Source organism: Haloarcula amylovorans, from assembly GCF_004681185.1.
Classification (GTDB): domain Archaea; phylum Halobacteriota; class Halobacteria; order Halobacteriales; family Haloarculaceae; genus Haloarcula; species Haloarcula amylovorans.
Genome location: NZ_SRIF01000001.1, coordinates 1,387,391 through 1,439,853 on the forward strand (window position 1 = coordinate 1,387,391; position 52,463 = coordinate 1,439,853).

A 52,463-nucleotide genomic window follows, 5' to 3' on the forward strand; every position below is an offset into this window, starting at 1 on the left:
ACCGAGCTTTCGACGGCCGTCTCGACTTTCATCGACGGGCGCGTGACGCGCTGGCCGTCGAGTTCGATGTGGCCGTGGACGATGAACTGTCGCGCTTGCTCGGGCGTGTTCGCGTAGCCCTTGCGGTAGACGACGGTCTGGAGTCGGCGTTCGAGGACGTCGGTGACGTCGAGCGACAGGACGTCGTCGAGGGAGTCCTGGTCGCCGAGAATGCCGTAGCGCTGCAGGCGGGCGAGGAACTCCCCGGCCTCGCGGTCGGTGTCCTCGCTCGCGCTGCCGAGCAGTTTCCGGGCCTCGCGGCGGTAGTCACGAAGTTCGGACTGGCCGCGCCAGAGCTCCTCTTTGTTCTTCAGGCCGTAGCGGCCGAGGAGGTTGCTCTCGTCGGCGATTCGCTCGCCCTGGTAGGGATGATTCGGCGTCTCGTAGAACTTGGTGTTCGAGCCGAGCGCCATTATTCGTCATCCTCCGCGGCGGCTTCCTCAGCCTGCTCTTCCTTGATGGCCTCGACGTTGACGCCGATGGTCCCCTCGGTACGGCCGGTAGACTTCGTTCGCTGGCCGCGGACCTTCCGGCCGCGTTTGTGTCGGGTGCCACGGTAGGAGTCGATCATCTTCATGCGATTGATGTCCTGCCGCTGGGTGAGCTGGAGGTCGTTCCCGGTCTCGTGGGTGGTCTCACCGGAGAAGTAGTCCTTCTGGTGGTTGGTCATCCACTCGGGGACCTCGTCAGCGTAGTTCTCGACGTGCTCGACGACGGTGTCTATGACGTCGTCGTCGAGCTTGCCGAAGACCGCGCGGCGGTCCACATCAGCCTTCTGGGCGATGATGCGGGCGGCGCGGTGACCGATGCCGTTCAGTTCTGTCAGCGCTCGCTCGACGGATTTGGTCCCGTCGAGGTCGGTCTGTCCGATACGGACGAAATAGCGGATGTCCTCCTCCTCTTCAGCATCCGCGTCCTCGCCCGCGTTGGGGTCTTCTGCACTCATATGTGGGTAATTGGTCTGATGAGCGTCGTGGCGGGGATTCGAACCCCGGAGGCTGTACGCCACAGAGTTAGCAACCCTGCGCCTTGGGCCAGGCTTGGCTACCACGACACGCCTGCATTGATACTCGCGCCCGCAGCACGCGGACTCGGGGGCCGGTCCCCCTACACGAGTCTGTCCGTGACTATTCCGGGGTTGTATTTAAACGCAACGGAAGGGCTCGGCCGCGTGAATGTCCGGCATACGGAAGCTCCAACGCCAGTCGAACCGACGACACAACCCATTAGCGCCTGCGGCCTCGGACACGAATATGGACATCACACCTGTGGCTGACGGGGGGACGGCAATCGACCCGAGCGACCGCGAAACTCTGCGGCGGCACCTCGAACGCTTTGCAGGTACAGAGAAGGTGACGGAAGCCGACGACGGCACCTTGTCTGCTGAGTTCAGTCAGTTGACGTACGTCACCGTCGGCCCGGACGGCCGCATCGGCTCGGGAATGCCGCTTCACGCGTTCGACGCGCCTGCCGACACACTCCGATTCGACCACGATGCCGGCGAGTTGCACGTCGAGTTCGGCGACGGCGAAGCGACGGTTTCCTATACCTTTCGCCGACCCTAACCGCGTGCAGACGAGTCCACGAGCAAAGGACGCCCGCTGGGCCGCTCGCCCTCCATCGGAGAACACCTTGGTTCAACGACCTGTTTTTTATTCTCTGACGGCGTACCCTTGTTAGTCATGGTGTCACTCGACGAAGTGTTCGATCTGCTCAGCGAGAAACGTCGGCGCTACGCGCTCTACTACCTTCGGACGCAGGAATCCCCGATAAGCGTGCGTGAGTTGGCCGAGGCGGTGGCCGAGATGGAGTCCGATGCCGACTCCCCGGCCGTCTCGGAAACAGAACTCGGACGATACGAAATTAAACTTCACCACACGGATCTCCCGAAGGCAGACACGGCGGAGTTCATCGAGTACGACGCCGACGCTGGCGTCGTCAGGCTCACCGGCGAACCGCCCGAGTTCGACGTAGTTCTGACTGTGGCCGAAGTGATCGAACGCTCGTCGTGAGATATTCTGCCGCCGCCGATAGCCGTCTTCCGGCTACGGGTTCTGTCACAATCCTTATCGCACCTCCAGGGCCTACTCCCGTGATATGAACGAAGAGGACGTTCGCGAGCGACTCCGGGCCGTCCAGGACCCGGATTTAGCGGAGGACATCGTGTCGCTGGGATTGGTCAACAGTATCGAGGTCACCGACGGTGAGATACGCATCGACCTCGCTCTCGGCGCGCCGTACTCGCCGACGGAGACAGCCATAGCCAACGAAGTCCGCGAAGCGCTTTCTGACGCCGACCGTGAGATATCGCTCTCGGCGAGCGTCGACCGGGGCGTCTCCGAGGAGGAGGACCCGCTCCCGAACGTCAAGAACGTCATCGCCGTCGCCTCCGGGAAGGGCGGCGTCGGCAAGTCGACCATCGCGGTCAACCTCGCCGCCGGACTTGCACAACTCGGCGCTCGCGTCGGTCTGTTCGACGCCGACGTCTACGGCCCGAACGTCCCGCGGATGTTAGACGCCGACGAATCACCCCGCGCCACGGAGGACGAGCAGATACTCCCCGTCGAGAAGTACGGGATGAAGCTCATGAGCATGGACTTCCTCGTCGGCAAGGACGACCCCGTCATCTTCCGCGGCCCGATGGTGGACAACGTGCTCACCCAACTGTGGAACGACGTGGTCTGGGGCAGCCTCGATTACATGGTCGTCGACCTGCCGCCGGGCACCGGCGACACGCAACTGACGATGCTCCAGCGCGTCCCCGTCTCCGGTGCCGTCATCGTCACGACGCCACAGGAGGTCGCTCTCGACGACGCCCGCAAGGGCATGCGGATGTTCGGCCGCCACGAGACCCCAGTCCTGGGTATCGTCGAGAATATGTCGACGTTCGTCTGTCCCGACTGCGGCGGCGACCACGACATCTTCGGGAGCGGCGGCGGCCGCGAGTTCGCCGACGAGACAGATATGCCGTTCCTCGGCGAAGTCCCGCTCGACCCCGGCGTCCGCGAGGGCGGCGACGAGGGCCAACCGCTCGTCTTGGACGAGAATAGCGAGACAGGTGAGGCCTTCCGCGACATCGCCGCTCGGACGGCGAACATGCAGGGCATCATCCACCGAAAACGGCAGTCGGACGCCCGAACTACCGACACTGGCCCCGACGAGACCGAACCGACCGGTCCCGGCCCTGCCGACGCCGGTCCCGAGCAGTAACACTGGCGACGCTGTCGCTACGCAAAATAGAGAGCAGAGAGAAATTCCGGATTACGCTTCGACGGGATTGTTGTACTTGCGCGTGACGTAGCCGGCGATGCGGTTGCGGACGCCCTTGGACTCGATGTCGGTGACTTCGTCGACGACGTCCTTGTTGTGCTCGAAGTCGGCACCGAAGGCCTTGGGGTATCGCTCCATCAGTAGTGTCCCGGTCTTCTTGACGTAGGCGGGTTTGATTGCCATGTGGGTTTCTTGCTATGTCGCGTTGAAAAAGGGTTCGACTTCCGGGTCCGGCCGCGAAGGGTTATCACCCTTAGCGAGACCAGCGCCAGTCATGCACTGAGAGCGACGACGGCGTGGAACGCGCTCGCGTGGCACAGCACGTCGTCCCGCAGTTACGGACCTATCTCCGGTGCCACCTGTTCGCTACCACTCGGTCTCTGTGAGTTCGCGGACCCGCCGGAACGCCTCGCGCTCTCGCTCGCTGCCGGCCGTCTCGACGACGGACTCGAAGTATCGCAGGCGGTCGAGCAACGTCTCGCAGTCGTAGGCCGGAACGTCCAGCCGCGAGGCCGCGACCGTCGCCTCGACCACCGCTGCGTGTCCGCGGTCCGTCGTCGGCACGACACGGCGTTCGATCCCCGATTCCTGCGGAATCAGCGCCCACTCGACCCACTGGGTCCCGTCGTCCTCACCCTCGGTCACTTGTTCGACGTCGCAGCGCACCCACGCGTCCGCGCTATCCAGTATCGGTTCGTCTTCCTCGCGGACGGACAGCGCTGCCTCCGCGAAGTCGACCGGGTCGCGCGTGAACTGGACGTAGCCCTCGCCGCGCTCTCGGAAGTTCCGCCACGTCCGGGTTCGGCCCCACGTCGTCGCCGTCGCCGGCCCGCCGTCTTCGGGTGCCTGTACGCCGAGCGCCGCCACGTTCCAGCACCCGTTTGGGCCGAGCGTCGTCACGATGGTCTCCGTGACACCGGCGAGGTCGACCGGCCACTTCCGCTCACTCGCCTCCACCGACTCCTCGTCCACCCGATCGTCTGTCACACGACCAACCCCCGCTCCAGCGCGACGAACAGCGCACCCGCCACGAGGTCTGCCGTCGTCCCGGGGTTGACATCCCGAGAAACCAGTTCGTCGGCCAGTTCCGTGGCGTCTTCCTCGCCGTCCAAAACTGCCTGCGCCCGTCGCCGAACCTCTTCGGCGGTCTCGCGGTCGTTGCGTGTCACGACGAACGTATCGACTTCTTCGGCGAGCAGTTCGATAAAGACGCGCGAGGCGCGGTCGGGGACCGGCCCGTCGTCGTTCAGTATCCGCTCTCCGGCGTCGAACACCCGGTCGAACTCACCGACCCACTCCGCGGCGAGACCGTCCACGTCGGCGCTCTGTGCCATCACGTCGAACAGCGTCAATTCCTGTTCTTCGAGCGCAGGAATCGCGTCGCTGCCGCGGCGCACGTCCAGCGGTTCCAACCCCTCGGGCGGGTCCTCGACGGCCACGTCGACGTGTTCGAACGCCCGATAGAAGTCCGCGGCGTCGGCGACGGTCGTCGCCCTGACGACATCGTCGGCTCTCTGCGGGGAGAGGTCGCCCTCGCTCGCGGCCGCGACCAGCGGTGAGAGCACCAGCAACGCGCCGAACTGCGTGTTCCCCGCCGACTGCTCGGCCATCCCGGCGACGGCGCGTTCGAAGGCGTGGCCGACCCGCTCACCTTCGGCGGCGAGTTCGAAGCCCGGCCGCGCGCCGACGGCCCCGGCCAAGAAGTGCTCGAACCGAAGGTCCTCGAAGTCACGTTCGCGGTCGACGTTCCCGGGTTTTGGCGTCCCAGCCACCTCCAACAACAGCGCCAGTTCGGCGTTCTGTGTGGTCGAGCGAGGCGTCATCGGATCGCCTCCCGCGCAAACCAGTCGTCCGCGGTCTCCCGGACCGCTCGCAGGACCGCGGGGTCGTCGCTCGCTCGCCCGACGCTGACGGCGTCGGCCCCGTACTCGAAGTACTCGGTGGCCGTCGCCCTGTCGCGGACGCCGTTGTTGGCGATTACGAACAGGTCCGCCGCGTCGGCGATGTCGGCGACCACTACCTCCGAGTCCATCGCGTCGACGTGAATCGCGTCGCCGCCTGCAGTTTCGACCGTCCGGGCGATTGCTGTGAGGTCGACGGCGTCGACCTCAGTCCGGACCTTCACGGAGACGGTCGCGCCCTCGTCCGCCGCGGTTTTGACCTGTTCGGCCAGTCGTTCGGGGTCTCGAAGGAGGGACTGGCCGGCACCGGTGGCACACATCTCCGTCTGTCGACAGTGCGCGTTGAGTTCGAGAAGCGCATCGTGTCGGGAGCAGACACGAGCGGCGCGTTCGATTGGAGCAAGCGAGACGCTCCGGACGTTGAAGGCCGGTCGAAGCGGGGCGTCGGCGAGCGCCGCGAGTTGCTCGTCGACGAACGCTACGGGGTCGTCGGGCAGGAACTCCTCCCGGTCCCGGTCGACCATTCGACGTGCGGCCTCGCGCGTGGGTCCGTCGAGTGCAACGCCACCGAGAAAGGCACAGCCGACGTGTTTTTCGACCGAGCGCGCCCACGCGGCGTCGGACTGGCCGCTGAGACTCGCCAACGCGACTCTTGGCCGAAACATCAGGCCACCTCCGCGAGAGCGTTGGCGACGGCGCGGGCGACTCGCGCCGAGTCGGCCCCATCGGATAGCGTCGTGTCCGTGCGGACGACCGGGCGGGAGAGCGGCGTCTCGTCGTCGTCGTCGAGGACGAACGCGTCCGCGAACGGGTAGCTCTCGGCGACACCAGCGGTACTCGGGTCGCGACCCACACCGGCCATGAGGTCGGCGGCGGGGCCGGAGAACACCTCGTCTTCGACGAACGGCGAGACGGCGACGACAGGAATTTCGTCGAGCGCGTTTCGAACGCCGTCGAGGGCGAGCATCGGCCCGAGCGACGTAATCGGGTTCGAGGGGCCGATAACGACCGGGTCAGAGAGCGCCGACCGAACTTCGTCGGTGGCCGTCGCCGTCTCGCCGCCTCGGAATTCCACGTCTTCGACGGGCGGGTCGCCGTTCCGACCGACCCACCACTCCTGGAAGTGCATCGGGCCGTTCGGGGTGTGGACGACGGTCGCGACCGGATCGTCGCTCATCGGCAAGAGCGTCCGGTCTAACCCGAACGCGTCGGCGAGGGTGCGCGTCACCTCGGTTAGCGAGCGCCCCTCGTCCAGTAGCGAGGTGCGCGTGAGGTGGACCGCGCGGTCCCGGTCGCCGATGTGCATGAACTCGGCGACGCCGGAGAACCGCCGCCAGCGAGCGATATCGCGGCCGGCGGTCTGGCGGTCCTCGGCGAGATAGCGCAGCCCGGTGTCGAGGTCCGCGGCGTCGGCGAGCCGGTGGAGTTCGTCGTGTGTTTCTGCGGTGTCGTCGGCAAGACCCCACCACGTCTCCCGATCCAGTTCACCGCCGTCGAGAAAGAGCATCGTATCGAGGTCCGGACAGACGAGGTGGCCGGCGAGTTCGACGTCGTCACCGGTGTTGGCGACGGCTGTCGAGTCCTCGGGAGCGAACACGTCGTCGGCACCGGCGAGCAGTTTCGGCGTTCCGGTGCCACCGGCGAGGAACGTCACCATACGCCGACGTAGGGGGGACGGGCGGTAAAAGGGTGGCCCATGTCGGCCAGCATGGATTCCGTGCGTCAGCCGCGGCTTCCGCCCGTCTCGGTGGTCTGAGAATCAGTGCTGAAAACTGCGCGGATACACTCAAGGTAGTCGGCGGTAAGCGGACACGTACTGAGAGTTATGCGTCCCGTGAACGCACATCGATTCGCCCCCGCCGCCCCCGACGAGGAGTACGTCTTCGGTTCCTGTACGCCGGGGTGGCACAGCGCTGCGAGCCACAGCGCCGCCCTCGCCGACTGGATCTCGACGATGCGCGAGAACGACGTCGAGCGCGTCTGCTGTCTCCTCCCCGGCAGGCAACTCGACGAGAGCGGTGCGAACCTCGACCGCTACGGTGCGGCCTTCGGCGAGTCGAACGTCCTCCACGCCCCGGTCCCCGACCACCGACTCGTTCCCGAGTCGGTTCTCCACGGGGAGATACTGCCGTTTCTCGCCGCGGCGCGCAACGACGAGGCCCGCGTCGTCGTCCACTGTCTCGCCGGTATCGGCCGCACCGGGCAGGTACTGGCCGCGTGGCTGGTGTACAACCGAGATTACGGGCCAGACAGGGCTATCGAGACGGTCGAAGATATGGGGCGGGACGCCCGGGACGCCGTCGTAACCGGCAACGCCACGGAGGCGGAACTGTTCGACTTGCTCAGTTCCGTTGCACGTCGCTGACGCGGCAAACACTCGGCGCTGACTCGGCGAGCGCCTGTTCTCGCGTGCAGTACCGTTTTGCCGGAGGCCGGCTTATACGGCTGCAATGACCACCATCAAGGACAGCGTCCACGACCATATCGCGGTCGAGGGCGTCGCCGAGGCGCTGCTGGAGACGCCGCCGGTCCAGCGACTCCGCCACGTCAAGCAACTCGGCACGGTGACGCTGGTCTACCCCTCTGCCAACCACACCCGTTTCGAACACTCCCTCGGCGTCTACTATCTGGCCGACCGGGCGCTCTCGCATCTCGGTATCGAGGGCCAGCAAGCCGAACGCGTCCGCGCCGCCACGCTCCTTCACGACGTCGGTCACTGTCCGTACAGTCACAACGTCGAGGAACTCGTCTACCGGAAGACCGGAAAGTACCACGACGACGTCCACGAGCTTCTCGACACCGGCGACGTGGCTCGCGTCCTCACCGAGCACGGCCTGAACCCCGACCGCGTCGCCGACCTCGTCGCTGGCGACGGGGAGCTCGGACAGTTGGTCTCCGGCGAACTCGACGTCGACCGGATGGACTACCTCGTCCGGGACGCCCACCACACCGGGGTTCCATACGGCACCATCGACCACGAGCGGCTGGTCCGCGAGCTGAGCTTCGTCGACGGCGAACTCGTCTTAGACGAGGGGAACGTCCAGACGGCCGAATCGCTCCTGCTCGCCCGGGCGCTGATGAACCCCACCGTCTATCAGCACCACGTCGCTCGCATCGCCAAGTCGATGCTCCGACGCGGGACCGAGCAGTTGCTGACCGCGACGAACGCGACGGCGTCTGACCTGCGCCGGTGGGACGACGCCGACCTGCTCGTTCGCCTCCGTCGCTGTGACGAGACGACCGAGTACGCCCGCCGCCTGAGCGAGCGAGACCTCTACAAGCGAGCGGTCTGGACCGAACGAACCGCCGTCCCCGACGAGTTGCTCGACGCTGACCACCGAGACGTGCGGGCGATGGAACACGCGATCGCGGACGAGGCCAACGTCGCCCACGATTCGGTCGTCCTCGACGTGCCGGCCGAACCGTCGATGACCGAATCCAGCAGTCGTGTCCTCGTCAACGGCGATATACGACGATTGAGCGACCAATCCACGCTCGTCAACGCCATCCGGGCCGCCCAGCACGACCAGTGGCGGCTGGGAGTCTACGCGCCCGAGGCCGACAGCGAACGCGTCGGCGACGTGGCGATTCGCGAGCTCGGACTGGACCTCGACGGGGCGCGTGTCCGCGACGTCCGTCCAGGCATTCACGCGACCCTCGATGAGTTTAACTGACCGTCGCGTCGAGATTCGACCATGATTATCGAGGGGACCATCGTCAGGGGGCGAGAGTTCGACCCCGTCGAGGGACGGGTCGTCGTCGAGAACGGCGAGATCGCCACCGTCGAAGAAGCGAGTGTCGAGAGCGACGACATCGTCTGCCCGGCGTTCGTCAATGCCCACACCCACATCGGCGATTCGATCGCCAAAGAGGCCGGAGAGGGGCTCTCGCTCGAAGAACTGGTCGCGCCGCCGGACGGTCTGAAACACCGTCTCCTCCGCGAGGCCGACCAGTCGGACCTCGTCGAGGCGATGGCGCACTCGCTCTCGTACATGGAGCAGTCGGGGACCGGGGCGTTTGTCGAGTTCCGCGAGGGCGGCGTCGACGGCATCCGCGCCGTCCGAGCCGCCCTCGCTGACTCGGACCTCGAAAGCGTGATCCTCGGCCGCGAGACGGTCGACGCGATGGAGATCGCCGACGGGTTCGGCGCGAGCGGTGCCAACGACGGCGAGTTCGGAAGCGAGCGCCGGGCAACTCGCAAGGCAGGCAAACTATTCGGCATCCACGCCGGCGAGGTCGATAGCTCCGACATCAACGCGGCGCTGGATCTGGACCCGGACTTTCTTGTCCACATGGTCCACGCCGAGGACCTCCACATGGAACGGGTCGCCGACAGCGAGATACCCGTCGCCGTCTGTCCGCGGTCGAATCTCGTCACCGACGTCGGCCTGCCGCCCGTCGAGGAACTGTCGAAGCGAACCACCGTCGCGCTGGGGACTGACAACGTCTTCCTCAACAGTCCCTCGATGTTCCGGGAGATGGCGTTCACCGCGAAGTTGTTCGACGTCTCGGCGCGGGACGCCCTCCGGATGGCGACGGTCAACGGAGCCGAACTCGCCGGACTCGACTGTGGACTCATCGAGGAAGGACGGCCCGCCCGCTTGCTGGTCCTCGACGGCGGCTCCGACAACCTCGCCGGCGCGCAGAACGCGATTCGAGCGATCGTCCGTCGGGCGGGCACGTCAGACGTAAAGCGGGTCGTCTCGCCGGACCAAGACGACCCACGGCGGTAGTCGGCTCGCTCCCGAGTTCGGAGAATATTTCAAACAGGCAATGAGAAGAGGAACAGTAGTATGCCCTGGATACAGTTCTGGTTCGCTGCGGGTTGCATCGCTGCTCTCCACGACCTACTCAGATATGCCGTCGAAAACGATACTGCGTAGTTCACCGACAGAAATGGACCCCCGGACGAGAGAACGGTCGAATCTCACGGTCCCGTATACGCAGTACGCTTTTACTCTCCACTGTGCAACGTTCGAGTGATGTCCTCCACTGACCGCGCACTCGGCACGCTAGGTCGCTTGCTGCTCGGCGGCGTCGCCCTCTTCGTCGGTCTCACTGTCGCCACTGTCCTGTTGGCCGTGTTGCAGAACCTCATTGCGGCGCTTCTGGGCTTGCTCGTCACCGGTCTGCTCGTCGCTGGCGTCGGCTACGCGCTGTACTGGGCTGCTTCAGCGGTCCTCGGTAGTGACGGGGATGAGAACGAGGCTGCCGAGTTCTCGACGGCGACTTCTGCCGGAACCTCACAGGACGAGGTCGACCACGCCGCAGAGCGGTACACGAACGGCGAACTCACGGAAGCGGAGTTCGAGCGTGAACTTGAGGATGTGATGGCCGACGACAGCGACGACCTAGAGTCGGAACTGAACTGACAGATACTGCCGCATGTTATCACGCACCAAATAACTAAGCCCGTCGCCCACCAACTACCGGCATGTACGACCGGATTCTAGTCCCGACAGACGGGTCGGCGGGAATGAGCGGTGTCGTGCGCCACGCCGTCGAACTGGCGGCGTTCCACGACGCCGAGATTCACGGTCTCTACGTCGTCGAGACCGGCCGATACAGCACGCTCCCGGTGAAGACGGGCTGGGAGAACGTCACCGAGATGCTGCGTGAGGAGGGAGAGACGGCCCTCGACGACCTCAGGGAGATGGCTGACGATGTGGTCGTCGAGACAGTCACGAAAGACGGCGTCCCGAGTACCGCGATCGTCGAGTACGCTCTCGACGCCGACTGCGACGCCATCGTGATGGGGACCCACGGCCGCGGCGGCATCGACCGACTCTTGCTCGGGAGCGTCGCCGAGCGGGTCGTCCGCGCGTCGCCGGTCCCGGTGACGACGGTTCCGGTGAGCGACCACGAGATGACGGTCCCGACAGACGAGACACAGGCCCGAGCGCCGAAGTAAGTTCGACGGCACCACCGCCGCTCACAGCGGTCGCAGGTGGTCGCAGTCCCCCGCCGAGACTGTCACACGTTCGTCGCCGGTATCGACGACGAGCCCCCCCGGGAACTCGATGTCGACGGCTTCGCCCTCCACGGTACCGCTGGGCGTCTCGACCCGGACTCGCTTACCGAGCGTCGTCGCGTACTCTCGCCACTCGGCTACGGCCGTTTCCGGGTCCTGTCGTAACTCCTCGAACAGTTCGAGCAGACGCTGCGTGAACACACGCCTGTCTACGGGTTCGCCGAGTTCCGCCGAGAGACTCGTCGGGTTCGCTCCCGCCGGAAGGTCATCGGAATCGACGTTCGCATTGATGCCGATCCCGACGATTATCCACGAAGTGCGGTCGGCTTCTCCCTCCATCTCGGTGAGGATACCGACGAGTTTCCGTTCGGTTCCGTCGCTCTCGACGAGGACGTCGTTGGGCCACTTGATGCCCGCGTCGACGCCCATCTCGCGGGCCGCCCGCGTCGCGGCGACGGCGGCCGCGAGCGTGAACGCCGGGGCCTGTGCCATCGGTACGTCCGGTCGAAAGAGGAGAGAGAGCCAGACGCCGCCGCTCGGCGAGGACCACTCCCGGTCGAGTCGCCCTCGGCCGCCGGTCTGTTCGTCGGCGAGGACGACCACGTTCTCGGCCCCCGATGCCGCGAGGTCGCGCGCCCGTGCGTTCGTACTCGGAATGCTGTCGTGATACTCCACCTCGAAGGGCGCGTCGAGTTCGTACTCGACGGCCTCGCCACCGAACTCCGGCACCGCGGCCAACGAGTAGCCCACGTCGTCGCTCTCGATGTCGAATCCCGCCTCGCGGAGCGCCTCGACGTGTTTCCAGACGGCCGACCGGGAGATGTCGAGTTCCTCGGCGAGTTCCGGTCCCGAAACCGGCCCGTCCGAGAGCGCGTCGAGCACTTGGTGTCGCGTTTCGTTCATACCCGGCGTAGCACGGCGAGGATACAAAGCAGTTGGCAGCGCGCGGCGGAGCAAAACGATGCAGTGCAAAGTGGAGCGGTGCAGCGAGCAGGAGCATACCGCGAGCACCGATGGCGCTCGGAGCAGTTTTTATACTAAATTTTTGCAAGCCGAGCGGGACCGAAGGTCCCGCTGGCCGTGCGAACGGGCGTTGCGCGGCGCTACGCGCCGCGAAGCCGAGGCGGTGAAACCGCCTCGCAGTGCCCGTGAGCAGGCGGGGGTGCCCGCAGGCCGCTTCGCGGCCGAGGACACCCCCCGCAGTAAAAATTTAGTCGATGACGAACAGCAGGTCGCCCATGTCGACGGAATCGCCCTCACCGATGGCGATTTCGTTGATAGTGCCGCCGCGTTCGGCGACGATGTCGTTCTCCATCTTCATCGCCTCCAGCACGCAGAGTACGTCCCCGGATTCGACCTCGTCGCCCTCGTCGACGTTCACTTCGAGGATCGTCCCTTGCATCTCGGCGGTGAGTTCCTGCCCTTCGGCGCTGGACCCGCCGCCGTCGCTGCTGCCGGACCCGCTGGCCTGCGGCCGCTGCGGACCGTCATCACCGGCTGCGTCCACGTCGCCGACGTTGATGGGCGGTGCGCCGCGTTCCTCTAAGTCCACGTCGAAGCGCTTGCCGTTGACCTCGACGGTGAACTCGCGTTCGACGAGTTCCTCCTCGTCCTCGTCGTCGGAATCGGTCTCTGTGCCCCACTTTTCCTGGGCCTCCTCGATGCGTTCCTTATCGAGCGTCTCGTCGAGGTATTTCGTCGTGTGCGTCGAGGCGACGAACTCCTCGTCGGTGAGCATCAGGCGGTGGAAGGGGATGACTGTGGGGAACCCCTCGACGTCGAACTCCGCGAGAGCGCGCTTCCCGCGGGCGATGACCTCCTCGCGGTCGGAGCCGTGGACGATGAGCTTCGCGATCATCGAGTCGTAGTCGGTGACGAGGTCGTCGCCCTGTCTGAGCGCGTCGTCCATCCGCACGCCGATGCCGCCCGGTGGGTCGTAGGTCTCCAGCGACCCGCTGTTGGCCGGCGCGAAGTCCTTTGCGGCGTTCTCGGCGTTGATGCGGAACTCCATCGCGTGGCCGTCGATCTCGACGTCGTCCTGTTCGAACGAGAGGGTCTCGTCCTGTGCGACTCGAATCTGCCACTTCACGATGTCGATGCCCGTGATCTCCTCGGTGACGCAGTGCTCGACCTGAATCCGCGTGTTCACTTCGAGGAAGTAGAAGTTGGCGTCAGGGCCGAGGACCTCGTCGGCCTCGCGGTCGGGGTCCTCCTCGACGAGGAACTCGACGGTGCCAGCGTTGTAGTAGTCGGCCTCGCGCACACCGCGGCGGGCGGACTCGCCGATCTCTTCACGGAGCTCGTCGGAGAGCGCCGCGGAGGGACCCTCCTCGATGACCTTCTGGTGCCGTCGCTGGAGCGAGCAGTCACGCTCACCGAGGTGTTGGACGTTACCGTCGTGGTCGGCGATGATCTGAATCTCGATGTGGCGGGGGTTCTCCAGATACCGTTCGAGGTAGACGGAGTCGTTCGAGAAGTACGCCTCTCCCTCGCGTTTTGCCGATTCGAGCTGCTCTTCGGCCTCGTCGGGGTCGTGGACGATCTTCATCCCGCGGCCGCCGCCGCCACCCTCGGCCTTGATGGCCACCGGGAAGCCGTGTTCCTCCCCGAACTCGACGACTTCTTCGGGGTCGTCGACCGGGTCGGTCGTCCCGGGAACGATGGGCACGTCAGCCGACTGCATGATCCGGCGGGCTTTCGTCTTCTCGCCCAGTTTCTCCATCGCGTCGCCGGCCGGACCGATCCACTTCACGCCCTCGGCATCTTCGACCTTGCGGGCGAAGTCGGCGTTCTCCGCGAGGAAGCCGTATCCGGGGTGGATTGCGTCGGCATCCGCCTGTTGAGCGGCATCGACGATGGCGTCCTGATCGAGGTAGGAATCGGCCGCGCGGGCTGGCCCGACGTTGTACGCCTCGTCGGCGTAGCGAACGTGGCCGGAGTGTTTGTCGGCCTCGGAGTAGACCGCCACGGTCCCGATGCCCAGTTCTTCACACGCGCGCATGACGCGCACCGCGATCTCACCGCGGTTGGCGACGAGCACCTTGTCGAACATATCGCTCATTACCCGTAGTCACCCCATAAAACCACCCGGAGATTAGAGGCGAAGGTAGCGGTCAGCATCGCGCTCGTGGGAAACTGCGGACGAGCGTCGTAACTGGAGGTGCTGCTCGAATAAACGACCCGTCGGCCGCCGTTCGAGTGCGGCTGTTACATCCGCTCGGTACGCCCCGCCGCGCTCCATGGGTCCGTCGGGCTCTCCTTTCGCACGCGGAGGTGACGCTTCTGTGTTGCGTCGATACGCTCCGAGAACGACCACTCCTTGCCGTCCCACGTTTCTCCCGACTCGGCGGCCGCAGCCGCTGCCGCGGCAGCGGCCCGCTGTCGGTCGGTGAGGTGCGCGCCGATGGCGACAGCGATGGCTGCCGCCTCGTCGGCCGACGCGTCGGGAACCTGCGTTGCGATCTCGGCGACCAGTTCGGCGTCCGTCGTCTCGTCGGTGTCTGCGGCCATGTTACAGTGGGATGTTACCGTGTTTGCGGTCGGGTTGGTCTTTGCGCTTGCCCCGGAGCAGATCGAGGTCTTCGACGAGTCGGGACCGGGTGTCCTTCGGTTCGATGACGTCGTCGACGAACCCGCGTTCGGCGGCTGTGTAGGGGTTTGCGAAGGCGTCGCGGTACTCGTCGATGAGCTGCTGACGGCGGGCCTCCACGTCGTCTGCGTCTTCGAGTTCGTCGTCGTAGAGGACGTTCACCGCGCCCTGTGGTCCCATCACCGCGATCTCGGCGGTCGGCCACGCGTAGTTCACGTCCGCGCCGATGTGTTTCGAGGCCATCACGTCGTACGCGCCGCCGTAGGCCTTCCGCGTGATGACGGTCAGCAGCGGCACCGTCGCCTCGCTGTAGGCGTACAGCAGTTTCGCGCCGTGGTTGATGATAGCGTTTCGCTCCTGGTCCTTCCCGGGCATGAAGCCGGGCACGTCGACGAACGTGACGATGGGGATGTTGAACGCGTCACAGAAGCGGACGAAGCGGGCCGCCTTCCGCGAGGCGTCGATGTCGAGCGTCCCGGCGTTGACCCGGGGCTGGTTGCCGACGACGCCGACCGAGTGGCCGTCGAGTCGGGCGAACCCGGTGACGATATTGCGGGCGAACGCCTCGGCGACCTCGAAGAAGGAATCCTCGTCGAGGACGCCGTTGATGACCGAAACCATATCGTATGGTTTCTGTGGCTGGTCGGGCACCGTTTCGACGAGTGACTCATCACGGCGTTCCGGGTCGTCCCAGGACTCGACGCTCGGCGGGTCCGCGACGTTGTTTTGCGGGAGGAACGAGAGGAGATACCGGATATCGTCCATCGCGGCCTTCTCGTCGGCGGCGGTGAAGTGAGCGACACCGGACTCGCTGGCGTGGGTCCCCGCCCCGCCTAACTCGTCGAAGCCGACCTCCTCACCGGTGACCGTCTCGATGACGTCCGGTCCCGTGATGAACATGTGGCTCGTCTCCTCGACCATGTAGACGAAGTCCGTAATCGCGGGGGAGTACACCGCGCCACCGGCACACGGTCCCATGATGGCCGAAATCTGCGGGACGACGCCGCTGGCTTGCTGGTTGCGGTGGAAGATGTCGGCGTAGCCGGCCAGTGAGTCGATACCCTCTTGGATGCGCGCGCCGGCCGAGTCGTTCAATCCGATGATGGGTGCGCCGTTCTCGATGGCTTTGTCCATCACCTTACACACCTTCTGGGCGAATGCCTCGCCGAGCGACCCGCCGAAGACGGTGAAGTCGTGGGCGAAGACGTACACACGTTCGCCGTTGACCTTGCCGTAGCCGACGACGACACCGTCGCCAGGGGCACGCTTCTCGTCCATGTCGAAGTTCGTCGAGCGGTGCTCTCGTAACGCGTCGATTTCGACGAACGTGTCGTCGTCGAGGAAGTAGTCGATTCGCTCGCGGGCAGTGAGTTTCCCCTTCTCGTGTTGGGCCTCGATGCGTTCTTCACCACCGCCCCGTTCGGCCTCCGCTTTCCGCTCGCGGAGGTCCTCGACACGGTCATCGTGACTCACGCGACACCACGGCTCCCGGACCTGAGCATACCCGTTCCGTAGAGTGCATCCGAGAAAAACATTGCCCGACGGTCGTTCGAAATACGGCCGAAATCGTCGGAGTTTTGCCACACTGCCGCGTCAGACCGCCCGTGAAGAACATCACGGCTACGCAGCACAATCCCTTCGGCTTCGACCCGCCGTGTGAGCCATTCGTCCCGGGATACGGCGATGCGAACGCCGATTTCCACGTCATCGGCGACCATCCCGGCGTTCACGGCGGCAGCGAGACGGGCATCCCCTTCACCGGCACACCGGCTGCAGACACTCTCCAGCGAGCGCTGGTCGAGGCGGGCCTCTTGCGAGAGGCCGGAACGCCGCCCGTGGTCGAGAAGACCTACCTCTCGTACATGTACATGTGCGGTGACCGGGAGCCGACGGAGCGAGACTACGACGACCACGAACCGATGTTCGACACCGAGGTCAGGGCAATCACCTCCCACGTCCTGTTGCCGGTCGGCGAGCGCGCGACGAAACACGTCTTCGCCAACATGACCCCCCGACGGGCTGACGAGGTGGAGATGGACGAACTGCACGGTACGGAAGTCAGAGGTAGCGGCTGGCTCGTCTATCCAATCAAGGACCCCGCCGAATGGGTCGACACCGACGAGGAGCGACTGGTCGCGGCGCTGAAAGCCCTCTTACAGACGGACTATCGACAGGAAGCCGAACTCGGCCGGTTCCTCCCGGGCGACGAAGTCTGGCGCGTCCGGTGAGCTACGGCGAGAGCGAACTCGCCGAGAGCGGCGTCGAGTCGTCGTGATACCGTTTGAATCGGTCCTCGGCCCACGATCGAACTGCCGAGTGGTCACTGTCGACGGCAGCCTGTAACACGCCGCGGTCGTCGCGGACGAGGACGTTTACCACGTCATCGACGATTGTCACAGCTAGCGGGATCTCGCCGTCGTAGACGCGGATAGACGCGGTTTCGGCCTCGACGAGGTCGCGGAGCCGACCGCGTAGCGCCTCGTCTGCGACGAGCGCATCGATAGCACGCTGTGGGAGGACCGCCCGGAACCGCTGTTCGCCAGCGCGGGCAGCCGCGACGCGGAGGCTCTGGTCGTTCAGCGTATGGGAGAACGCCGAGACCTCGTCGGCCTCGTCCATCAGCGTCAACAGGTGCTGTAAGGGCGCGTTCGGCCGTGTCTGTGTGGGTCTGGTGATGGTCGCGCCCGCGAGATGACGGAGATCGAAGTCCATCGTGTCCGTCGGCAGGTACTCGACGATGTCTCGGAGTTCGCGCTCGGTGTCGAGAACGTCCATGAGGTCACGAAACCCCTCGGCGACGAGTGTGCCGGTCGCGGTTGCGACGTAGCTGCCACCGTCGCGACGCACCCACTTGCGGTCCTCGAAGTCGCCGAGGATGCGGCCGAGCGTGGCCTGTGACGCGCCCGTTTCCTCGGCGAGTTCCGAACGGGTATGTCCCTCCGCGGCGAGGAGCTCCAGCACCGCGACGCGGTTCGACGAGAGCGCGAGGAACTCAATCTCATCGAGCGTGGCGTCCATACCCGGCGCTACAGAAGCCTCGCACATACCCCTTTCGCGTCGTGAAATAGTTTCACCCTGTGAAAGCACGCCACGGGTCGTCGGCTGTTTCCCATCGTGTAAGATTTTCTGAACGAGATTATAAGCGACAGTCTCCTACTGACGAGTACGATGAGAGAACTCCTATCTGCGTTTCTACGCCGTACTTCGACGGTCGCCGACGTGAGCGACCGGGAGGTAGTATAACGATGGTGTCACGACGAATGCTCGCCTTCGGCGTCGCTGCGAGCGTGCTGTTCGGCGGCACGTTCGTCGCCGCGAAGGCCGGCCTCGCGCATTTCCCGCCACTGTTGTTCGTCGCGTTGCGGTTCGATATCGCGGCCGTGGTGCTGCTGGGCTACGTGGTGCTCACTCGTTCATGGAGCGAACTGCTTCCGCAGACTCGCGGTGACCTCCTAGGCATCCTCTCGACAGGGCTGCTCGCGCTCGGCCTGACGAACGCACTGTTGTTCGTCGGCCAGCAGGACGCCACCAGCGCCGTCGGAGCCATCGTCTTCAGTCTCAATCCCATCCTGACGCCGGTGTTCGCGGCGCTCTTGCTTTCGGACGAACGCCTCTCGGCTCGCGGCGCGACCGGCCTCCTCGTCGGCCTGCTCGGCGTCGGCCTGGTCGTGAACCCCGACCCGGCGATGCTGCTTGGCGGTGGCGGGGGCAAGCTCTTGCTGTTCGGTGGCGCGGTCAGCGGGGCGCTCGGAAGCGTCCTCGTTCGCTGGAGCGACGCCGGCCTCGAAAGCACGGTCCGAACGGCGTGGGGGCTCCCGTTCGCCGCGGCGCTCTGCCACGCGCTCAGTCTGTCGGCCGGCGAGTCGCTCGCGGCCGTTAGCTGGACCGCCGGGGCGCTACTCGCACTGCTCTACGTCGGTGTGTTCGCGGGCGCGATCGCATACGTGGCCTACTTCGGGCTGCTCGACACCGCCGGGGCGACCCACGCGAACCTCGTCTTCTACGTCGTCCCCGTCGTCTCGACGCTCGGCGGCTGGGCGCTGCTCGGTGAATCCATCTCGGAACTCGCCGTCGTCGGGTTCCTGACTGTCTTCGCCGGGTTCGCGATACTCGGCAGCGAGTCACTCTCACTCGCCACCGTCAGGTCCTGGGTTCGTGAGGAAACCGCCGTCCCGACCGACCGCCTCGCCGTCGGCGAGGACGCAACCGGATTCGAGTCGGACTGAGCCCCCGGGCTAACCTTCATTATATAGGCTCACAAACACTCTCGCATGGACTGCAGAGTTGTCGTCGAGGCCGCCGTACCCGTCTACGACGTAGGGACGTCCGACGAGGCCGTCCGTATCGCCATCTCGAAGACTGGCGAGATGCTCAATCCCGACCTCAACTACGTCGAGATCAACATGGGCGAGCGCCACTGCCCGCACTGCGGGGAGGGGTTGGACCCCGCGTTTCTCGCCGCCGACGAGAGTCTGGTTGCGCTCGAACTGGAGATGATGGTCTTCAACGTCGAACGCGACGAACACGCTGCCCGCATCGCCCGTAAGGAAATCGGGCAGCGACTGGAGAACATCCCGCTCGACGTCCTCGAAATAGAGGAGATAGAAGAAGACGACGAAGACGAGGAGACGAAAGCGGAGAACGACGACGCGACAGCAGAGAGCAGCGCAGAGACGGGCGACGACGATGACGAGGTCCTCCCCGAGTTTGAGGACCTCATCGACGAGTAGTCAGACGACTCGCAGTCCGTACTCACGGTTCGGTCGTTCGGTAGTTACCTCTCGAAGTGAGAGGATACGTTAATCCGCGGCGGCAGAAACAGGTTCTTTCTCCTCGGTGGTCATCTCCGAGGTGATTCCATCGACGATCGCGAAGACGGCGGCCTTGTGGTCGGTCTTCGACTTGTGAATCGAGGTCGGTTTGACGCCGAGTTCGGCGTACTCGTCGTGTTCCACGTCCGAGCCTGTGTCGGCCTCGTAGTGGTCTTGTACCTGTGCAAGCAGGCCGTGAAGGTGGATGAGCTCCTGCTTTTTCATGGTCATGCGAAGCTAGAGACTGGAGGGTTATAGTAGTACTCTGACGAGGGTTAACACACTGATAAAGAATAGTTACAAACCTGCCGTCCGGACTCTCATTTCTGATTTCGGCTGTTAAATGGCACCTAAACGGTCGAAAACGAGCGATTGAAAGGTTTTTGTCGATGGGACCGACACTGATCCACATGGAGTACGACGATATGCTCGATCGGGCGGCGAGCGAGACACCTGAGATTGCCGAGTCGGAAGACCGACTCGACGTCCCCGACCCAGCGGTCCGAGAGGAGGGTAACGAAACCGTCGTCGAGAACTTCCAGTCGCTGTGTGACGCGTTGGGTCGGGACCCGGACCACGTCCTCCAGTTCCTCCAGCGCGATGTGGGGACCAGCGCGCACATCGATGAGAGCGGGCGGGCGCGGCTCACGGGGTCGTTCGACGCCGGCAGGCTCGGGACCGCCGTCGACGAGTACGTCGAACAGTTCGTCCGCTGTCCGGAGTGTGGCTTACCGGACACGCGACTGGAACAGGAGGGCGACACGGTGCTCCTCCGATGTGAGGCCTGTGGGGCGCGCTCTGCGACGGGCGACGAGTGAGGGGTCTCCGCAGCCCCGGTTACTGGAGATTTTTCAGCGTCTGTAAGTCGCGGTCAGTTCGGGTAAACTCCGCGAGCCGCCGGCTCGCGTGGCAGTTCGGACAGTGGAACAGCGAATCGTGTGTCGGTAGCTCACTCGGCGTCGACTCCCAGTCTTTCGTGCATTCCGGACAGAGCAACCGAACGTACGCTTCTTCCATGTGTGCTAATCACACACACTCAGAGAGGGCAAAAAGATTGGTGTCACCCCACTCGTCTGCCTCGGAACGTGACACCGAATCGGAACTTACGCGGGAACGTCTTCGGCTTCGAGCAGTTCTTTGTACCGGTTGCGGATGGTGACCTCCGAGACGTTGGCGACGGTACCGACCTCGCTCTGGGTCACCTTCTCGTTGGTCAACAGCGCGCCGGCGTACACCGCGGCTGCGGCCAGTCCGACTGGCGACTTCCCGGAGAGCAGACCGGCGTCGCGCGCTCGAACGATGAGTTCGCGGGCCCGTCGCTCCGTTTCCTCGGAGAGGTCGAGGTCCGAGACGAACCGTGGGAGGTACTGCTCGGGGTCCGCGGGCTGGACTTCGAGGTTCAGTTCGCGGACCACGTACCGGTACGTCCGGGTCAGTTCCATCTTTTCGACTCGCGAGACGACCGCCATCTCGTCGAGCGAACGCGGGCTCCCGGCCATCCGGGCCGCCGCGTACAGCGCCGACGTCGCAACACCCTCGATGGAGCGGCCGGGCAGGAGGTTTTCGTCTAACGCCCGGCGGTAGATGACACTGGCCGTCTCGCGGACGTTCTGGGGCAGGCCCAGCGCCGAGGCCATGCGGTCGATCTCCCCGAGCGCCTGCTTGAGGTTGCGCTCCTTGGAGTCGCGGGTGCGGAAGCGCTCGTTCCAGGTGCGTAGCCGCTGCATCTTCTGGCGCTGCTCGCTGGAGAGCGAGCGACCGTAGGCGTCCTTGTTCTGCCAGCCGATGTTGGTCGAGAGCCCCTTGTCGTGCATCATGTTCGTCGTCGGTGCGCCGACGCGGGACTTCTGGTCTCGCTCTGCGGAGTCGAACGCCCGCCACTCGGGACCGCGGTCGATGCTGTCCTCTTCGATGACGAGACCGCAGTCCTGACAGACCGTCTCACCGTGTTCGCTGTCCGTGAGTACGTCACCGCCACATTCCGGACAGACGTCCTGCCGTTCCGTCGTCTCCTCGCCGAGTTCCTGTTCGTCCTGTGTCCGTTCTCGAACGCCGTTGTGTGCTGGTGATTCGCTCATGATAGGGTGTGTCCCGGGCTGCCGGGTGCATAATCTTGAAATACGATTACTGTCTTTCTCTTACCCATAGTTAGTTCGACAACTATTTAAATGTTTCGCCAATTTTGACCCAAAACCGCCCGACTGCACCGTGGTACCAAAGAACAAACCATCCTGGTAAGCTACTTAACTCTGCCGCAAACGGAGACGCCTGGCGCGGGCTCGGCCAGGGCATCGTCTCGGGTGGTTCGACACTCACATCGTCGCTGCCCCGTACTCAAAGAGAACTATCGGTTTCCGACGACGACCCGCAGTTCAGTCCCACGTTATCCACGCCAACACTGCCAACCCCACTGTTTCGAGGACGTGCAGGACGACCATCGCCTGCCACGCCGCGTCGGGGACCTTGTTGCTGAACCACCCCGAGAGGAGCGGGTCCAGGAGGTAGAAATAGAGCGCGAAGGCGTTCTCGGCGAACAGCAGGACGGCAAAGAAGAGGAGACCGAACGTGTGTTTCGACCGGATCTGATAGAGGTTGCGGCCCCAGACGTAGATGAGCACCGCTAGTAACAGCATGTTGACGCTGACCGCGACCCGGGCGGCGTCAATCCAACTAACCATTGCCCTTCCATTTCAGATTACAGTTCATATACTCTTTCCCAATTTCGGCCATACTCACTCTGCTGCCTCCATAATTTGTTCGACGGTGTCCCAGTAGTTTCGGACGCGGTCTGTGGGCAGGTACACTGCGCCGTAGTCGTCGCCGCTGTCGGTGACGATGTCGTTTTCCTCTAGAACGTCCAGGTGGTGACGAACCGTCTTGTAGTCTAAGTCCAGTTCCTCCGCGAGTTTGTTCGCGTTGCGAGGCCGTTCGTCGATAGTACGCAGGATACGGATTCGGTTCGCTCCGCCCCGCGTACTCGTCAATACGTACCACAAGACGGCCTCCATCGTCGTGACCCACTCGGGGCGGCTACGTAAGCCCACCGCCTTCTTGTGTGGGTATCAGCCTCCTCGCGGGGACTCAGACGGTGAACAGGTGCCCCTCGGTCGGTACGTCGAAGAGGCCGATGCGCGCGCCTGCGTCTAGCCACGCGTGTCCGTAGGAGAACGACGCCAGCGCGTTGACGAGATCGTCGTCGTCACGAAAGTGCCGGCCGTCCTCTAGGTACGCCGACGCCATCTCCTCGCAGTCGAGGGCGGCGTCGTGCATCGGCGTTCCTTCGGGCGGGGCTATCTCTGCGGCGTCGAGCGCGTCGGCGAGCAGTCCCTCGTAGCGGTCCGTTTTCTCCTCGATGTCGGCGGCCATATCGGAGCCAGCGACGGTGTGCGGATAACTGTATCGGCGTGGCTGTGCACGCCCGTCGCGACAGCGCAAGGTGTATAGGCCGGTGTAGAGTAGTTCCAGTAATGACAGAGAGCGAGGAACACCACCGACTCGTCGTCGCCGGAACCGGCATCGCCGGGCTGACGGCGGCCATCTACGCGGGCCGCAGCAACAACGATCCCCTCGTCCTCGAAGGGGACGAACCGGGCGGACAGTTGACCCTCACCAGCGAAGTCGAGAACTACCCGGGCTTCCCCGAAGGTATCTCCGGTCCGGACCTCATCAACGAGATGAAAGCACAGGCCGAGCAGTTCGGTGCCGAGCTGCGACACGGCATCGTCGAGCGCGTAGAAGACGACGAGCGACCGTTCCGCGTCGAACTCACGAACGGCGACGCCCTCACCTGTGACGCCTTTATCGCCGCGTCGGGTGCCAGCGCGCGCACCCTCGGCATCCCCGGCGAAGATGACCTAATGGGCTACGGCGTCTCGACGTGTGCGACCTGCGACGGCGCATTCTTCCGCGGCGAGGACATGCTCGTCGTCGGTGGCGGCGACGCCGCCTGCGAGGAGGCTCACTTCCTCACGAAGTTCGCCGACACAGTCTATCTGGCTCACCGCCGCGAGGAGTTCCGCGCCGAGGACTACTGGATAGAGAAGGTCCAAGAGAAGGTCGACGAGGGCGAAATCGAGATTCTACGCAACACCGAACTGCTGGAGATTCACGGGTCGGCCGAGGCAGGCGTCGACCACGTCACCCTCGCGCAAAACGAGTCTGGCTACCCCTCAGAGAACCTCGACGACGCCGGGACGGAACGAGTCGAGATGGACGTCGGCGCGGTGTTCGTCGCCATTGGCCACACGCCGAATACGGGCTATCTCGCCGACACCGGCGTCGAACTCGACGAGACCGGCTACATTCAGACCCAGGGCGGTAAGGGTGGCAACCAGACGGCCACCGGCGTTCCCGGCCTGTTCGGGGCCGGCGACGTGGTCGACTATCACTATCAACAGGCCGTCACCGCCGCCGGGATGGGTTGTAAGGCCGCGATCGACGCCGACGGCTACCTCGAAGACCTCGTCGACGCGGAGGCGAGCGCCGAGTCTGAAGCCCAGGCCGAGGCGGACGACTGAGCGCGACTGTTTTCGGCGATTGCTCGGTGTGGCATCCACAGTCCTTTAGGCAGGACTCTCGAAGGAGGCCTATGGCACCCGATACTGTCACGCTGACTATCGAAGGCGACGACGCGACAGACGAACTGACCGTTCCCAGTGACCTCCTCGATATCCTCCGCGAGCAACCCGACGAGTCGGACCCACAGGTCGTCGGCGACATCGCGATGTTCGGACTGGCGCAACGAATCCACGGCGCGGTCCACCACGGCCAGGGCGAACCGAGCGAAGATATCGCCGAACTGGAGGCGGCGACCCTCGACCTCTTCGAGGAGCGATTCGGCTCAACGTTCGGCGAACTGACCGGTCACGATCATTGACTACGCGTCGCCGTTAGACGTCCCACGTCAACAGGACGCCGCCGTCGAGGCGTTCGGCGTCGGTGAGTTCTAGGTCCGGAAACTCCTCGACGAAGCCGTCGCCGTCGGCAAGCGTCGGCGCGTCGCGGCCGCCGATTAGCTTCGGTCCGACGAACACGGAGAGTTCGTCCACCAGTTCTGCCTCGAAGAGGCTGAAAATGAGTTCGCCGCCGCCTTCGACCATGAGACGGTCGATACCGTCGCCCTCCAACTTCGCCAGCGCCGTAGTCACGTCCACCCGGTCCTCGCCGGCGGCGATGACGTACGCGCCGGCATCCTCCATCTCCTCGACGAAGTTCGTCGGCGCGGCTTCACTCACCAGGAGATACGTCTCGGCGGCCCCGTCGAGCACCTTCGCATCGGGGGGCGTCCGGATGCGCGAATCGGCAACGACCCGAGCGGGGTTCTCCGACTCGCCGCGTTCGATGCGGGCGTTTCGCCGGTCGGCGTCGTCGACGGTCAGCGACGGGTCGTCGGCCAGGACAGTACCGACGCCGACCATGACCGCGTCGCTCTCGGCCCGCAACTCGTCAACCCGTTCGAAGTCGTCGGGACCGGAGACTGCCAGTTGCTCTCGACGCCGGGAAGAGAGTTTTCCGTCCGCGCTCATCGCGGCGTTGACGACTACGTGCATAGTCGCCGGCAGGCGACTGCGACGAAAACGGGTTTCGGTTCCGGGACCGCAGCGCGGTTCTGAGCGGTGTTGGCCCGTTTGCCACAGGCGGTGTCTCCGGTCGCCGTTCGCACAGACTACGAACTAGTTCGTCAGGTACGTTACAGAACTGGCAATCGAGGGCGAAGATGTGGCCGATATCAGGTATTTACCCGCCATACATGTCGATTCTGGGGCATCTACTGGCCTAGTTTTTTCACCTTCCCAACGTGAGATGGGGGCGATGGATTCTGAGGTCACGCCCGAAGAGGTACTCGATGCCTGTTCGGAGAACAACGCGCCCGGTGAGCCGATGACGGCCGACGAGATTGCGTCGGAACTGGCGTGTCCTCGTGATGTCGTCACCGAAACGCTCGAAACACTGGCCACACGGGGTGACATCGAAGGGAAAACAGTCGACGACCGAGTTCGGGTCTGGTGGCGACCCGCCGAACTCGACTCACCACCCGACCGCTCGTCCGCTCCGAATCCGCGCGACGATGCGGAGACTAATACGCCCGATACTGACTTCGGGACGTTGCTGAATCAGCTATCGACGCCGTTCTACACGCTCGATACCGAGTGGCGCTTCACCTATCTAAACGAAGCCGCCTCGGAACGACTCGTGGCCGGCGAAGATGTCGTGGGTCGGCGTCTCTGGGAGACGTGTGAGTGGGCGTCGGACCAGCGGTTTCGAGACGAACTCCGGGCGGCGATGGGTACCGCGGAGCCCACAGTCTTCGAGTTCTATCACCCTGAACCGGTCGGGGCGTGGTGTGCGGTCCATCTATATCCGACAGCGACTGGACTAGCAGTATACGTCTACGATATCGAGAAGTGGAAGCGACGCGAGCGCGAACTGAAGCAGTACGAGGCCATCGTCGAAGCGATGTCGGACGGTGTCTACGTTGTCGACGAGTCCGGGCGCTTCGCCATGGTTAACGAGGCATACGCGGAGCTGACCGGGTACACCAAGTCCGACCTGCTCGGACGACCGGCTTCGGCGCTGGTCGACGACGAGACGGCCGCGAGAGCGGACGAGCTGAACCGAGAGTTGACGGCTAAGACGCGCGAAGCCGCCAGTTTAGAGGCTGTCCTTCGAACAGCGACCGACGAGCGAATCGTCGCTGAAGCGACGTTTTCCATCGCCAACGCAGAGGACGGAAGCAGTCGGCGGATCGGCGTCGTCCGCGACGTGACCGAACGCTACGAGCGCGAACAGCGACTCGAAGAGACCGTCACTCGACTGGAGAGTTTCGCCAGCATGCTCGCGCACGAACTGCGCAACCCGGTCACCATCGGACAGATATACAGCCAGCAGCTACCCGACGACGCGGATTCAGCGGCCGTTGGGCACGTGAGCGATGCCTTCGACCGTATCGAGGACATGATAGACATCATGCTCGCACTGGCCCGGGGTCGCGAGACAGTTAGTAAGTGTTCGACGATACCTCTCGCCGAGGTGGCGACGGCCGCGTGGGACGATATCGAGACCGGCGATGCGGCGCTGGAGGTAGCGACGGACCGGGAGATACGAGCGGAGGAGACGTATCTTCGACACCTCTTCGGGAGCTTGTTCCAAAACAGCGTGGAGCATGGCTCCACGAGCAGTCGGCCGCAGTCCGACGACAGCGTGGAACATGGTCGTTCGAGAGACGGCGACGCCATCTCTCGTGATGACGAAAATTCCAATCGAGAATTTTCGAACCAGTCCACGAGCAATCGGAACGCGACGCGTTCCGATGACAGTGTGGCGCACGGCGGCGAGCCCGTCACGGTCACCGTCGGCGACCTCCCGACCGGGTTCTACGTGGCCGACGACGGGGACGGTATCCCGTCCGACGATCTGGACATCGTTTTCGAGCCGGGCTACACGACGGCGGCTGGCCGCGGCGGGACCGGGTTGGGACTGGCATTCGTCGAGGAGTTATCCGAGGTGTACGGCTGGGACGTGACGCTCACCGAGAGCGAGTCCGGCGGCGCACGCTTCGAGTTCACGGCGGTGGACTGATCCTATGATGTCTGGCGAGGGCGTCGCCGCCGACCGGTCTCCGCTACCCACAAACCCTTTTGAACGCCGCCGCCGAACCTTCCGTCGATGTCTCTCGAAGATCATGTCGAGGAACTCGCCTCCGACCTCGACGTAGACAAAGAGGAGGTCAGACGCGACTTAGAGAACCTCGTGGAGTACTCCGTGCCGATGGACGAGGCCAAACAGAGCCTCCGACGGAAGTACGGCGACGGCGACTCCGGCGGCAGCGGCGGCACGCCGTCGAGTAAGGCCATCAGCGAGGTCACCACCGACGACTCGAACGTGACGGTCACGGCCGTCGTCCTCACGTCCGGCCGTCGGTCCATCCAGTACAACGGCGACCAACACGTCATCCGTGAGGGTCAGCTCGCCGACGAATCGGGCACCATCTCCTACACCGCGTGGGACGGCTTCGAGGGCGACCTCGAACCCGGCCAGACCGTCCAGTTCGGGAACGCCGGCGTCCGCGAGTGGGACGGCCACCCCGAGCTCAATCTCGGTCAGAGTACACAGGCGGAAACCGTCGAGACGCCGCTCGACATCGACGCCGAGGTGGGCGGGGAGTCCGCCCTCGCCCATATCGAACCCGGCGACCGCGGAATCACCGTCGAAGTGCAAGTCTTAGAGTGCGAGGAGAAAGTCATCGATGGCCGCGACGGCGAGACGACCATCCTGAGTGGCGTGCTGGGCGACGAGAGCGGGCGGCTCCCGTTCACGGACTGGGAACCCCACGACGCCATCGAGGAGGGGGCGTCCGTCCGCATCGAGGAGACGTTCGTCCGCGAGTTCCGCGGCGCGCCCTCGGTGAACGTCTCGGAGTTCTCGACGGTCACGCCGCTCTCCGAACCCGTTAGCGTCACGGAAGACGCCCCGCGGATGCGAATCCGCGAGGCCGTCGAGAGCGGCGGTCAGTTCGACGTTGAACTTGTCGGTAACGTCATCGAGATTCGCGACGGCTCCGGCCTCATCGAGCGCTGTCCCGACTGTGGCCGCGTCGTCCAGAACGGCCAGTGTCGCACCCACGGCGCAGTCGAGGGCGAGGACGACCTCCGGACGAAGGCCATCTTGGACGACGGCACCGCCACGGTGACGGTCATCCTCGACGACGAGATCACCGAGCGAGTGTACGGCGGCGACTTAGACGACGCCCGCGAACACGCTCGCGACGCGATGGACAAAGAGGTCGTCGCCGACCGCATCGCGGAGCGCGTCGTCGGCCACGAGTACGTCGTCCGCGGGTCGCTATCGGTCGACGAGTACGGCGCGAATCTCAACGCCACCGAGTTCGAGGAAGCCGACGACGACCCCGCAACGCGTGCGAGTGACTTCCTGCAGGAGGTCGACGCATGAGCGAGTCAGACGATAGCGGGCCGGGGCGGCGCGAAGTCGCCCACCGCCTGTTCGCCGCGGAGTTCGACGACGCGGACTTCTCGTACTCTGAGTCCGATGAAGAACGTGCCCCAAACTACGTCGTTACGCCCACAGGCGCGCGGGTCAACCGCCTCTTTGCCGTCGGCGTCCTCACCGAGATCGAGCAGGTCAACGAGGAGGTGCTTCGCGCCCGCATCGTCGACCCGACCGGGCCGTTCGTCGTCTACGCCGGGCAGTACCAACCCGACGCGCTGGCGTTCTTAGAGAGCGCGACGCCGCCGCTGTTCGTCGCCATCACGGGCAAGGCTCGAACGTTCGAACCGGAGGACGGCGACCGCGTGTTCACCTCGATCCGCCCGGAGTCCATCAGCGAAGTAGATGCTGGCACCCGCGACCGCTGGGTCGTCCAGGCCGCCGAGCAGACGGTCGAGCGCATCGCTCAGATGGCCAGCGCGAAGCAGTCGAATCTCTCGGGTGAGGACCTCCGTACCTCGCTGGTCGAGTCCGGCGTCGAGGAGAGTCTCGCCGCCGGCATCCCGTTGGCACTCGACCACTACGGCACGACCGGCGACTATCTGGCGGCCCTGCGCGACCTCTCGCTCGACGCAGCCCGCGTCGTGGCAGGCGAGTTAGACGAGGCCGGAACGCTGTCGCGGTCACCCGGCGACGGCACCGACGACCCGCTGCCGGTGCTCACCGACGCCGAACTCGACACCGCTGTGGCTTCGGCACCCGGAAGCGCCGACGAGAGCGCCGGAGTAGCCGAAACGGAGACCGAATCGGAATCGGCGGTCGAGCCGACAGCGACCGATACGACGACAACTGAGACCGAAAGTGTCGAATCAGAGAGTCTCGGTACCGCAGACGCGACGCCCGACGCGGGCGAGACGGTCGAGCCGACCGAACCGGAGTCCGAGGACGCACCTACCGAGACGGATACGGACGTGGGTGCCGCCGACGAGTTCGGCGGGACAGACGAAGCAGAGACCACTGCCACCGAGACCGAAATCGCCAGCACTGGCGAAGCAGCGAGCGAGTCCGCGTCGGTCGACGACAGCGCGGACGACGCGGACACCGACGACGAGATCGGCGACTTCGACACCGAGTTCGAACTCGACGAGAACGAACGCGAAGAGATAGAGGAAGAGTACGGCACCGACTTCCAGAGCGGGTCGGAGGTCGACGAGCCGGGCGAGGCCGACATCGAGACGCCGGACCCCGAAGAACTGGCCGAGGCAGAGGCGTCCGAGGAGGGTGCGCCCGCCGACGCCGCCGACGCGGAGTCGGCCCCGGACTCACCGGGAGCGCCGGCCGGCGACGAGTCGCCCGAACCGAGCGCGGACGCGGCGACGAGTGACGCGCCGGTCGAGACGCCCGAGACCGCGACCGAGGCGGGAGCCGACGAGACGACTGCCGGCGAGTCGGCCGACGAACCCGACGCCGAGGACGTGGACCTCGAAGACGCCGTGATGGATGTCATGCGTGACTTAGACGACGGCGACGGCGCGGACCGCGAGGAGATTCGCGCGACCGTCGCCGAGGAGTACGGCGCGGACACCGACGCCGTCGAGGACGCGATTCAGGACGCCCTGATGAGCGGGCAGTGTTACGAGCCCGAAGACGGCAAGCTCACCCCCATCTGAGCGGGCTGTCGCAGTCGCGCCCCTTTTCTCCCGTCGCCGCCAACGCGAGAGCGATGCGTGTCGAACCGCTCCCGAACGCTCCGGCCGCCGCGATCGAAACCGGCGGCGAGCGACTGCTAGCGGTGGCCGATTACCACGCCGGCATCGAGGCCGGCCTTCGCTACGAGGGGGTCGAACTCCAGTCGGCCGCCAGCGAACGCCGCGAGCGGTTACTCGCGTTGCTCGACCGGGCACGAGCGGACAGACTGGTCGTCCTCGGCGACCTCGGTCACGCCATCGGCGACCCGTTCGCCGAGGAGCGCGAGGAGTTGACCGCGCTGTTCGAGGCCGTCGACGTGCCAGTGACGCTCGTGAAGGGGAACCACGACGGCGACGTAGAGCCCGTTCTCGCCGAGATTGACGCCACCATCGACGTGACGCCGTCCCACGGGACCCGAATCGGCGACGTGGGATTCGTCCACGGGCACACGTGGCCCGCTCCCGACGTTCTGAACGCCGAAGTCGTCTGTGTCGGCCACGAGCACCCGGTCGTTAGACTGGAGGACGAGGTCGGCGGCGCGAGGAAGGAACGGGCGTGGCTTCGCGGGTCGCTCGTCGCCGACCCGTTCGCCGACCACTACGGCGCGGGCGTCGAGACGAATGCCGACCTCGTCGTCTTCCCGGCGTTCAACGACCGTTCGGGCGGAACGTGGGTCAACGTCGAGGGACAAGACTTTCTCGCACCGTTCCTCCCCGACGGGATGGCCGACGCGGAGGCGTTCTTACTCGACGGGACGCGACTCGGACAGTACCGGCGAGTGTGATACTACGGCCTGGCCGGTCACTCACTCACGGCGGCCTCTAAGCGCTCGACGAGCTCCCTATTTCCGAGGAACGTCGGTGTCCGCCCGTGGAGGCCGTCCGGCTCGACGTCCAACAGCGACTGCGACCCGTCAGAGGAGCCGCCGCTGGCCGCTTCCACGAGATACGCCAGCGGCGCGGCCTCGAAGTGGACACGGAGCTTGCCGTCGGGATAGGTGGTCGTCGCCGGGTAACCGAAGATACCGCCGTACTCCAGTACCTGCGCGAGGTCTGCCACTGTCGCGCCGCCGTAGCGGAGTTTCAGCTCTCGGCTCAGGTCTCTGGCGAAGTCGTTGACGGCGTCGGTTCGCTCGACGGACTTGCCGGCGATGCCGACGACGGTCGGCTCCTCGGGCAGGGAGAACGTTCCCCAGCGTTCACTGTGGCCGTCTCGCAGGAGGTACTCCTGAACTACGTCGCGGTCCTCGCGGGCGACGGTCATCGTGGTGTAGGGGCCGTAGAGGACCATCATCGCCGCCACCATGTCGCGGCCGGTCGTGGGAAGCGGCGCGTCGTAGACGCCGACGATGGTACCCACCGAGTTGTTCGACGCGAGGTTGGCCGAGCCGTCCAGCGGGTCGATAGCGACGGTGTAGCCCTCGCCGCAGTCGGCCACGTCTTCGCGCTCCTCGCTCGCGTAGCCGCCGACGCCGTCGACGTACGAGAGCGCGTCGAAAAAGAGGTCGTCGGCCCACACGTCGCCGCCGACCTGCTGTTCGCCGCTCGGGTTCTCGCCGGCGCTTCGCCCGGCATAGTTGGCGAGGTTCCGGCGCATGTAGTGGGCCGTGTCCTTGACTGCCCGTTCGATGTCGTCGAGCGTGTTCATCGATTCGACCTCACGCTGTCACTGGGTTCGAACATGTCCCTACGTCGACTCGCTGGCGACATAAACTACACGTGGGCTTTCGGGAACAGGGCCTCGGCGGGTTGGTCGTCCAGCCACTCACAGAGGCTGACGAGGTTGTCGAGTGCGGCTTCGAACAGTTTCTCGCCCGCCTCGGCCGAGGCGTCGGTCTGGTCGCCGAGCACGCCGTTTTCCGTGTTGTCGATGGCGTCGTAGAAGGTGCGCGCACCGTTGACGCGCCCGGTCGTCTCGTCGAACACCCGGCAACCGCCGTCGCGGGCGTCCTCGATGCGGTTCTCGTGGACGAGGTCGCCGGCGAGGTACTGGACAAGTGAGGTCTCTTTCGGCCCACCGTGGGGCCCTGGCGTCTCGAACGTCTCCTCGATGAGATCAGTGATGCTCTCGTCCCACATCCACTCGATGGCGTACAGCGTCCCATCGTCACGCAGGCGGCGGCCCACCTCACGAAGGTGCTGGACGTTGCCGCCGTGGGCGTTGACGAAGATTACGCGGTCGATGCCGTGGTACGCCAGATTCCGGGTGATGCTCTCGACGTAGTCGCGAAACGCCGGCGCGTCGGCCCACATCGTCCCGTGGAACTGCCGGTGGTGGGGGCTGACACCGACGTTGACGGTCGGCGTGCAGAGATAGCCCGTCTCCTCGGCAGCCCGGCGAGCGAAGGACTCGGCGATGATGTGGTCGGTCGCCTCGGGGAGATGCGGTCCGTGTTGTTCGGTCGACCCCAGCGGCAGCAGCGCCAGCGACTCCGACTCGAAGTACGATTCGAGGTCCGGCCACGCCTCGTCGGCGAGATACATACGTCACCTCCGCGTGCGAAGGCCTTCAAGCCCGTGCCGAATAGCCACGAGAACGGGTGACACAACGTGCTTAACCCGGTTCGGTCGCTAGGAGGGGGCGATGACTGACGGGGTGATACAGGGGGCTGACGCGTTTACCGTCCTCGGCGAGGAGGTGCGAAACGCCCTCTCCGAGCGCGGGTTCGCGACGCCAACGGAGCCACAGCGCGAGGCGATTCCCCGACTCGCACGCGGAGAGGACGCGCTCGTCGTCGCCCCGACCGGGACCGGCAAGACGGAGACGGCGATGCTGCCGGTGTTAGACGCGCTCGCGAGCGCCGACAAGGAACGCTTCGGCATCGGCGCGCTGTACATCACGCCGCTGCGGGCGCTCAACCGCGACATGCGCGAGCGACTGGAGTGGTGGGGGGAGACGCTCGATCTGGAGGTAGACGTTCGCCACGGCGACACCACGCAGTACCGACGGAGTCAGCAGGCGAACGACCCGCCGGACGTGCTGGTGACGACGCCCGAGACGCTGCAGGCGATGCTGACCGGGTCGAAGCTCCGGACGGCACTCGAAGACGTAGACCACGTCGTCGTCGACGAGGTCCACGAACTCGCCGCGGCCAAGCGCGGCGCGCAGTTGACCATCGGACTCGAACGACTTCGCGAGGTCGCCGGACCCTTCCAGCGAGTCGGCCTCTCCGCGACGGTAGGCGACCCACAGGAGGTCGGGCGCTTCCTCACCGGCGGCCGCGGGTGTTCGGTCGTTGAGGTGGACATCGGCAGTCGATTAGACGTAGACGTGGTGCGACCGCAGGTGACCGACCGCGACGAGCGACTCTCCAGCGAACTCGTCACCGACGCAGAGACGGCCAGCCACGTCCGCTTCATCGACGACCTGATAGCAGAGAACGAGTCAGTCCTGCTGTTCGTCAACACGCGACAAACCGCCGAGGCGCTGGGTTCCCGGTTCAAGGAACTCGGGACGAACCTCGGCGTCCACCACGGGTCGCTCTCGAAGGAGGCCCGCATCGACGTCGAAGACCGGTTCAAGGCCGGCGAACTCGACGCCCTGCTCTGTACCTCGTCGATGGAGCTGGGCATCGACGTGGGCCGGGTCGACCACGTCGTCCAGTACGGCAGTCCCCGGCAGGTGTCCCGACTCGTCCAGCGAGTCGGCCGCGCCGGCCACCGCCGCGACGAGATCTCCTCGGGGACCGTCGTGACGACTCACAGCGACGATACATTGGAGGCGCTTGCCATCGCCCGTCAGGCGCGGAACGGCGAGGTCGAACCCGCCGAGATTCACGACGGGAGCCTCGACACCGTCGCCAACCAGCTAGCCGGCGTCGTGATGGACACAGGCGAGGTGCGGGCGATGGAGGCGTACCGAATCATCACGCGGGCGTACCCGTTTCGCGATATCGACGAAGACGCGTTCAAAGACGTCGTCCGAGAACTGGGCGCGAACAACGTCGTCTGGTTGGACGAGGAACGCGATACGCTGGAGAAACGCCGCGGCACGTGGCAGTACTTTTACCAGAATCTCTCGATGATTCCCGACGAGGCCACCTACGATGTCGAGGACGTGGCCTCGGGCCAACAGGTCGGGACGCTGGACGAGCGGTTCGTCGTCAATTTCGCCACCCCCGGTGAGGTGTTCGTCCAGCGCGGCGAGATGTGGCGCATCACCAACATCGACGAGGAGGAGGAAGTCGTGACCGTCTCTCCCATCGAGGACCCCGCCGGCGAAGTGCCTTCGTGGGTTGGAAGCGAGATTCCGGTTCCGAAGGCCGTCGCGGGCGAAGTTGGAGAACTACGGCGAGTCGCCGGTGAGCAGTTACAGGCGGGCGCACCCGCCGACACCGTCGCAGCCCACGTCGCTCGTCGGTACGACGCCGACGCGGGGACGGTGGCCGACGGCCTCTCGCAACTGGAGGGACACGAGGCCCCGATTCCCGACGCCGAGACGATACTCGTAGAGTTCCGCGGCCGGGAGGTCCTGGTCAACTCCTGTTACGGCCACAAGATCAACGAGACGCTGGGGCGAGTCCTCTCGGCGCTGCTGGGCCAGCGGGCGGGGTCGTCCGTCGCCATGGAGGTAGACCCCTATCGCATCGAACTCGAAGTGCCCCGGCGAATCAGCGCCGGCGACGTGATGGAAGTCTTAGAGGAGACCGACCCCGACCACCTCCCGGCGCTCGTCGAGTTGAGCCTGAAGAACGCCGACGCCTTGAAGTTCAAGCTCGCGCAGGTCGCCACGAAGTTCGGGTCGCTCAAGCGCTGGCGCGGTCGCGGCTCGACGGACTTCGGCCGGGACCGGCTGCTCGCCGCATTGGAAGACACCCCGATGTACGACGAGGCGCTGCGCGAGGTGCGCCACGAGGATTTGGCTATCGGAGAGACGGCGGAACTGTTGGAAGCAGTCCAGTCCGGCGACGTCGCCCTCGAAACCGTCGGCGAACGCACGCCGATCGGTCTCGGCGGAAACGCCTCGGGCCGGGAACTGCTCTCGCCGGAGAACGCCGACGCGAGCGTCATCCAGACAGTGCGAGAGCGCATCCAGAGCGACCGCGTCATCCTCGCCTGTCTGCACTGCCGAGAGTGGGACCGCAAGCAGCAGGTCAGTCGGGTTCGTGACCAACCGGAGTGCCCCCAGTGTGGGTCCACTCGCATCGCCGCGCTGAACCCGTGGGCCGACGAAGTCGTGGCGGCGGTGCGGGCCGACGAGAAGGACGAGGAACAGGAGAAGATGACCGAGCGCGCCTATCGTGCCGGGTCGCTCGTTCAGACACACGGCAAGCAAGCCGTCGTCGCCCTCGCCGCTCGCGGCGTCGGCCCGCACAACGCCGCGCGAATCATCAACCGCCTGCGCGAGGACGAAGACGAGTTCTACCGGGACATCCTCCGCCAGGAACGGGAATACGCCAGAACGCAGTCGTTCTGGGAGTGACTGAGGCCGGAGTCGGTTGTGCGGGATTAGCTCAGTTGCCGAATCGCATCGGCCAGCGGCTGTTCGACGGCCGACGGGTCGTCGTTCTGAACCGTGAAGGAGGTGTGTCGTTCGTCTACGTCCATCGCCTCCGAGAGCAGGCCACCGCGACGGTCGACCTCCATGTGAACGGTCAGGCCGCCGTCGTCGTAGACGGGGATAATTTCGACTTCGTCCACCTCGCCGGAGAACTCGCCGTGCTGTGGGCGGAACTCGAACTCCTGGACGAACCTCGCCGAGGTGGAGAAGATGTTACCGGGCCGGGCCTGACACGAGGAGGAACGGAGTGAGAAGCCCAGATTTTCCAGTGCATCGAAGACGGCTTGGAGCCGCTCCGTGGGACGGACTTCGATACGGTCCTCGTCTTCCGGGTCGACGGCCATCGAGATGTCTAGTCCGGTCTCGATTTCGACGGAGACCGAGCCGACGGTCACGGGTGTCCGTCGAGGAACGTCGATGGTCGTCTCGAAGCGTCGTTCGTCGTCGGCCTCGATGGTGAACGGGTCAGTGAGTCGCCACTTGTCGACGATGGCGTCGGCGTACCCTTCCTCGGTGCGGTACTCCGTCTCCAGTGCGAAGTAGATGGCGTCGATGTCCTGGTCGGTCGACCCGCCCTCGACGTGGACCTCGGCGTCGACCGAGTCGCCGGCACAGACCGTACTGGAGGGGAGAATAGTGTCTACGCGAGCGGAACCAATTCCGATGCGGGAGAGCACGTCTTTCATGCCACCAGTCGTTGGTGTCGCCTTCCGGTATAAACTTCGTGGTGATCAGGGGTTCTCGTCGGCAGATTCGTCCGTTGCGTCCTCGCTTCCGAACCCCGCGCGCTCGTGGAGCGGGCCGGGTTCACCACGGGCCTGTCGGGCGGCCCGTTCGGAGACTCGCCGTGCCAGTAGCGCGGCGGCGATTGCGGGAACCGCCAGCACGGCGGCGACGAAGAGAGTTCGCTCCGAGCCGACGCCGCCACCGGAAAGCGAGTCGTAGCCCAGCGCGACCATGACAGCGAGGACACCGGCGACGACGAGGTAGAGACCGCGGGCAAGCGCGGCACTCGGGTTCGGAAGGCGAGCAAGCGCCGCCGCCGAACCGAGCCAGCCGGCGAGTAAGAGACCGACGACCGCGACGAACGGCAGGTCGCCGACGGCGATGACGACGGCGTATGCGAGCAGCGGCGCGATGGCGATTCCGAGTGTGAGTCCCGTCAGGAGAACGGCCCACCGCGGCGCGGCGTTCACGTCGCCGTCGTACGCCCCACTCGTTCGCTCGTCGAGAAGTGTAGCCACCTCCTCGGAGACCAGTCGCTCGCCACAGGTGGGACACTCCGTCGCCGTCGGAGCCAGCGGCTCCCCGCAGGCGGGACAGGCCGGGTCGTCGGCCGTACGCCACTCGTCCATACCGTCGCATACGGGGCCAACGGCTTGAGGGGACCGGTCGTCTAACAGCCGATTGCGTGTCCGCCGTCGCTTCCGTACGACCGGCTTGCCGTTCGCTACGTTCGGCTTACCCTGTCACGATGGTGACGTTCGCCGTTTGGAGGCCGTCGGGGCGGTAACGTCGTCTTGTGAACGACACTCTGCTACTGAGAGTTGTTAACAAAGTGCATTCGGCCGCCGAATGATAATATGGAGCGATATCCACTCGACTCCTCGCGGCGAGACGTGATGAAGGCGCTCGGTGCGGGCGCGGTGGTGTCGGGACTCGGCGGAACGACGGCTGCACAGACCGACAGCGGACAGACTGACGGAGAGCAGGGCGACACCCCGTCACCCAGCGACGGCACGGGCACGGTCTACGAAGTCGAGACGCTGATACGGGGTCCCCCGACCAATCAGAATCGGCCGGTCGACTTCTTCTATCAGCCGACCGGCCTCCACATCCAGCCGGGCGACGTGATCAAGTTCGTCTTTACCACCCCGGACCACAACGTCGTCAGCTACCACCCGGCATTCGGGATGCGACGGCGAGTGCCGACCGGCGTCCACGCCTTCTCCTCGCCACTGTTAGGGTGGCAGCCTCGCTCTATCGGCGACGACCAGATTGAGCCGCCAGCGGAGATGGGCGGTGCCGATGGTGAACAGCAAGACAGTGGGCAGCAGGGAGAAGGTGGAAACAGCCAACAAGGTGGCGGGCAGGGAGATGGTCAAGGTGACGGTGGACAGCAAAATGGTGGCCGAGGAGGTGGCGGCCCGCGCGAACCCGTTCCGTCGACGTGGCTCTATGCCTTCGAGATGTCGGGCGTCTACGACTTGCTGTGCTCGCCTCACGAGACGTACGGCATGGCGATGCGTGTCGTCGTCGGCGACACCACCGAAGCGCCCTTCGAGACGAGCGACCCGAGCGCGCTTCCGGAACCGAGAGCCGGTCCCGTCGAACTCGCCCGGGAGACGCTCACCGACCCGGCGCTCGAACCCTCGAATATCGTCGAACAGGGGACGGTCGCGTGGGAGTCGCTGGAGGCTGTCAGTGGCCAATCCGGGCAGACTCAGGGCTGACGTGCGCGATTCGCGTCTCCCTGAGAGTGGCCGACGGCGCGTGATAAACGACTAAACGGCGGCGCCCCGTCCGCTTGCCCATGCGACTGGAGGAGTACTGGGGAATCGGGCCGAAGACGTCCGAGCTGCTGGCCGGGGAACTGGGCGTCGAACGGGCCGTCGAAGCCATCGAGACGGCGAACACGCGGGCGCTGACCGCCGCGGGGCTCTCCCGCGGGCGAGCGACGCGCATCCTGCGGCGAGCGACCGGAGCCGAGTCGATGGACCTGCTGGCTACCCGGGACACCCGCGACGTGTACAAAGAGCTGCTGGACCTCGCCGAGGAGTACGCCGTCACGGGCGACGCCGCCGACAAGATTCGCGTCCTGACGCCGCTACCCACCTGCGAGGCGATGACCGAACGACTGGACGACGTGCTCGAAGCCAAGACGACATGGAGCGAGCTCTCAGACAACGACCAGCGGGCCGTTCTCGACGCTTTCGACCGCTACGACGCAGGGACAGGAGAACGAGCGGCCGTCGAGACGGCGCTCGCGCTGCTGGAAACGGGCGTCGGAGACGGCGTGTTCGAACGGGTGGCTGCACTCGACGCCGACGCCCTCGCCGACGCTCGGGCGGCACTGGCCGGCCTCGCTGGCGAGGGAGAGCGCGTCGGCGAGGGAGCTGACGCGGAACTGGACCGTCTCCGGACGCAACTCGGCGACGTGGAAGACCTCGCGGCGGCGACACCCGAAGTGGTCGAGGCCGTCCAGGAGGGCGCACGCCGTCCGGCCGACTTCCAGGACGCGCTCGTCCGGTACGTCACCGACGAGACGGGGATGGACGCCGCGCGGGTCCGCGACGCGATGCCGAGCGAAGCGACCGACGCACAGGACTTCGTCGACGCCGCCCTCCGCGAGTTGCGCCGGTCGCTCCGGAGCGCCGTCGAAGAGCGCGAAACGGCCGTCGCCGAGCGTCTGGAAGACGACCTCGCGGCCGCGCGCGAGGACATCGACGCGGCCGTCTCCGTCGTCGACGACGTCTCGCTGGCCGTCTCGCTCGCTCGCTTTGCCATCGCCTACGACCTGACGCGACCGACGTTCGTCGACCGCGAGACCATCGCCGTCCGGAACGCGCGAAACCTCGCGCTCGCCGACGACGTGCAACCGATCACCTACGCCGTCGGCGACCACACGCTCGATGTCGAGCGGGCCAACGCCCCGCCCAGCGGCGACCGGGTGGCGGTGCTTACCGGCGCGAACTCCGGCGGGAAGACGACCCTGCTTGAGACGCTCTGTCAGGTTCAGTTGCTCGCGCAGATGGGGCTGCCCGTCCCCGCTGACGCCGCAGAGGTCGGCGTCGTCGACACCGTCGTCTTCCACCGACGACACGCCTCCTTCAACGCGGGCGTCCTCGAATCGACGCTCCGGTCGGTCGTCCCGCCGCTGACCGGCGGCGACCGGACGCTGATGCTCGTCGACGAGTTCGAGGCCATCACGGAACCCGGTTCTGCGGCGAACCTACTGCACGGCCTCGTCACGCTGACCGTCGACCGCGACGCGCTGGGCGTCTTCGTCACGCACCTCGCGGCGGACCTCGAACCGCTCCCCGACGCCGCCCGCACCGACGGCATCTTCGCCGAGGGACTGGACCCCGACCTGAACCTACAGGTGGACTACCAGCCCCGCTTTGGCACCGTTGGGAAGTCCACGCCGGAGTTCATCGTCTCCCGACTGGTCGCCAACGCCAGCGACCCCGTCGAACGCGGCGGGTTCGAGACGCTCGCGCAGGCCGTCGGTGAGGAAGCCGTCCAGCGAACTCTCTCTGACGTTCGCTGGAACGAGGGTGAGTAAATCGGTCGGTAGTCCGGCGACTACACGGGTACGATAACGGCGGAGAACCCGCGTCGTTACCGACGGCGGGTGCGTCGGCGGTCGTCGTCTCGCTGCTTTCGTCGCTGTTCCGCGATTGCGATGAGGTACGTCGTTCGCATTTGTTGGTCCTCTCTCCGCCGGGGGTCGAACCCGGGGACCGGAGAACCCGGCGTCCGCCAGTGGACACGGAGAGGCGGTGGAGGGCCGAAACGCGGGTTACGCGTCCTCGACGACGAGATGGTCGACAGCGAGGATGCCGAACCCGTCGTCGAGGCACTCCGTCGCCGCCGTCTCGGGTGCGACGTCCTCGCCGTCGTTGGGAACGGTAATCGACACTCGAAGGTCGACATCGACCCGGAGGTCGGTGAACGTCGGCCGGACGCCGCGGACTCGCGTTACCGTGACCTCGGCGACGCCATCGATGCTTTCGACGACGCTAGCGACGCCGCTCTCTAAGTCGTCGGACCCGCCGCGGGGGACTCGCAGCGAGACCTCGGCCGATGCCTCGATGGGGACAGTCGCTTTCAGCGACATAGACCGACGGCCGGAGTCGAACCGGGCGGGACTCGCCGACCGAGTCCGTCGGCAAAGCGACACAGCGGTCGCTAGGGCGATGGCTCTCGCGATGGACGTTCCGCCGACCACCCGAGTACAGCCGGCCAACGAGATGGCCGACGACCGAGGGTCGCCGACTGCCGGGCTACGTACCTACGAAGGTATCAAGCCGGAACCGGCGACCGTCGAGACAGACGCGGCCGACGAGTCGGGGTGTCGGAGTGGAAATCGAAGCGCCGCCGCAGTGGGCGTCCGCGCGACCGGACAACCGTCCCACGGCGGCACTGTGTCCCTATGCGAGACGGGACGGACGGGCGTTCACCCGACCAATCCAGTCCCCGGCAAAGGGAATCCCGGACGCGGCAAGCGTGCCGCGTCCAGCGGCCAGCCACACGCTGTATGCATAGCGTGCGGCGGGCACGGGCGATGGGGCCTGGATGTTGTTGGTCATGGGAACACCACGTCGCTTCGTGTGACGTATTTTATCCATCTCAGGAACACATATTAAATCTGCTGCACGATTGGTACCGAGGAACATGGCCAGCCGTCACCCGTGTGCTCGGGACCCCGTATCTCTTTTTCCACGGGGAACGAACCGTCGGGCGATGCCGTTTACGCTCCGTTCTCATACGGCAGATATCGCCGTTGAGGCCACCGGCCGAACGCTCGATGAGACGTTCGCCGCTATGGCCGACGGGCTCGCCGCCGCGATGTGCGAGACGGTTCCCGACGAGGGCGACCGCTTCGAACTCCGCGTCACTGCCGAGTCCGTCGAGGCGCTCCTGTTCGATTACCTCGACGAACTCATCTACGAGCGGGACGTTCGAAACGTCCTCCCGGTCGAAAACGACGCCGTCGTGACGGAAGACGGCGGCGAGTGGCGCGTCGAAGCGAGCGCCCGCGGCGTCCCGCTCACGGCCGTCACCGCCAGAGAGGTGAAAGCCGTCACGTACTCCGAAATGACGGTCGAATCGACACCCGACGGCTGTCGCGCCTACGTCGTCTTCGACGTTTAGTCGAGTCGTTCACCGCAGTCGGGACAGAACGTCGCCGTCGTCTCTGGCGGAATCTCTCGGCCGCACGCGGGACACGCCTCGGACGCGTCGCGGCGTTCCGGTGAAAACACGGCCGTATCGTCTAGCCACCCGTCGTCGTCTGCCTCGGTGTCCGACGAGTCGTCCGTGTCGTCGAACGTCGTCACCCCCGAGCCCACGTTTGTCTCCATATCTTCTGGAACCGCTTCGTCCGGTGTGAACACTCGTGTATTCGAGGACTGATCGCCGTCCTCGTCTTCGACGGCAGTCTCCGCCGTCTCACTCTCGGCGACGTTTTCGTCTCCCCCGCCGTTCTCGTCCGACAGTGCTTCGCCCTCGATGACACCGTCACTCGTCGATTCGGGCCGAGCCCGGTCTCGTCCCCCTTCCGTCCGCGCGACCGGCGGCATGATGGGGAACCGCTGGCCGGGCCGACGCGACGGCTCGGCGAGGGGCGCGTTCGACCTGACAGTCGCGCCGGCGACCTGCTGGGCGAGAAGGTACGCCGTCGAGAGGAACGCGGGAACCGCGACCACGGCCGCGAACGCCGCACTCGGGCCGACACCTGTCAGTTCGAGTCCCGTCTCGACCACCTGTTCGACGCCGGCAGCGGTCACCAGTCTCCCGACGGACGGGCTCACGCTACCGAGGAACGTCGCCTGGACGAGCCATCCGGCCGCGAGTGTCACGCCAGTCACGTAGAGAAACAGCGTGAACAGCGGCGGCACCGACAGCGAGTACACTCGATAGCCATAGACGACGGTTCGCACGAGCAAGTGGACGCTGGCTACGAGCGCCACCGCCGTGACGGCTAGCGTCGATCCGATAGCGAGCGACACCAGCAGACAGCCGAGTAAGACGACCCCCGGCGGTGCGACGAGGACGCTCGGGTGGTTCAGCCGATATCGCTTGACGAGATTCCCGTGTCTATTTCGGAACCAACCGTTCGTCAGCCACGCGGCTACAGCCGCAGGGACGAGAAGCCACGCGACGACGGCGACGGCCGAGAGTCCCGTGACGGCCGCGTTCCCGACGGTCAGCACCGTCGCGTCCGCGAAGCCCGGCACGATGCGGCCGACGGCGGTCCCGGTGAGGACGACCCATGCACCGTAGAACAGGTATCCCGCGAGTCCGCCGACGAGGACCCACCACTCGGTGGCGAGCAGCGACAGCGACCGACGAAACTCCTCGACGGGGACCCAATCCGACATTACGTGACGTATCTCCGAGTGATGGCTTAATTCGTGCGGTCAGGGCGCTCGAATCGTGACGGTTGCAACACCGGAGAGTTCGAGTTCGTCCCCTGGCGCGACTGGTTCCCGGTCGCCCTTCTGGAGCGTTCGACCGTTGAGCCGAGTCGGGTTGTCACCGAGGTCGACGAGGTAGAACGCGTCGGCCTCACGGACGAACCGGACGTGTTCGCGGTGGATTCGGACCGCCTCGTCCTCCGGCCGTCCGGCGTCTATGAGCGCCGCTCGGATCTCCCGACCGACCTTCTCGCCGTCGACGACCGGAATCTCCTCGTCGCTGACTTCGAGCACCAGCGAGTCCGGGACCGGTTCCGCCTCGTCGCCGTCGTCGCTCTGAGCTGCCAGGGCTTCGACGGCGTCCTGGCTTTCCGACTCGTCTCCACCAGATTCCCCGTCTCGGTGTGAGGCAAGGTCCTCACCGCAGTTCATACAGAAGTTAGCGTCCTCTTCTACGTCCGCACCGCACTCCGGGCACTCCGTGAGGGGTTCGGGTTCGCCCGAGTCGAGGTCCTGTACGTCAGCGCCACACTCCAGACAGAAGTTGGCGTCCGGAGCGAGGTCGGTGCCACAGTCCGGACAGTCGACGGTTGCCGACTCTGTCTCGGCCGTCTCGTCGTCCGACGTGTCCTGATCCTCGGTTCCTTCGCCGGTCGCAGTTGCTTCCTCGGCTGAAGTCCCTTCGTCGGAATCGGCAGTCGGGCCGTCCGCCGTCTCGTTCCCCGATTCCACTTGGGCAGCTGTCGCGTCGTTCGCTTCGGCGTCAGATTTGTCGCGTTCGACAGCTGCGTCGAGTTCGTCAGCCCCACTGGCCGACTCCTCGGACGAAGTCTCGTCGGTTCCGGTCGGGTCCTCGGACGCAGGCTCCTCGCTCGCCGACTCGCCGGCGGTCGTCTCGTCGGCTCCCGCCTCGGTCGCTGTCTCCGGAGTTTCGGCCGGCGCGTCGCTCGTCGCCGCCTCGGCGTCCGGCTCGGTCGATTCGTCACCGGCCGGCGCTCCCGGTGAGTCCGGGGCCGACTCCGCGTCGGCGGCGTTGGCGGGCGCACCCGCTTCGGCCGCTTCCGCTACGCTGTCGGTTTCGGCTGTCTCGGTGTTTTCGTCCGCCCCGTTTTCTTCAACTGTCTCGCCAGCGTCGTCTGTAGCCGATTCGGTGGTCGACTCGGCATCGGCGACGGAGTCACTGTCGTCGGTACGCGCTTCCGTCTCGGAGAGAAGGTCGCGGTCAGGTTCCTCTCGGGTCGACTCTGCGGACGCGCCGCTGTCCGCTTCGGACGCCTCGACCGCACCGCTATCGTCCGTGTGCTGCCACTCCCCACAGTCTGGATTCGTACACCATCCACCCGCTGCCGACGGGTCGAACTCCTCCCCACAAATCGGGCACTCCACCCCTTGTTCGGTACTTGCATCTGACATACTCGTTCGTTGGCCGATTTCACGGCGAGAAATAAAACGTTACCCCTGAAGTTCACTCATCTGATATTATAAGCGTCTCGCGGTCAGCGACGTCCTCATCCGGGTCTGCGGCCCGCACAGGCAATCCGCCGGTTTCCGGGGTCGGCGGAAGTGTATCGTCGGCGAACATGAGGACGGAAATGTTGTCTTTCCCGCCACGATCGTTGGCCAGCGAGACGTACTCCCGGGCGGCGTCAGAGAGCGAGTCGGTGTCCAGGAGGACGTCTCGGATCTCGTCGTCGGTGACGACCGCCTCTCGGACGGTCTCGGCGACCGATTCGGAGCGACCGGCATCTACGTACTCCTCGTACAGTTCCGGTGCGTCGGTCTGGGCGTCGATGAGACCGTCGCTCGTCGCGAGGACGGTGTCCTCGGCGTACAACCGGACGGTCCGCGTATCGACCTCGACGAAGGCCCGTTCGGGGTCCTCGTGACCGGAGCCACCGAGCGCCCGCGTTATTTCGTTCCCGTTGGGGTGGACGTGCGCCTCGACGTCGTCGATCTCGCCGGCGTCCGCCATCTCTTCGACGACAGCGTGGTCTTTGGTCAGCCGGACGATCTCCTCGCGAGCGTGGTTGACGAGATAGGCGCGGCTGTCGCCCACCCAGCCCAGGTGGAGCTTGCCGTCGGCGTAGACGCCAGCGACGAGCGTCGTGTACGACTGTGACCCCGACTCGTCGGCGTACCGAACGATATCGCGGTGAGCTTCGACGACAGCGCCCTCGATAGCCGCCTGTACGTCCTCCGGACCGAGCGTCTCGGGGAGCACGTTCGGGCCGAGATCAACGTCGAACCCGTCCGGATAGCTCCGAACCGCACGGATGGCAACGGGGGCCAATCGCTCGGCGACGACAGTTGTAGCGATGTAGGAGGCCGCGTCTCCCGCGTCGTGACCGCCCGCGCCGTCTGCGAGGACGAACACGCCCGCCGAGCGGTTGGCCGGGCGACCCTCGCGTTCGTTTTCCGCATCTCCCTCGCTCGTGTCCTCGTCTCCGCCGTCGCTTGCGTTCGCGTCCGACGCCTCGTCGCTATCGGGCGGGCGTCGCTGGCCTCGATAGCCGTCACGGTGTCCCTCCTCGAAGACGGTCAGCGAGAGACTGTCCTCGTTGATGCCTCGTCCGCGCTTCCGGTCGCCGATGTCGTAGTTGGTAGTGTATCGCATGATTACTCGGGGTGAAACTCGAAGGTGACGCCGTAGGTGGGATGGACGAGCGAGACGAGATCGCCGTCCCGCAGTCGCACCGACTCCGGTGGAACGTCGCCGTGTCTGTCGGTCGGATCTTCGCCCTCCTGCTGGAGTCGTTCGCGGCCTGCCTCACAGAGCACCCGCTGCCACCCCGACCCCTTCTGGACGAACGTCCCGTTGAGACTCCGATCGACGAGATGCCACGCCCCGTCGCGGGTGTCGAACTGCACCTGCACCGAGGAGATGTACTCGCCCTGCGGGTCCTCGATGGTGATAGACGCCGGTGGACCGCTCGCCCCCTCGCGGCCGATGGTGTCACCGGGTTCGACCGTGAACTGCTGGTCTGCCTGGATGTACCGCACCGAGGCCGTCGACGGCGGCGTCGGGTCCTTGGCTTCGAGCACGTCTCTGAGCACCGTCGCGTTCCGATAGCGATGCCGGTAGTCCGACTGGGTCGCTCGCTCGACTATTTCCGCGAGGTAATCCTCGCAGTCCGCGCCGAACTCCTGGGGGTTGACGCCGTCCTTCTTCGGCACGCTCCCCTTCAGCAAGAAGAGCAGTATCTTCCCGATGGAGTAGACGTCCGACCACGGCCCCTGCCGGACGTCGGTCCGACTCGCCTCCGCGACTTCGCGAGGTTTGAATGGCCCGAGAATGGTCGTCCCGTTGTTGCCTGTCGCCGGGTCGCCGGTGGCGTCGAACCCCGTCGCCGTGTTGAAGTCGATGAGCGTCGGCGTGATATCCGGCGTGAGCATCACGTTCTCGGGTTTCAGGTCCCGGTAGACGATCTCGTTCTCGTGGAGAAAGCCCATCGCGTCTGCGAGGTCGATGCCGATCTGGCGGACCTGTTCGGTGTCCTCGATAGGGCCGTGCTGGTCGATGACCCCGTCGAGTTCGATGCCACCCTCGACGAGTTCGACGACGAGGAACGGGACATCCCGCTCTCGGACCGTTTCGTAGAGCGCCATCACGTTCTCGTGGCCGCCCGCCGCGGCGATTCGTTCGAGCGACGCCGCCTCCTTCTCGAAGTACTCCTCGATGACGCTCCGGTCGTTCTGTGACTCCGTGTAGTTCGGGTGCTTCAGGACGACGGCGTCGCCGGTCTCTCGATCGAGCGCCCGATAGGCCTTCGCGAACCCCCCTTTCCCGAGGAACGCTTCGAGTTCGTATCGACCGCCAATGACATCGCCCGGTTCGGGTTCCCACGTCACAGTACTCACCGCTGTATTCGGTCGGCCGCCTCGCTCGCGTCACTCGACTCGCCTGCTGTCACTTCTGGAGTCCTTCGTCGGTGACGATTTTCGTCGCCCGACTCTGTTCCTCGCGGCCGCCCTCCATCACGAGCTGTGTCTGGCGCTCCGCGGACTCGACGGCCTCCGCGTCCGCGCCGTGAATGCGGGTCATTCGCTCGATCTGCGTCTGGGCTTCGGCGACATTCCCCTTCCCGAGTTCCGTCTTGATAACGGTCTGTCGATGGTCGATGTCGACCTGTTCGTTGTGCTCGCCGAGTTTCTCGGCGTCGTCGGTGTACTCGACGGTGATGGATCCAGTCGCCGTCTCGCCGCCGGCGGTCAGCGTCACGTCCGCGAGCGTGACTTGCTGGCCGACTTCGCGTGGCGGCGCATGTATCTTCAACACGACGCGCTGGGTCTCGCGGTCCAACAGGTCAGGCAGTTTGACGACCGTCGTGTTGTTCTCCCAGGCGGGCGTGACCTCCTGTGTCTGTGGCAGCGCACGGTAGACTTCGCTTACCTCGACCCCCTCGGCCACGTCAAGCTCCAGTTTCGCGTCGGGTGCGACGAGCGTCCCGGCCTCCTCGACGGCGTCGCCGAAGAACTCCTCGATGTCTCCCGCCGCTTCGAGGTGGGTCCACTCCCCTCGTGCGGTCGAGCCGAGCGTCCGAATCGTCTCTTTACGGTAGTCACTGCCGATGCCGGCCGACTTGATACGGATCCCCTCGGCATCAATTTCCCGAGCGAGCGTCTCGAACTCCGGCGGATCGTGGCTATTGTCCTTGCCGTCCGAGAGCAAGAGGAGTCGGCGCGCGGTGGTGGCATCGTCGGGAAGTCGACGCAGGGACTCCGCGGCCGCCGCGAGCCCTCGGTACATGTCCGTACCGCCGCCGGCGGCGATTGCATCGAGGCAGTCCATCGCCGCTTCCCGTGAGATATCACCCCACCGGGTCGCTTCGAGGACCACCTCGATGTCGCTGTCGAACGCGACGATAGAGACGTAGTCGTCGTCTTCGAGCAGTCCGAACACCCACTCGGCCCCCGACCGAGCGCGTTCGATATCCTCGCCCGCCATCGATCCACTCGCGTCGATACAGAGTGCGATCTGGCGTGTCGGTTGTTCGTCCTGTTGGCCGGGTTCGACTTCGATTTCGGCCGTCAGCTTCGCCCCATCCCCCGGGACGTGTGGCCGGTTAGCGTCGGTCACGACGTTCGCGGTCATACTGGTAAGAGGGACTTACGACCTAATTATAAGTTTTCCCCACAGAATCAAGAGAGAGAAAGCAGTCGACGCCGTCGTCTCTTTCGATAATCCTTAATAGGAATCTGCTCCTCGATTAATACATGACCGTCGTCAGTGTCTCCATGCCGGAGTCACTCCTCCAGCGCATCGACGAGTTCGCCGAGGAACACGGCTACACCGGTCGGAGCGAGATTATCCGCGAGGCCAGTCGGAACCTGCTGGGCGAGTTCGAGGACAAGCGACTGGAAGGGCGTGAACTCATGGGGATCGTCACCGTCCTCTTCGACTACGACACGACCGCCGTCGAAGAGAAGATGATGCGTCTACGCCACGAGCACGAGGGACTCGTCGCCTCGAACTTCCACAGTCACGTCGGCGAGCACCGTTGTATGGAACTGTTCGTCCTCGAAGGGACGCTCGAAGAGATTTCGACCTTCGTAGGCAAGATTCGCGCTACCAAGGACACGCTGAACATCGACTACTCGGTCGTCCCCGTCGACGAGTTTGGGACGCTCGCCGACGTGGAGTAAACGGCCCTACGCAGAAACCAGTCGGCCGACCAGTTCGTCCACGGCGTCGAGTTCGTCCTCGTTGACGCCATGTCCCATTCCCTCGTAGATGCGCTCGTCTACGTCTCCGTTTAGCCGCTCGAAGACTTCGCTCGTCTCGTGCACCCGCTCAAGCGGGATATGGGGGTCCACATCACTACACCCGAGGAACACCGGCGTCTCCTCGATGTCCCCGTTGTACTCCGTGGGGTCTACCGACTCACCGATGAGACCACCGCTCAATGCCGCCAGCCCACCGTATCGCTCGGGGTTCCGCGCGACGTACTCGCTGGCGAGACACGCCCCCTGCGAGAACCCCAGGAGGAAGACCCCCTCCGTCGGAATCCCCGCGTCGGTCGCTCGTTCGACCGCGTCGTCGACCGCCTGCAACCCCGAACTCCGCCCGGGTTCGTTCTCCTCGACGGGCGAGAGGAACGACTGTGGATACCACGTGTTGCGGGCGGCCTGTGGTGCCAGCAGCGCGAGCCCATCGCGGTGGACTTCACTCCCCATCTGGACGATACTCTGGGCCGTCGCCCCACGACCGTGGACCAGTACCATCGCCGCCTCCGCGTCCGCTAGCGGCGTCCCGACCGTGACCAGTTCCTGGTTCTGATGTGGCCCATTCATGACCGCATTTCCTCCGCTATCACGTTCGTTACCATACAGACAATGCGCACTCCATCCTTTTGACTTGCGCGTGGTAGTCACTATCAGGACTCTCGCTCACGAGCGGAGGCGGACTGTGACTCCGTCTGGGTCGGTCACGGAAACACCCTGTTCTGCCGCCGTTACCTCGTAACCAGCCGCCGAGAGCCGCTCGCTCGCCGCGTCGAGCGCCCCGTTGTTCGGAACGACGAGTTCGAACCACGCGAGTCCGCGCCCGCCCACTGGGTTTGTCCGACGATTCCAGACGTTCACCCCGACGTGGTGGTGGTAGTCACCGGCCGCGAGAAAGAGCGCGCCGTCGTAGCTGGTGCGGACGGTCATCCCCAGCGCATCCACGTAGAATTTGCGGGCCACGTCGAGGGACGTGACTTCGAGGTGGACGTGGCCCACGTCCGTTCCGACCGGCGCTTGCTCAGCTCCGGCTGCGGCTGTCCGAAGGTCCGCAAGGTCGAGCAGTTCGGTTGCCATCTCTACTCCGCCGTCGGCGGACTCGCTCCACTCGGAGCGTGGCCGGTCACAATACACTTCGACACCGTTTCCCTCGGGGTCCGAGCAGTACAGCGCCTCGCTGACGAGGTGGTCTGACGCCCCGTCGAGCTGTCCCGCCCTCTCGAAACGAGCAAGGGCGTCACCCAGCGCCGACCGAGATGGCACCCGGAACGCGGTGTGAAACAGTCCGGCGGCCGACCGCGGCCGCGCAGGTGCAGACGCGTCTTCGTAAAGCTCCAGTAGCGGCGTCTCTCCGTCGCCGAGAACGATCCGCTGTTCAGTCGTCTCGTGGCGGGACAAACCGACAGTCGTCTCGTAGAACGACGCAACTGAGGCGGCGTCGGTGACGGTCAATCCTACGCGACCGACAGTCGTCTCCGCGGAGAGTGTCTCTGTCTCCTCGACCATGTCGACCACTTCGGTCGCGCGACGCTTAGCGGTTCTGTCGCCAAAGCCTCTATACTGCGGTCAACCGAGGATACGGTATCCGATGGCAGAACCACTTTCCGAGGTCGACGCACTCGTCTCTGAGCTGACCCGTGCAGAGAAGCTATCGCTCGTCCGCGGCACGCGCGACCCCGAGGGGACCGCAACCGGCTATCTCGCTGGCGTCGAACGCCTCGGCATCCCACCGTTTCGCCTCGTCGACGGTCCCCTCGGGGTCCGCGCCGAAGGCAAGCGCTCGACGGCGTTCCCCGCGTCGCTCGCCACGGCGGCGTCGTTCGACCCCGACCTCGCCCACGAACAGGCGGCCGCAATGGCACGTGAAGCCGCTGCACACGGACAGCACGCGCTACTGGCCCCCGGCGTCAACATCGTACGGGTGCCCCACTGCGGGCGAAACTTCGAATATCTTTCTGAAGACCCAGTGCTTGCGAGCGAGGTCGGCCGGGCACTCGTCGAAGGGATTCACGACGAGGACATCGTCGCGACTGTCAAACACTTCGTCGCCAACAACCAGGAGACGAACCGGACAGAAGTCAGCGCCAACATCGACGAGCGGACGCGTCGAGAACTCTATCTCCCGCCGTTCCGCGCCGCCGTCGAAGCTGGCGTCGGGTCGGTTATGACAGCGTACAACCGAGTCAACGGCACTCACATGAGCGATCACGAGGCGCTCGTCACCGACCTCCTCAAAGACGAGTGGGGGTTCGACGGCTACGTCGTCTCCGATTGGTACGGACTGGAGACGACTGTCGGCGCGGCCAACGCCGGATTAGACCTAGAAATGCCGGGTGTCCCCGTCGAACCCGAAACCGACGACCCGGACGAGTTCGAGTGGCCCGACGGAATTCCGGACGCGACCCACGCAGGCTTGTTCGGTAAGCCCCTGGACGCCGCCATCGACGACGGGTCCGTCTCAGCCGACCGCCTCGACGACATGGTCGCCCGCGTCCTCGGGCAGATGGCACGGATCGGGCTGCTCGACGGGACCGAACGCACTGGCGAACTCGATAGCCAGCGTCATCGCGAGCTCGCCGAACGAGTAGCCGTTCGCGGAACCGTCCTGCTCGACAACGACGGCGTTCTGCCCCTCTCTGCCGACGCAGACGTAGCACTCGTCGGTCCCCACGTCCACGAAGCGAAACTCGGCGGCGGCGGTTCCTCGGAGACGACGCCGTTTCAGTCCCGAAGCCCCGCCGGCGGCCTTCGAGCACGGGCCGACGGAACAGTGACTACCGCTCGTGGCATCGACGCGATCGAATCCGTCTCGCTGTTCGACCTCCTCCCGTTCGTCGAGGGCGGTCGCGACGACAGCGAGTCCGCGCCCGAAAGAGAGCCCTCGCTCTCCGACGCCGTCGATGCCGCTTCGGACGCAGATATCGCCGTCGTGGTCGTGCGAGACGCGACAACCGAGGGTAGAGACCGAGACACGCTCTCACTCCCGGGTCGACAAGACGAACTTATCTCCGCCGTCGCCGCTGTCAACGACCAGACAGTCGTGGTCCTCCGCTCCGGTGGCCCAGTCGAAACGCCGTGGCGCGACGAGGTCGCCGCGATCGTCGAGTGCTGGTATCCCGGCCAAGCCGATGGCGACGCGTTGGCGTCCGTCCTCTATGGCGACCGGGATCCCGGGGGCCGACTGCCGGTCACGTTCGCGCCAGCGGAGACCTATCCGACGAGCGACGAACGACGCTTCCCCGGCGTCGATGGCGTCGCCCACTACGACGAAGGGCTGTTCGTTGGCTACCGCCACTTCGACGCGACCGACAGTGTACCGACCTATCCCTTCGGTCACGGCCATTCGTACGCGTCCTTCGAGTACGGCAGCGCAGTAGCTATCGACGAGACAACTGTGGAACTCTCCGTCGAAAACGTCGCCGACCGCCCAGGTCGTGAAGTGATCCAAGCGTACGTTCAGCCACCTACCCTTGACGACGTCGAGCGACCGCGCCGGGAACTCGCGGGCTTCGAATCCTGCTCGCTGGCCCCGGGTGAATCACGAACCGTGTCGCTCTCTCTCGACGAACTCGCGTTTTCGCGCTACGACATGGACCGCGGTTGGACGGTCGATGCAGGCGAATACACCGTTGAGCTCGCTCGCTCCGCCCGAGACGTTCGAGAGACTGTCACCATCGACCGCTGACGCACAGTCGGGGCAACCAGTCTTGCCACTTTCCCGCTTGCTAGACCCGCTATCCAACGCTGCCGCTACGCAATAAATACGGAAAGCCCACGCAGAGAGAGTAGATATCTCTCCGCGTGGGCTCGATGAGTGATAAGGAATGGAAATGAATGGTGGCGGCGAACCAAATTTCCCAGAGGCTCGCGCACTCCAGTACTCGCTGG

General features: G+C 65.3%; 55 protein-coding genes and 1 tRNA gene (1 of these 56 cut by a window edge). 24 read left to right on the forward strand and 32 right to left on the reverse strand.

Annotated elements, in window-relative coordinates; genetic code table 11:
• The 3 genes from E4S61_RS07060 to E4S61_RS07070 form a co-directional block, all read right to left on the reverse strand.
• Positions 1 to 452: the 5' portion of a 30S ribosomal protein S4 gene (locus E4S61_RS07060; RefSeq protein WP_135303175.1), read on the reverse strand. It extends 67 nt beyond the left edge of the window; only the first 452 of its 519 coding nucleotides appear in the window; its start codon is at positions 450 to 452; its stop codon lies off the left edge, out of view.
• Positions 452 to 985 (reverse strand): 30S ribosomal protein S13, encoded by a 534-nt coding sequence (locus E4S61_RS07065; protein WP_135303176.1) that lies wholly within the window; start codon positions 983 to 985, stop codon positions 452 to 454. Before E4S61_RS07065 ends, E4S61_RS07060 begins: the two co-directional genes overlap by 1 nt.
• A gap of 23 nt (positions 986 to 1,008) precedes the next feature.
• Positions 1,009 to 1,093: transfer RNA gene (locus E4S61_RS07070), tRNA-Ser, on the reverse strand.
• A 199-nt stretch (positions 1,094 to 1,292) separates the two neighbouring features.
• Between E4S61_RS07070 and E4S61_RS07075 the strand changes: the two genes are divergently transcribed.
• The 3 genes from E4S61_RS07075 to E4S61_RS07085 all read left to right on the forward strand — a co-directional run bounded on the left by E4S61_RS07075 (position 1,293) and on the right by E4S61_RS07085 (position 3,249).
• Positions 1,293 to 1,604, forward strand: coding sequence for a hypothetical protein (locus E4S61_RS07075; protein WP_135303177.1), 312 nt, complete (start codon positions 1,293 to 1,295; stop codon positions 1,602 to 1,604).
• Between the two features lie 117 nt (positions 1,605 to 1,721).
• Positions 1,722 to 2,051 (forward strand): DUF7344 domain-containing protein, encoded by a 330-nt coding sequence (locus tag E4S61_RS07080; protein ID WP_135303178.1) that lies wholly within the window; start codon positions 1,722 to 1,724, stop codon positions 2,049 to 2,051.
• Positions 2,052 to 2,136: 85 nt separating this feature from the next.
• The gene (locus E4S61_RS07085) at positions 2,137 to 3,249 is read left to right on the forward strand and encodes an Mrp/NBP35 family ATP-binding protein (RefSeq protein ID WP_135303179.1); all 1,113 of its coding nucleotides are present in this window, start codon (positions 2,137 to 2,139) and stop codon (positions 3,247 to 3,249) included.
• 51 nt (positions 3,250 to 3,300) lie between these two features.
• Here E4S61_RS07085 and E4S61_RS07090 read toward each other — a convergent pair whose 3' ends face one another.
• The 5 genes from E4S61_RS07090 to cofD form a co-directional block, all read right to left on the reverse strand.
• On the reverse strand, positions 3,301 to 3,492 hold the full coding sequence (locus tag E4S61_RS07090; RefSeq protein ID WP_135303180.1) for a 30S ribosomal protein S17e: 192 nt from the start codon (positions 3,490 to 3,492) through the stop codon (positions 3,301 to 3,303).
• Positions 3,493 to 3,675: 183 nt separating this feature from the next.
• Positions 3,676 to 4,296, reverse strand: coding sequence for a DUF447 domain-containing protein (locus tag E4S61_RS07095; RefSeq protein WP_135303181.1), 621 nt, complete (start codon positions 4,294 to 4,296; stop codon positions 3,676 to 3,678).
• On the reverse strand, positions 4,293 to 5,132 hold the full coding sequence (locus E4S61_RS07100) for a triphosphoribosyl-dephospho-CoA synthase (RefSeq protein WP_135303182.1): 840 nt from the start codon (positions 5,130 to 5,132) through the stop codon (positions 4,293 to 4,295). Before E4S61_RS07100 ends, E4S61_RS07095 begins: the two co-directional genes overlap by 4 nt.
• Positions 5,129 to 5,875, reverse strand: coding sequence for a tRNA-dihydrouridine synthase (locus E4S61_RS07105; protein WP_135303183.1), 747 nt, complete (start codon positions 5,873 to 5,875; stop codon positions 5,129 to 5,131). Before E4S61_RS07105 ends, E4S61_RS07100 begins: the two co-directional genes overlap by 4 nt.
• Positions 5,875 to 6,867, reverse strand: a complete 993-nt coding sequence (gene cofD, locus E4S61_RS07110; protein ID WP_135303184.1) for a 2-phospho-L-lactate transferase — start codon at positions 6,865 to 6,867, stop codon at positions 5,875 to 5,877. The genes E4S61_RS07105 and cofD overlap by 1 nt, the downstream gene beginning before the upstream one ends.
• 177 nt (positions 6,868 to 7,044) lie before the next feature.
• Between cofD and E4S61_RS07115 the strand changes: the two genes are divergently transcribed.
• The 5 genes from E4S61_RS07115 to E4S61_RS07135 all read left to right on the forward strand — a co-directional run bounded on the left by E4S61_RS07115 (position 7,045) and on the right by E4S61_RS07135 (position 11,121).
• Positions 7,045 to 7,575 (forward strand): protein-tyrosine phosphatase family protein, encoded by a 531-nt coding sequence (locus tag E4S61_RS07115; protein ID WP_394346436.1) that lies wholly within the window; start codon positions 7,045 to 7,047, stop codon positions 7,573 to 7,575.
• An 85-nt stretch (positions 7,576 to 7,660) separates the two neighbouring features.
• Entirely contained in the window at positions 7,661 to 8,884 is a 1,224-nt protein-coding gene (locus E4S61_RS07120) for an HD domain-containing protein (RefSeq protein ID WP_135303186.1), read from the forward strand.
• Between the two features lie 21 nt (positions 8,885 to 8,905).
• Complete coding sequence (locus tag E4S61_RS07125; RefSeq protein ID WP_135303187.1) at positions 8,906 to 9,943, forward strand: amidohydrolase family protein; 1,038 nt, start codon at positions 8,906 to 8,908, stop codon at positions 9,941 to 9,943.
• Positions 9,944 to 10,192: 249 nt separating this feature from the next.
• Complete coding sequence (locus E4S61_RS07130; protein ID WP_135303188.1) at positions 10,193 to 10,582, forward strand: SHOCT domain-containing protein; 390 nt, start codon at positions 10,193 to 10,195, stop codon at positions 10,580 to 10,582.
• Between the two features lie 62 nt (positions 10,583 to 10,644).
• Entirely contained in the window at positions 10,645 to 11,121 is a 477-nt protein-coding gene (locus tag E4S61_RS07135) for a universal stress protein (protein WP_135303189.1), read from the forward strand.
• Between the two features lie 21 nt (positions 11,122 to 11,142).
• On the opposite strand, the gene E4S61_RS07140 is transcribed toward E4S61_RS07135, so the two are convergent.
• The 4 genes from E4S61_RS07140 to E4S61_RS07155 form a co-directional block, all read right to left on the reverse strand.
• Positions 11,143 to 12,084, reverse strand: a complete 942-nt coding sequence (locus tag E4S61_RS07140) for a biotin--[acetyl-CoA-carboxylase] ligase (protein ID WP_135303190.1) — start codon at positions 12,082 to 12,084, stop codon at positions 11,143 to 11,145.
• A gap of 307 nt (positions 12,085 to 12,391) precedes the next feature.
• Positions 12,392 to 14,233 carry an acetyl-CoA carboxylase biotin carboxylase subunit gene (locus E4S61_RS07145; RefSeq protein ID WP_135303302.1) on the reverse strand — a complete coding sequence of 614 codons (1,842 nt, stop codon included), beginning with the start codon at positions 14,231 to 14,233 and terminating at the stop codon, positions 12,392 to 12,394.
• 155 nt (positions 14,234 to 14,388) lie between these two features.
• Complete coding sequence (locus E4S61_RS07150; protein WP_135303191.1) at positions 14,389 to 14,691, reverse strand: acc operon protein; 303 nt, start codon at positions 14,689 to 14,691, stop codon at positions 14,389 to 14,391.
• A 1-nt stretch (position 14,692) separates the two neighbouring features.
• Positions 14,693 to 16,243 carry an acyl-CoA carboxylase subunit beta gene (locus E4S61_RS07155; protein ID WP_135303192.1) on the reverse strand — a complete coding sequence of 517 codons (1,551 nt, stop codon included), beginning with the start codon at positions 16,241 to 16,243 and terminating at the stop codon, positions 14,693 to 14,695.
• 131 nt (positions 16,244 to 16,374) lie between these two features.
• On the opposite strand from E4S61_RS07155, the gene E4S61_RS07160 reads away from it, so the two are divergent.
• The gene (locus E4S61_RS07160) at positions 16,375 to 16,998 is read left to right on the forward strand and encodes a uracil-DNA glycosylase family protein (protein WP_135303193.1); all 624 of its coding nucleotides are present in this window, start codon (positions 16,375 to 16,377) and stop codon (positions 16,996 to 16,998) included.
• Position 16,999: 1 nt separating this feature from the next.
• Here E4S61_RS07160 and E4S61_RS07165 read toward each other — a convergent pair whose 3' ends face one another.
• Positions 17,000 to 17,788 carry a helix-turn-helix transcriptional regulator gene (locus E4S61_RS07165; RefSeq protein WP_135303194.1) on the reverse strand — a complete coding sequence of 263 codons (789 nt, stop codon included), beginning with the start codon at positions 17,786 to 17,788 and terminating at the stop codon, positions 17,000 to 17,002.
• A 227-nt stretch (positions 17,789 to 18,015) separates the two neighbouring features.
• Here E4S61_RS07165 and E4S61_RS07170 point away from each other — a divergent pair, with 227 nt between their 5' ends.
• Both E4S61_RS07170 and E4S61_RS07175 read left to right on the forward strand, forming a co-directional pair.
• Entirely contained in the window at positions 18,016 to 18,996 is a 981-nt protein-coding gene (locus tag E4S61_RS07170; RefSeq protein ID WP_135303195.1) for a DMT family transporter, read from the forward strand.
• A 45-nt stretch (positions 18,997 to 19,041) separates the two neighbouring features.
• A complete protein-coding gene (locus tag E4S61_RS07175; RefSeq protein ID WP_135303196.1) occupies positions 19,042 to 19,500 on the forward strand; it encodes a DUF555 domain-containing protein in 459 nt (152 codons plus the stop codon).
• Positions 19,501 to 19,569: 69 nt separating this feature from the next.
• Here E4S61_RS07175 and E4S61_RS07180 read toward each other — a convergent pair whose 3' ends face one another.
• Positions 19,570 to 19,806, reverse strand: a complete 237-nt coding sequence (locus E4S61_RS07180; RefSeq protein WP_135303197.1) for a UPF0058 family protein — start codon at positions 19,804 to 19,806, stop codon at positions 19,570 to 19,572.
• 185 nt (positions 19,807 to 19,991) lie between these two features.
• On the opposite strand from E4S61_RS07180, the gene E4S61_RS07185 reads away from it, so the two are divergent.
• Entirely contained in the window at positions 19,992 to 20,399 is a 408-nt protein-coding gene (locus E4S61_RS07185) for a translation initiation factor IF-2 subunit beta (protein WP_135303198.1), read from the forward strand.
• A 19-nt stretch (positions 20,400 to 20,418) separates the two neighbouring features.
• On the opposite strand, the gene E4S61_RS07190 is transcribed toward E4S61_RS07185, so the two are convergent.
• The 5 genes from E4S61_RS07190 to E4S61_RS07210 all read right to left on the reverse strand — a co-directional run bounded on the left by E4S61_RS07190 (position 20,419) and on the right by E4S61_RS07210 (position 22,947).
• On the reverse strand, positions 20,419 to 20,598 hold the full coding sequence (locus E4S61_RS07190; protein WP_135303199.1) for a DUF7836 family putative zinc-binding protein: 180 nt from the start codon (positions 20,596 to 20,598) through the stop codon (positions 20,419 to 20,421).
• Positions 20,599 to 20,684: 86 nt separating this feature from the next.
• On the reverse strand, positions 20,685 to 21,659 hold the full coding sequence (locus tag E4S61_RS07195) for a transcription initiation factor IIB (protein WP_135303200.1): 975 nt from the start codon (positions 21,657 to 21,659) through the stop codon (positions 20,685 to 20,687).
• 294 nt (positions 21,660 to 21,953) lie between these two features.
• Positions 21,954 to 22,259 (reverse strand): hypothetical protein, encoded by a 306-nt coding sequence (locus tag E4S61_RS07200; protein ID WP_135303201.1) that lies wholly within the window; start codon positions 22,257 to 22,259, stop codon positions 21,954 to 21,956.
• Positions 22,260 to 22,313: 54 nt separating this feature from the next.
• Entirely contained in the window at positions 22,314 to 22,589 is a 276-nt protein-coding gene (locus tag E4S61_RS07205; protein WP_135303202.1) for an ArsR/SmtB family transcription factor, read from the reverse strand.
• Positions 22,590 to 22,662: 73 nt separating this feature from the next.
• Positions 22,663 to 22,947, reverse strand: coding sequence for a DUF357 domain-containing protein (locus E4S61_RS07210; protein ID WP_135303203.1), 285 nt, complete (start codon positions 22,945 to 22,947; stop codon positions 22,663 to 22,665).
• A gap of 101 nt (positions 22,948 to 23,048) precedes the next feature.
• Between E4S61_RS07210 and E4S61_RS07215 the strand changes: the two genes are divergently transcribed.
• A complete protein-coding gene (locus E4S61_RS07215) occupies positions 23,049 to 24,098 on the forward strand; it encodes an NAD(P)/FAD-dependent oxidoreductase (protein WP_135303204.1) in 1,050 nt (349 codons plus the stop codon).
• Between the two features lie 71 nt (positions 24,099 to 24,169).
• Positions 24,170 to 24,457 carry a DUF7545 family protein gene (locus E4S61_RS07220; protein WP_135303205.1) on the forward strand — a complete coding sequence of 96 codons (288 nt, stop codon included), beginning with the start codon at positions 24,170 to 24,172 and terminating at the stop codon, positions 24,455 to 24,457.
• Positions 24,458 to 24,470: 13 nt separating this feature from the next.
• Here the strand turns inward: E4S61_RS07220 and E4S61_RS07225 are convergent, their stop codons facing one another.
• Positions 24,471 to 25,130 (reverse strand): 2,5-diamino-6-(ribosylamino)-4(3H)-pyrimidinone 5'-phosphate reductase, encoded by a 660-nt coding sequence (locus E4S61_RS07225; protein ID WP_135303206.1) that lies wholly within the window; start codon positions 25,128 to 25,130, stop codon positions 24,471 to 24,473.
• A 262-nt stretch (positions 25,131 to 25,392) separates the two neighbouring features.
• Here E4S61_RS07225 and E4S61_RS07230 point away from each other — a divergent pair, with 262 nt between their 5' ends.
• The 4 genes from E4S61_RS07230 to E4S61_RS07245 all read left to right on the forward strand — a co-directional run bounded on the left by E4S61_RS07230 (position 25,393) and on the right by E4S61_RS07245 (position 30,997).
• On the forward strand, positions 25,393 to 27,159 hold the full coding sequence (locus tag E4S61_RS07230) for a PAS domain-containing protein (protein ID WP_167768437.1): 1,767 nt from the start codon (positions 25,393 to 25,395) through the stop codon (positions 27,157 to 27,159).
• Between the two features lie 87 nt (positions 27,160 to 27,246).
• Positions 27,247 to 28,530, forward strand: a complete 1,284-nt coding sequence (locus E4S61_RS07235; RefSeq protein WP_135303208.1) for a Single-stranded DNA binding protein — start codon at positions 27,247 to 27,249, stop codon at positions 28,528 to 28,530.
• Positions 28,527 to 30,194, forward strand: a complete 1,668-nt coding sequence (locus E4S61_RS07240; RefSeq protein ID WP_135303209.1) for a hypothetical protein — start codon at positions 28,527 to 28,529, stop codon at positions 30,192 to 30,194. Before E4S61_RS07235 ends, E4S61_RS07240 begins: the two co-directional genes overlap by 4 nt.
• Before the next feature lie 53 nt (positions 30,195 to 30,247).
• A complete protein-coding gene (locus tag E4S61_RS07245; protein ID WP_135303210.1) occupies positions 30,248 to 30,997 on the forward strand; it encodes a metallophosphoesterase in 750 nt (249 codons plus the stop codon).
• Positions 30,998 to 31,014: 17 nt separating this feature from the next.
• Here E4S61_RS07245 and E4S61_RS07250 read toward each other — a convergent pair whose 3' ends face one another.
• Both E4S61_RS07250 and E4S61_RS07255 read right to left on the reverse strand, forming a co-directional pair.
• Positions 31,015 to 31,860 (reverse strand): class 1 fructose-bisphosphatase, encoded by an 846-nt coding sequence (locus E4S61_RS07250; protein ID WP_135303211.1) that lies wholly within the window; start codon positions 31,858 to 31,860, stop codon positions 31,015 to 31,017.
• Between the two features lie 65 nt (positions 31,861 to 31,925).
• Complete coding sequence (locus E4S61_RS07255) at positions 31,926 to 32,696, reverse strand: creatininase family protein (protein ID WP_135303212.1); 771 nt, start codon at positions 32,694 to 32,696, stop codon at positions 31,926 to 31,928.
• Positions 32,697 to 32,796: 100 nt separating this feature from the next.
• Between E4S61_RS07255 and E4S61_RS07260 the strand changes: the two genes are divergently transcribed.
• On the forward strand, positions 32,797 to 35,634 hold the full coding sequence (locus E4S61_RS07260; RefSeq protein ID WP_135303213.1) for a DEAD/DEAH box helicase: 2,838 nt from the start codon (positions 32,797 to 32,799) through the stop codon (positions 35,632 to 35,634).
• A 26-nt stretch (positions 35,635 to 35,660) separates the two neighbouring features.
• On the opposite strand, the gene E4S61_RS07265 is transcribed toward E4S61_RS07260, so the two are convergent.
• Positions 35,661 to 36,398 (reverse strand): sporulation protein, encoded by a 738-nt coding sequence (locus tag E4S61_RS07265; RefSeq protein WP_135303214.1) that lies wholly within the window; start codon positions 36,396 to 36,398, stop codon positions 35,661 to 35,663.
• Positions 36,399 to 36,443: 45 nt separating this feature from the next.
• Positions 36,444 to 37,067, reverse strand: a complete 624-nt coding sequence (locus E4S61_RS07270) for a zinc ribbon domain-containing protein (protein ID WP_135303215.1) — start codon at positions 37,065 to 37,067, stop codon at positions 36,444 to 36,446.
• Between the two features lie 228 nt (positions 37,068 to 37,295).
• Here E4S61_RS07270 and E4S61_RS07275 point away from each other — a divergent pair, with 228 nt between their 5' ends.
• Together E4S61_RS07275 and E4S61_RS07280 are read left to right on the forward strand one after the other, a co-directional pair.
• A complete protein-coding gene (locus tag E4S61_RS07275) occupies positions 37,296 to 38,165 on the forward strand; it encodes a hypothetical protein (RefSeq protein WP_135303216.1) in 870 nt (289 codons plus the stop codon).
• Between the two features lie 80 nt (positions 38,166 to 38,245).
• Complete coding sequence (locus E4S61_RS07280) at positions 38,246 to 39,997, forward strand: MutS-related protein (RefSeq protein WP_135303217.1); 1,752 nt, start codon at positions 38,246 to 38,248, stop codon at positions 39,995 to 39,997.
• Positions 39,998 to 40,234: 237 nt separating this feature from the next.
• Here the strand turns inward: E4S61_RS07280 and E4S61_RS07285 are convergent, their stop codons facing one another.
• Complete coding sequence (locus tag E4S61_RS07285) at positions 40,235 to 40,552, reverse strand: hypothetical protein (RefSeq protein WP_135303218.1); 318 nt, start codon at positions 40,550 to 40,552, stop codon at positions 40,235 to 40,237.
• A 626-nt stretch (positions 40,553 to 41,178) separates the two neighbouring features.
• Between E4S61_RS07285 and E4S61_RS07290 the strand changes: the two genes are divergently transcribed.
• The gene (locus E4S61_RS07290) at positions 41,179 to 41,589 is read left to right on the forward strand and encodes an archease (RefSeq protein ID WP_135303219.1); all 411 of its coding nucleotides are present in this window, start codon (positions 41,179 to 41,181) and stop codon (positions 41,587 to 41,589) included.
• Here E4S61_RS07290 and E4S61_RS07295 read toward each other — a convergent pair.
• The 5 genes from E4S61_RS07295 to E4S61_RS07315 are packed head-to-tail and all read right to left on the reverse strand — an operon-like array spanning position 41,586 to position 47,946.
• Positions 41,586 to 42,818 carry a zinc ribbon domain-containing protein gene (locus E4S61_RS07295; protein WP_135303220.1) on the reverse strand — a complete coding sequence of 411 codons (1,233 nt, stop codon included), beginning with the start codon at positions 42,816 to 42,818 and terminating at the stop codon, positions 41,586 to 41,588. The genes E4S61_RS07290 and E4S61_RS07295 overlap by 4 nt on opposite strands.
• Positions 42,819 to 42,857: 39 nt before the next feature.
• Positions 42,858 to 44,267: a zinc ribbon domain-containing protein gene (locus E4S61_RS07300; protein ID WP_135303221.1), complete on the reverse strand. Its 1,410-nt coding sequence runs from the start codon at positions 44,265 to 44,267 to the stop codon at positions 42,858 to 42,860.
• Positions 44,268 to 44,319: 52 nt separating this feature from the next.
• Entirely contained in the window at positions 44,320 to 45,468 is a 1,149-nt protein-coding gene (locus tag E4S61_RS07305; RefSeq protein ID WP_135303222.1) for a PP2C family protein-serine/threonine phosphatase, read from the reverse strand.
• A gap of 2 nt (positions 45,469 to 45,470) precedes the next feature.
• On the reverse strand, positions 45,471 to 46,703 hold the full coding sequence (locus E4S61_RS07310; protein ID WP_135303223.1) for a protein kinase domain-containing protein: 1,233 nt from the start codon (positions 46,701 to 46,703) through the stop codon (positions 45,471 to 45,473).
• A 58-nt stretch (positions 46,704 to 46,761) separates the two neighbouring features.
• A complete protein-coding gene (locus E4S61_RS07315) occupies positions 46,762 to 47,946 on the reverse strand; it encodes a vWA domain-containing protein (protein ID WP_135303224.1) in 1,185 nt (394 codons plus the stop codon).
• 122 nt (positions 47,947 to 48,068) lie between these two features.
• Here E4S61_RS07315 and E4S61_RS07320 point away from each other — a divergent pair, with 122 nt between their 5' ends.
• Positions 48,069 to 48,497: a CopG family ribbon-helix-helix protein gene (locus E4S61_RS07320; protein ID WP_135303225.1), complete on the forward strand. Its 429-nt coding sequence runs from the start codon at positions 48,069 to 48,071 to the stop codon at positions 48,495 to 48,497.
• Positions 48,498 to 48,503: 6 nt separating this feature from the next.
• On the opposite strand, the gene E4S61_RS07325 is transcribed toward E4S61_RS07320, so the two are convergent.
• The gene (locus tag E4S61_RS07325) at positions 48,504 to 49,145 is read right to left on the reverse strand and encodes an alpha/beta hydrolase (protein ID WP_135303226.1); all 642 of its coding nucleotides are present in this window, start codon (positions 49,143 to 49,145) and stop codon (positions 48,504 to 48,506) included.
• Between the two features lie 96 nt (positions 49,146 to 49,241).
• Positions 49,242 to 50,081, reverse strand: coding sequence for a VOC family protein (locus E4S61_RS07330; RefSeq protein WP_135303227.1), 840 nt, complete (start codon positions 50,079 to 50,081; stop codon positions 49,242 to 49,244).
• A gap of 82 nt (positions 50,082 to 50,163) precedes the next feature.
• On the opposite strand from E4S61_RS07330, the gene E4S61_RS07335 reads away from it, so the two are divergent.
• Complete coding sequence (locus E4S61_RS07335) at positions 50,164 to 52,260, forward strand: beta-glucosidase (protein ID WP_135303228.1); 2,097 nt, start codon at positions 50,164 to 50,166, stop codon at positions 52,258 to 52,260.
• Positions 52,261 to 52,463: the final 203 nt, after the last annotated feature.

What these genes read in the sequence shown, in the direction of transcription:
- E4S61_RS07190 (WP_135303199.1), bottom strand. Translation starts at nt 20,598, where the DNA reads ATGGAAGAAGCGTACGTTCGGTTGCTCTGTCCGGAATGCACGAAAGAC.
- E4S61_RS07330 (WP_135303227.1), bottom strand. Translation starts at nt 50,081, where the DNA reads ATGGTCGAGGAGACAGAGACACTCTCCGCGGAGACGACTGTCGGTCGC.
- E4S61_RS07290 (WP_135303219.1), top strand. Translation starts at nt 41,179, where the DNA reads ATGCCGTTTACGCTCCGTTCTCATACGGCAGATATCGCCGTTGAGGCC.
- E4S61_RS07315 (WP_135303224.1), bottom strand. Translation starts at nt 47,946, where the DNA reads ATGACCGCGAACGTCGTGACCGACGCTAACCGGCCACACGTCCCGGGG.
- E4S61_RS07320 (WP_135303225.1), top strand. Translation starts at nt 48,069, where the DNA reads ATGACCGTCGTCAGTGTCTCCATGCCGGAGTCACTCCTCCAGCGCATC.
- E4S61_RS07305 (WP_135303222.1), bottom strand. Translation starts at nt 45,468, where the DNA reads ATGCGATACACTACCAACTACGACATCGGCGACCGGAAGCGCGGACGA.
- E4S61_RS07225 (WP_135303206.1), bottom strand. Translation starts at nt 25,130, where the DNA reads ATGCACGTAGTCGTCAACGCCGCGATGAGCGCGGACGGAAAACTCTCT.
- E4S61_RS07195 (WP_135303200.1), bottom strand. Translation starts at nt 21,659, where the DNA reads ATGAGCGAATCACCAGCACACAACGGCGTTCGAGAACGGACACAGGAC.
- E4S61_RS07150 (WP_135303191.1), bottom strand. Translation starts at nt 14,691, where the DNA reads ATGGCCGCAGACACCGACGAGACGACGGACGCCGAACTGGTCGCCGAG.
- E4S61_RS07300 (WP_135303221.1), bottom strand. Translation starts at nt 44,267, where the DNA reads ATGTCAGATGCAAGTACCGAACAAGGGGTGGAGTGCCCGATTTGTGGG.
- E4S61_RS07275 (WP_135303216.1), top strand. Translation starts at nt 37,296, where the DNA reads ATGGAGCGATATCCACTCGACTCCTCGCGGCGAGACGTGATGAAGGCG.
- E4S61_RS07240 (WP_135303209.1), top strand. Translation starts at nt 28,527, where the DNA reads ATGAGCGAGTCAGACGATAGCGGGCCGGGGCGGCGCGAAGTCGCCCAC.
- E4S61_RS07280 (WP_135303217.1), top strand. Translation starts at nt 38,246, where the DNA reads ATGCGACTGGAGGAGTACTGGGGAATCGGGCCGAAGACGTCCGAGCTG.
- E4S61_RS07250 (WP_135303211.1), bottom strand. Translation starts at nt 31,860, where the DNA reads ATGAACACGCTCGACGACATCGAACGGGCAGTCAAGGACACGGCCCAC.
- E4S61_RS07335 (WP_135303228.1), top strand. Translation starts at nt 50,164, where the DNA reads ATGGCAGAACCACTTTCCGAGGTCGACGCACTCGTCTCTGAGCTGACC.
- E4S61_RS07285 (WP_135303218.1), bottom strand. Translation starts at nt 40,552, where the DNA reads ATGTCGCTGAAAGCGACTGTCCCCATCGAGGCATCGGCCGAGGTCTCG.
- E4S61_RS07325 (WP_135303226.1), bottom strand. Translation starts at nt 49,145, where the DNA reads ATGAATGGGCCACATCAGAACCAGGAACTGGTCACGGTCGGGACGCCG.
- E4S61_RS07205 (WP_135303202.1), bottom strand. Translation starts at nt 22,589, where the DNA reads ATGGAGGCCGTCTTGTGGTACGTATTGACGAGTACGCGGGGCGGAGCG.
- E4S61_RS07185 (WP_135303198.1), top strand. Translation starts at nt 19,992, where the DNA reads ATGGAGTACGACGATATGCTCGATCGGGCGGCGAGCGAGACACCTGAG.
- E4S61_RS07255 (WP_135303212.1), bottom strand. Translation starts at nt 32,696, where the DNA reads ATGTATCTCGCCGACGAGGCGTGGCCGGACCTCGAATCGTACTTCGAG.
- E4S61_RS07140 (WP_135303190.1), bottom strand. Translation starts at nt 12,084, where the DNA reads ATGAACGAAACGCGACACCAAGTGCTCGACGCGCTCTCGGACGGGCCG.
- E4S61_RS07165 (WP_135303194.1), bottom strand. Translation starts at nt 17,788, where the DNA reads ATGGACGCCACGCTCGATGAGATTGAGTTCCTCGCGCTCTCGTCGAAC.
- E4S61_RS07130 (WP_135303188.1), top strand. Translation starts at nt 10,193, where the DNA reads ATGTCCTCCACTGACCGCGCACTCGGCACGCTAGGTCGCTTGCTGCTC.
- E4S61_RS07245 (WP_135303210.1), top strand. Translation starts at nt 30,248, where the DNA reads ATGCGTGTCGAACCGCTCCCGAACGCTCCGGCCGCCGCGATCGAAACC.
- E4S61_RS07265 (WP_135303214.1), bottom strand. Translation starts at nt 36,398, where the DNA reads ATGAAAGACGTGCTCTCCCGCATCGGAATTGGTTCCGCTCGCGTAGAC.
- E4S61_RS07135 (WP_135303189.1), top strand. Translation starts at nt 10,645, where the DNA reads ATGTACGACCGGATTCTAGTCCCGACAGACGGGTCGGCGGGAATGAGC.
- E4S61_RS07085 (WP_135303179.1), top strand. Translation starts at nt 2,137, where the DNA reads ATGAACGAAGAGGACGTTCGCGAGCGACTCCGGGCCGTCCAGGACCCG.
- E4S61_RS07170 (WP_135303195.1), top strand. Translation starts at nt 18,016, where the DNA reads ATGGTGTCACGACGAATGCTCGCCTTCGGCGTCGCTGCGAGCGTGCTG.
- E4S61_RS07145 (WP_135303302.1), bottom strand. Translation starts at nt 14,233, where the DNA reads ATGTTCGACAAGGTGCTCGTCGCCAACCGCGGTGAGATCGCGGTGCGC.
- E4S61_RS07200 (WP_135303201.1), bottom strand. Translation starts at nt 22,259, where the DNA reads ATGGTTAGTTGGATTGACGCCGCCCGGGTCGCGGTCAGCGTCAACATG.
- E4S61_RS07090 (WP_135303180.1), bottom strand. Translation starts at nt 3,492, where the DNA reads ATGGCAATCAAACCCGCCTACGTCAAGAAGACCGGGACACTACTGATG.
- E4S61_RS07075 (WP_135303177.1), top strand. Translation starts at nt 1,293, where the DNA reads ATGGACATCACACCTGTGGCTGACGGGGGGACGGCAATCGACCCGAGC.
- E4S61_RS07065 (WP_135303176.1), bottom strand. Translation starts at nt 985, where the DNA reads ATGAGTGCAGAAGACCCCAACGCGGGCGAGGACGCGGATGCTGAAGAG.
- cofD (WP_135303184.1), bottom strand. Translation starts at nt 6,867, where the DNA reads ATGGTGACGTTCCTCGCCGGTGGCACCGGAACGCCGAAACTGCTCGCC.
- E4S61_RS07235 (WP_135303208.1), top strand. Translation starts at nt 27,247, where the DNA reads ATGTCTCTCGAAGATCATGTCGAGGAACTCGCCTCCGACCTCGACGTA.
- E4S61_RS07215 (WP_135303204.1), top strand. Translation starts at nt 23,049, where the DNA reads ATGACAGAGAGCGAGGAACACCACCGACTCGTCGTCGCCGGAACCGGC.
- E4S61_RS07220 (WP_135303205.1), top strand. Translation starts at nt 24,170, where the DNA reads ATGGCACCCGATACTGTCACGCTGACTATCGAAGGCGACGACGCGACA.
- E4S61_RS07260 (WP_135303213.1), top strand. Translation starts at nt 32,797, where the DNA reads ATGACTGACGGGGTGATACAGGGGGCTGACGCGTTTACCGTCCTCGGC.
- E4S61_RS07175 (WP_135303196.1), top strand. Translation starts at nt 19,042, where the DNA reads ATGGACTGCAGAGTTGTCGTCGAGGCCGCCGTACCCGTCTACGACGTA.
- E4S61_RS07080 (WP_135303178.1), top strand. Translation starts at nt 1,722, where the DNA reads ATGGTGTCACTCGACGAAGTGTTCGATCTGCTCAGCGAGAAACGTCGG.
- E4S61_RS07125 (WP_135303187.1), top strand. Translation starts at nt 8,906, where the DNA reads ATGATTATCGAGGGGACCATCGTCAGGGGGCGAGAGTTCGACCCCGTC.
- E4S61_RS07180 (WP_135303197.1), bottom strand. Translation starts at nt 19,806, where the DNA reads ATGAAAAAGCAGGAGCTCATCCACCTTCACGGCCTGCTTGCACAGGTA.
- E4S61_RS07230 (WP_167768437.1), top strand. Translation starts at nt 25,393, where the DNA reads ATGGATTCTGAGGTCACGCCCGAAGAGGTACTCGATGCCTGTTCGGAG.
- E4S61_RS07270 (WP_135303215.1), bottom strand. Translation starts at nt 37,067, where the DNA reads ATGGACGAGTGGCGTACGGCCGACGACCCGGCCTGTCCCGCCTGCGGG.
- E4S61_RS07100 (WP_135303182.1), bottom strand. Translation starts at nt 5,132, where the DNA reads ATGACGCCTCGCTCGACCACACAGAACGCCGAACTGGCGCTGTTGTTG.
- E4S61_RS07105 (WP_135303183.1), bottom strand. Translation starts at nt 5,875, where the DNA reads ATGTTTCGGCCAAGAGTCGCGTTGGCGAGTCTCAGCGGCCAGTCCGAC.
- E4S61_RS07295 (WP_135303220.1), bottom strand. Translation starts at nt 42,818, where the DNA reads ATGTCGGATTGGGTCCCCGTCGAGGAGTTTCGTCGGTCGCTGTCGCTG.
- E4S61_RS07120 (WP_135303186.1), top strand. Translation starts at nt 7,661, where the DNA reads ATGACCACCATCAAGGACAGCGTCCACGACCATATCGCGGTCGAGGGC.
- E4S61_RS07210 (WP_135303203.1), bottom strand. Translation starts at nt 22,947, where the DNA reads ATGGCCGCCGACATCGAGGAGAAAACGGACCGCTACGAGGGACTGCTC.